This is a genomic window from Polaromonas sp. CG_9.11 (genome assembly GCF_015752225.1).
GTDB lineage: Bacteria > Pseudomonadota > Gammaproteobacteria > Burkholderiales > Burkholderiaceae_C > Polaromonas.
Genome location: NZ_JADOVE010000014.1, coordinates 1 through 56,354, shown reverse-complemented (window position 1 = coordinate 56,354; position 56,354 = coordinate 1). Strand labels below are relative to the sequence as shown.

52 protein-coding genes and 4 pseudogenes (1 of these 56 running past the window's edge) are annotated in these 56,354 nt (G+C 62.7%); 31 read left to right on the top strand and 25 right to left on the bottom strand.

Annotated features, from left to right (window positions below):
* From IWX85_RS12715 to IWX85_RS12705, 3 genes are all read left to right on the top strand, one after another.
* Nucleotides 1-244, top strand: the 3' end of a protein-coding gene (locus IWX85_RS12715; protein WP_196869982.1) for a DUF3833 domain-containing protein. Its footprint begins 326 nt before the window's first position; the window shows 244 of its 570 coding nt (coding positions 327-570); the start codon falls outside the window, past its left edge; its stop codon occupies nt 242-244.
* A gap of 81 nt (nt 245-325) precedes the next feature.
* The gene (locus IWX85_RS12710; RefSeq protein ID WP_196869981.1) at nt 326-1,096 is read left to right on the top strand and encodes an SDR family oxidoreductase; all 771 of its coding nucleotides are present in this window, start codon (nt 326-328) and stop codon (nt 1,094-1,096) included.
* 10 nt (nt 1,097-1,106) lie between these two features.
* Entirely contained in the window at nt 1,107-1,571 is a 465-nt protein-coding gene (locus IWX85_RS12705) for a nuclear transport factor 2 family protein (RefSeq protein ID WP_231379740.1), read from the top strand.
* An 11-nt stretch (nt 1,572-1,582) separates the two neighbouring features.
* On the opposite strand, the gene IWX85_RS12700 is transcribed toward IWX85_RS12705, so the two are convergent.
* Nucleotides 1,583-2,197 carry a glutathione S-transferase N-terminal domain-containing protein gene (locus IWX85_RS12700; RefSeq protein WP_036807945.1) on the bottom strand — a complete coding sequence of 205 codons (615 nt, stop codon included), beginning with the start codon at nt 2,195-2,197 and terminating at the stop codon, nt 1,583-1,585.
* 146 nt (nt 2,198-2,343) lie between these two features.
* Here IWX85_RS12700 and purB point away from each other — a divergent pair, with 146 nt between their 5' ends.
* Complete coding sequence (purB, locus tag IWX85_RS12695) at nt 2,344-3,723, top strand: adenylosuccinate lyase (RefSeq protein WP_196869980.1); 1,380 nt, start codon at nt 2,344-2,346, stop codon at nt 3,721-3,723.
* A gap of 69 nt (nt 3,724-3,792) precedes the next feature.
* Here the strand turns inward: purB and IWX85_RS12690 are convergent, their stop codons facing one another.
* The 3 genes from IWX85_RS12690 to IWX85_RS12680 form a co-directional block, all read right to left on the bottom strand.
* Nucleotides 3,793-4,104, bottom strand: coding sequence for a hypothetical protein (locus IWX85_RS12690; protein WP_036807939.1), 312 nt, complete (start codon nt 4,102-4,104; stop codon nt 3,793-3,795).
* Nucleotides 4,105-4,213: 109 nt separating this feature from the next.
* Nucleotides 4,214-4,624 carry a DUF3717 domain-containing protein gene (locus IWX85_RS12685; RefSeq protein ID WP_036807937.1) on the bottom strand — a complete coding sequence of 137 codons (411 nt, stop codon included), beginning with the start codon at nt 4,622-4,624 and terminating at the stop codon, nt 4,214-4,216.
* 73 nt (nt 4,625-4,697) lie between these two features.
* Nucleotides 4,698-5,660: a TerC family protein gene (locus tag IWX85_RS12680; protein ID WP_196869979.1), complete on the bottom strand. Its 963-nt coding sequence runs from the start codon at nt 5,658-5,660 to the stop codon at nt 4,698-4,700.
* A 282-nt stretch (nt 5,661-5,942) separates the two neighbouring features.
* Here IWX85_RS12680 and IWX85_RS12675 point away from each other — a divergent pair, with 282 nt between their 5' ends.
* Complete coding sequence (locus tag IWX85_RS12675; protein ID WP_036807932.1) at nt 5,943-6,296, top strand: phage holin family protein; 354 nt, start codon at nt 5,943-5,945, stop codon at nt 6,294-6,296.
* Here IWX85_RS12675 and IWX85_RS12670 read toward each other — a convergent pair.
* Entirely contained in the window at nt 6,252-7,823 is a 1,572-nt protein-coding gene (locus IWX85_RS12670; RefSeq protein ID WP_196870023.1) for a M48 family metalloprotease, read from the bottom strand. The two genes, IWX85_RS12675 and IWX85_RS12670, sit on opposite strands and share 45 nt — an antisense overlap.
* 156 nt (nt 7,824-7,979) lie before the next feature.
* Between IWX85_RS12670 and moaC the strand changes: the two genes are divergently transcribed.
* Complete coding sequence (gene moaC / locus IWX85_RS12665) at nt 7,980-8,480, top strand: cyclic pyranopterin monophosphate synthase MoaC (protein ID WP_036807927.1); 501 nt, start codon at nt 7,980-7,982, stop codon at nt 8,478-8,480.
* A gap of 143 nt (nt 8,481-8,623) precedes the next feature.
* Here moaC and IWX85_RS12660 read toward each other — a convergent pair whose 3' ends face one another.
* From IWX85_RS12660 to IWX85_RS12650, 3 genes are all read right to left on the bottom strand, one after another.
* Nucleotides 8,624-9,019: a hypothetical protein gene (locus IWX85_RS12660; RefSeq protein WP_196869978.1), complete on the bottom strand. Its 396-nt coding sequence runs from the start codon at nt 9,017-9,019 to the stop codon at nt 8,624-8,626.
* Between the two features lie 80 nt (nt 9,020-9,099).
* A complete protein-coding gene (locus tag IWX85_RS12655) occupies nt 9,100-10,146 on the bottom strand; it encodes a hypothetical protein (RefSeq protein ID WP_231379738.1) in 1,047 nt (348 codons plus the stop codon).
* A 554-nt stretch (nt 10,147-10,700) separates the two neighbouring features.
* Nucleotides 10,701-12,326 (bottom strand): Wzy polymerase domain-containing protein, encoded by a 1,626-nt coding sequence (locus IWX85_RS12650; protein ID WP_196869977.1) that lies wholly within the window; start codon nt 12,324-12,326, stop codon nt 10,701-10,703.
* 455 nt (nt 12,327-12,781) lie between these two features.
* Between IWX85_RS12650 and IWX85_RS12645 the strand changes: the two genes are divergently transcribed.
* Together IWX85_RS12645 and IWX85_RS12640 are read left to right on the top strand one after the other, a co-directional pair.
* On the top strand, nt 12,782-13,012 hold the full coding sequence (locus IWX85_RS12645; RefSeq protein ID WP_036807919.1) for a ParD-like family protein: 231 nt from the start codon (nt 12,782-12,784) through the stop codon (nt 13,010-13,012).
* A complete protein-coding gene (locus IWX85_RS12640) occupies nt 13,009-13,287 on the top strand; it encodes a type II toxin-antitoxin system RelE/ParE family toxin (RefSeq protein ID WP_196869976.1) in 279 nt (92 codons plus the stop codon). The genes IWX85_RS12645 and IWX85_RS12640 overlap by 4 nt, the downstream gene beginning before the upstream one ends.
* A 17-nt stretch (nt 13,288-13,304) precedes the next feature.
* On the opposite strand, the gene IWX85_RS12635 is transcribed toward IWX85_RS12640, so the two are convergent.
* The 9 genes from IWX85_RS12635 to sucC all read right to left on the bottom strand — a co-directional run bounded on the left by IWX85_RS12635 (nt 13,305) and on the right by sucC (nt 23,241).
* Nucleotides 13,305-13,967, bottom strand: coding sequence for a pilin glycosylation ligase domain-containing protein (locus IWX85_RS12635; protein WP_196869975.1), 663 nt, complete (start codon nt 13,965-13,967; stop codon nt 13,305-13,307).
* Between the two features lie 151 nt (nt 13,968-14,118).
* Complete coding sequence (locus IWX85_RS12630; protein ID WP_196869974.1) at nt 14,119-15,870, bottom strand: PglL family O-oligosaccharyltransferase; 1,752 nt, start codon at nt 15,868-15,870, stop codon at nt 14,119-14,121.
* A gap of 64 nt (nt 15,871-15,934) precedes the next feature.
* Entirely contained in the window at nt 15,935-17,662 is a 1,728-nt protein-coding gene (locus IWX85_RS12625; RefSeq protein ID WP_196869973.1) for a PglL family O-oligosaccharyltransferase, read from the bottom strand.
* Nucleotides 17,663-17,724: 62 nt separating this feature from the next.
* Nucleotides 17,725-18,219 carry a pilin gene (locus IWX85_RS12620; protein WP_304609502.1) on the bottom strand — a complete coding sequence of 165 codons (495 nt, stop codon included), beginning with the start codon at nt 18,217-18,219 and terminating at the stop codon, nt 17,725-17,727.
* A gap of 568 nt (nt 18,220-18,787) precedes the next feature.
* Nucleotides 18,788-19,354, bottom strand: a complete 567-nt coding sequence (locus IWX85_RS12615) for an FHA domain-containing protein (protein ID WP_196869972.1) — start codon at nt 19,352-19,354, stop codon at nt 18,788-18,790.
* Nucleotides 19,355-19,410: 56 nt separating this feature from the next.
* Nucleotides 19,411-20,196: a Stp1/IreP family PP2C-type Ser/Thr phosphatase gene (locus IWX85_RS12610; protein ID WP_196869971.1), complete on the bottom strand. Its 786-nt coding sequence runs from the start codon at nt 20,194-20,196 to the stop codon at nt 19,411-19,413.
* 153 nt (nt 20,197-20,349) lie between these two features.
* Nucleotides 20,350-21,051 carry a TerC family protein gene (locus tag IWX85_RS12605; protein WP_196869970.1) on the bottom strand — a complete coding sequence of 234 codons (702 nt, stop codon included), beginning with the start codon at nt 21,049-21,051 and terminating at the stop codon, nt 20,350-20,352.
* Nucleotides 21,052-21,168: 117 nt separating this feature from the next.
* Complete coding sequence (gene sucD / locus IWX85_RS12600) at nt 21,169-22,062, bottom strand: succinate--CoA ligase subunit alpha (RefSeq protein WP_196869969.1); 894 nt, start codon at nt 22,060-22,062, stop codon at nt 21,169-21,171.
* A 15-nt stretch (nt 22,063-22,077) separates the two neighbouring features.
* Nucleotides 22,078-23,241 carry an ADP-forming succinate--CoA ligase subunit beta gene (gene sucC / locus IWX85_RS12595; protein WP_036807895.1) on the bottom strand — a complete coding sequence of 388 codons (1,164 nt, stop codon included), beginning with the start codon at nt 23,239-23,241 and terminating at the stop codon, nt 22,078-22,080.
* A 240-nt stretch (nt 23,242-23,481) separates the two neighbouring features.
* On the opposite strand from sucC, the gene argC reads away from it, so the two are divergent.
* Entirely contained in the window at nt 23,482-24,393 is a 912-nt protein-coding gene (gene argC, locus IWX85_RS12590) for an N-acetyl-gamma-glutamyl-phosphate reductase (protein ID WP_196869968.1), read from the top strand.
* 301 nt (nt 24,394-24,694) lie between these two features.
* On the opposite strand, the gene recX is transcribed toward argC, so the two are convergent.
* Both recX and recA read right to left on the bottom strand, forming a co-directional pair.
* A complete protein-coding gene (gene recX / locus IWX85_RS12585; RefSeq protein WP_196869967.1) occupies nt 24,695-25,168 on the bottom strand; it encodes a recombination regulator RecX in 474 nt (157 codons plus the stop codon).
* 111 nt (nt 25,169-25,279) lie between these two features.
* Nucleotides 25,280-26,443 (bottom strand): recombinase RecA, encoded by a 1,164-nt coding sequence (recA, locus tag IWX85_RS12580; RefSeq protein WP_196869966.1) that lies wholly within the window; start codon nt 26,441-26,443, stop codon nt 25,280-25,282.
* Nucleotides 26,444-26,630: 187 nt separating this feature from the next.
* Here recA and IWX85_RS12575 point away from each other — a divergent pair, with 187 nt between their 5' ends.
* From IWX85_RS12575 to IWX85_RS12540, 8 genes are all read left to right on the top strand, one after another.
* The gene (locus tag IWX85_RS12575; protein ID WP_196869965.1) at nt 26,631-27,125 is read left to right on the top strand and encodes a MarR family winged helix-turn-helix transcriptional regulator; all 495 of its coding nucleotides are present in this window, start codon (nt 26,631-26,633) and stop codon (nt 27,123-27,125) included.
* Nucleotides 27,126-27,276: 151 nt separating this feature from the next.
* Nucleotides 27,277-28,176: a CsgG/HfaB family protein gene (locus IWX85_RS12570; RefSeq protein ID WP_196869964.1), complete on the top strand. Its 900-nt coding sequence runs from the start codon at nt 27,277-27,279 to the stop codon at nt 28,174-28,176.
* 193 nt (nt 28,177-28,369) lie between these two features.
* Nucleotides 28,370-29,044 carry a response regulator transcription factor gene (locus tag IWX85_RS12565; RefSeq protein ID WP_036807880.1) on the top strand — a complete coding sequence of 225 codons (675 nt, stop codon included), beginning with the start codon at nt 28,370-28,372 and terminating at the stop codon, nt 29,042-29,044.
* Between the two features lie 370 nt (nt 29,045-29,414).
* A complete protein-coding gene (locus tag IWX85_RS12560) occupies nt 29,415-30,854 on the top strand; it encodes a sensor histidine kinase N-terminal domain-containing protein (RefSeq protein ID WP_370584279.1) in 1,440 nt (479 codons plus the stop codon).
* Between the two features lie 322 nt (nt 30,855-31,176).
* The gene (locus IWX85_RS12555; protein ID WP_196869963.1) at nt 31,177-32,562 is read left to right on the top strand and encodes a glutamine synthetase family protein; all 1,386 of its coding nucleotides are present in this window, start codon (nt 31,177-31,179) and stop codon (nt 32,560-32,562) included.
* A 3-nt stretch (nt 32,563-32,565) separates the two neighbouring features.
* A complete protein-coding gene (locus IWX85_RS12550) occupies nt 32,566-33,072 on the top strand; it encodes a GNAT family N-acetyltransferase (RefSeq protein WP_196869962.1) in 507 nt (168 codons plus the stop codon).
* Nucleotides 33,069-34,202: an iron-containing alcohol dehydrogenase gene (locus tag IWX85_RS12545; protein ID WP_196869961.1), complete on the top strand. Its 1,134-nt coding sequence runs from the start codon at nt 33,069-33,071 to the stop codon at nt 34,200-34,202. Before IWX85_RS12550 ends, IWX85_RS12545 begins: the two co-directional genes overlap by 4 nt.
* An 88-nt stretch (nt 34,203-34,290) precedes the next feature.
* Nucleotides 34,291-35,094: a gamma-glutamyl-gamma-aminobutyrate hydrolase family protein gene (locus IWX85_RS12540; RefSeq protein ID WP_196869960.1), complete on the top strand. Its 804-nt coding sequence runs from the start codon at nt 34,291-34,293 to the stop codon at nt 35,092-35,094.
* A gap of 285 nt (nt 35,095-35,379) precedes the next feature.
* On the opposite strand, the pseudogene IWX85_RS12535 reads toward IWX85_RS12540, so the two are convergent.
* Nucleotides 35,380-35,478: pseudogene (locus IWX85_RS12535) on the bottom strand (IS5/IS1182 family transposase); the annotation flags it as partial.
* A 454-nt stretch (nt 35,479-35,932) separates the two neighbouring features.
* Here IWX85_RS12535 and IWX85_RS12530 point away from each other — a divergent pair.
* Entirely contained in the window at nt 35,933-37,276 is a 1,344-nt protein-coding gene (locus IWX85_RS12530) for a hypothetical protein (protein WP_196869959.1), read from the top strand.
* A gap of 239 nt (nt 37,277-37,515) precedes the next feature.
* Here IWX85_RS12530 and IWX85_RS12525 read toward each other — a convergent pair whose 3' ends face one another.
* Nucleotides 37,516-40,578: a DNA topoisomerase III gene (locus tag IWX85_RS12525; RefSeq protein ID WP_196869958.1), complete on the bottom strand. Its 3,063-nt coding sequence runs from the start codon at nt 40,576-40,578 to the stop codon at nt 37,516-37,518.
* Nucleotides 40,579-40,774: 196 nt separating this feature from the next.
* Here IWX85_RS12525 and IWX85_RS12520 point away from each other — a divergent pair, with 196 nt between their 5' ends.
* Genes IWX85_RS12520 through IWX85_RS12510 form a run of 3 tightly spaced genes read left to right on the top strand, consistent with a single transcriptional unit; the run spans nt 40,775 to nt 42,926 of the window.
* A complete protein-coding gene (locus tag IWX85_RS12520; protein ID WP_196869957.1) occupies nt 40,775-41,299 on the top strand; it encodes an SET domain-containing protein-lysine N-methyltransferase in 525 nt (174 codons plus the stop codon).
* Between the two features lie 56 nt (nt 41,300-41,355).
* Complete coding sequence (locus IWX85_RS12515) at nt 41,356-42,246, top strand: biotin--[acetyl-CoA-carboxylase] ligase (protein WP_196869956.1); 891 nt, start codon at nt 41,356-41,358, stop codon at nt 42,244-42,246.
* A complete protein-coding gene (locus tag IWX85_RS12510; protein WP_196869955.1) occupies nt 42,240-42,926 on the top strand; it encodes an SPOR domain-containing protein in 687 nt (228 codons plus the stop codon). Before IWX85_RS12515 ends, IWX85_RS12510 begins: the two co-directional genes overlap by 7 nt.
* Before the next feature lie 113 nt (nt 42,927-43,039).
* Here IWX85_RS12510 and ypfH read toward each other — a convergent pair whose 3' ends face one another.
* The gene (ypfH, locus tag IWX85_RS12505) at nt 43,040-43,681 is read right to left on the bottom strand and encodes an esterase (RefSeq protein WP_196869954.1); all 642 of its coding nucleotides are present in this window, start codon (nt 43,679-43,681) and stop codon (nt 43,040-43,042) included.
* A gap of 215 nt (nt 43,682-43,896) precedes the next feature.
* On the opposite strand from ypfH, the gene IWX85_RS12500 reads away from it, so the two are divergent.
* The 5 genes from IWX85_RS12500 (at nt 43,897) to IWX85_RS12480 (ending at nt 49,564) form a co-directional block, all read left to right on the top strand.
* Nucleotides 43,897-44,373 (top strand): peptidylprolyl isomerase, encoded by a 477-nt coding sequence (locus IWX85_RS12500; RefSeq protein ID WP_036807861.1) that lies wholly within the window; start codon nt 43,897-43,899, stop codon nt 44,371-44,373.
* Nucleotides 44,374-44,576: 203 nt separating this feature from the next.
* A complete protein-coding gene (locus IWX85_RS12495; RefSeq protein WP_196869953.1) occupies nt 44,577-44,864 on the top strand; it encodes a DUF2249 domain-containing protein in 288 nt (95 codons plus the stop codon).
* 31 nt (nt 44,865-44,895) lie between these two features.
* Nucleotides 44,896-46,089, top strand: coding sequence for an NnrS family protein (locus tag IWX85_RS12490; RefSeq protein WP_196869952.1), 1,194 nt, complete (start codon nt 44,896-44,898; stop codon nt 46,087-46,089).
* Between the two features lie 219 nt (nt 46,090-46,308).
* Nucleotides 46,309-48,027: a PAS domain-containing sensor histidine kinase gene (locus tag IWX85_RS12485; protein ID WP_196869951.1), complete on the top strand. Its 1,719-nt coding sequence runs from the start codon at nt 46,309-46,311 to the stop codon at nt 48,025-48,027.
* Nucleotides 48,028-48,271: 244 nt separating this feature from the next.
* Nucleotides 48,272-49,564, top strand: a complete 1,293-nt coding sequence (locus tag IWX85_RS12480) for an MFS transporter (RefSeq protein WP_196869950.1) — start codon at nt 48,272-48,274, stop codon at nt 49,562-49,564.
* 145 nt (nt 49,565-49,709) lie between these two features.
* Here the strand turns inward: IWX85_RS12480 and IWX85_RS12475 are convergent, their stop codons facing one another.
* Both IWX85_RS12475 and IWX85_RS12470 read right to left on the bottom strand, forming a co-directional pair.
* Complete coding sequence (locus IWX85_RS12475) at nt 49,710-50,330, bottom strand: flavin reductase family protein (RefSeq protein WP_036807859.1); 621 nt, start codon at nt 50,328-50,330, stop codon at nt 49,710-49,712.
* A 96-nt stretch (nt 50,331-50,426) separates the two neighbouring features.
* On the bottom strand, nt 50,427-50,912 hold the full coding sequence (locus IWX85_RS12470) for a hypothetical protein (RefSeq protein ID WP_196870029.1): 486 nt from the start codon (nt 50,910-50,912) through the stop codon (nt 50,427-50,429).
* Nucleotides 50,913-51,257: 345 nt separating this feature from the next.
* Here IWX85_RS12470 and IWX85_RS12465 point away from each other — a divergent pair, with 345 nt between their 5' ends.
* The 3 genes and pseudogenes from IWX85_RS12465 (at nt 51,258) to IWX85_RS12455 (ending at nt 53,709) form a co-directional block, all read left to right on the top strand.
* Nucleotides 51,258-51,833 carry a DUF1439 domain-containing protein gene (locus IWX85_RS12465; RefSeq protein WP_196869949.1) on the top strand — a complete coding sequence of 192 codons (576 nt, stop codon included), beginning with the start codon at nt 51,258-51,260 and terminating at the stop codon, nt 51,831-51,833.
* A 95-nt stretch (nt 51,834-51,928) separates the two neighbouring features.
* Nucleotides 51,929-52,350: pseudogene (locus IWX85_RS12460) on the top strand (VOC family protein).
* Between the two features lie 402 nt (nt 52,351-52,752).
* Entirely contained in the window at nt 52,753-53,709 is a 957-nt protein-coding gene (locus IWX85_RS12455; protein ID WP_196869948.1) for a hypothetical protein, read from the top strand.
* Nucleotides 53,710-53,736: 27 nt separating this feature from the next.
* On the opposite strand, the gene IWX85_RS12450 is transcribed toward IWX85_RS12455, so the two are convergent.
* Entirely contained in the window at nt 53,737-54,234 is a 498-nt protein-coding gene (locus IWX85_RS12450) for a DUF1566 domain-containing protein (protein WP_231379736.1), read from the bottom strand.
* A gap of 175 nt (nt 54,235-54,409) precedes the next feature.
* Between IWX85_RS12450 and IWX85_RS12445 the strand changes: the two are divergent.
* Nucleotides 54,410-56,209, top strand: a pseudogene (locus tag IWX85_RS12445) (DEAD/DEAH box helicase).
* A 24-nt stretch (nt 56,210-56,233) separates the two neighbouring features.
* Nucleotides 56,234-56,354, top strand: a pseudogene (locus IWX85_RS12440) (IS630 family transposase); the annotation flags it as partial.

Genomic DNA, 56,354 nt, shown 5'->3' with positions numbered 1-56,354 from the left:
CCAGCCGGACGGGCGTTACACCGGCACCGCCGGCGATGTGGTGGGCGAGGCCGCCGGTCAGGAAAAAGGCAATGCGTTTCGCTGGGGCTACACCCTGAAGCTGCCGGTCGATGGCCGCATCATCGAGGTGCAGTTTGACGACTGGATGTATCTGATGAACGACAAGGTGATGCTGAACAAGGCGAAGATGAGCAAGTTCGGTGTTGGGCTGGGCGAGGTCACGCTGTCGTTCGTGAAGCGGTAAAAAAGCACAAAAAAGGCCGTTTGCGCAAGCAGGACGGGCAAAAGCAGCTATCAAATTCATAACAACCAGAAAACCCGAACGATGTCCTTCAATCCTCAGCTGGCCGACTGGCGCGGCAAAACCGTCTGGCTGGTTGGCGCCTCCAGCGGCATCGGCCAGGCCACGGCGCATGCGCTGCATGCACAGGGTGCAAACGTGTTCGTTTCGGCGCGCAATGCCGGTGCGCTGGCCGGCTTTGTGCAAAGCCATCCGGGCGCCGTGGCGCTGGCGCTTGATGTCACCGACCGGCTGGCGCTGAAGGAAGCGGCGCGCACCCTGTTGGCCACCGGCCCGCTCGACCTGGTGATGTACTGCGCCGGCTATTACAAGGAACTGCGCGCCACCGGCTTTGACCTGGCCGAGATGCTCAGGCACAACGAGGTCAACTACTGCGGCGCGCTCTACCTGCTGGATGCGGTGCTGCCGGCCCTGCTGGCGCAACGGTCCGGCCACCTCAGCCTGATCAGCAGCGTGGCGGGCTACACCGGCCTGCCCCAGAGCCTGGCCTACGGGCCGACCAAGGCGGCGCTGATCAACCTGGCTGAAACGCTGTACCTTGACCTGAAGGACAGCGGCATTGGCGTCAGCCTGGTGTGTCCGGGTTTTGTCGAGACGCCGCTGACGGCGCAAAACCAGTTCAGCATGCCCGCGCTGATCACGCCCGAACAGGCAGCGCAGGAAATCCTGCAGGGCTGGCGCAAGGGCGAGTTTGAAATTCACTTTCCCAAGCGCTTCACCCGCTGGATGAAGGCCCTGCGCCTGCTGCCCTACGGGGCGCGTTTCGCGGCCGTTCGCAAGATCACCTCGCGATGAAGCCCCCGCCATGAACGCCCCCCTGGCACAAGAACAGGCCCCGCCGATGCGCGAAGCCGCCACGCGCGTCGTTGATTTTTTTCAAAGCCTGAGCCCGGCCAGCCTGGACCGGCTGGAGGCGGTGTACGCGCCCGGAGCGTATTTCAAGGACCCGTTCAACGAGGTGCGCGGCGTGCCCGCCATCCGGCAGGTGTTTGACCACATGTACGGGTCGCTGGAGGAGCCGCATTTCGTGGTGACCGGCTGCATCGTTGATGGTGGTGAATGCTTCCTGACCTGGAATTTTGTTTTCCACTTCAAGCGCTTTGACACCCGGACGCTGCAGACCGTGCGCGGCGGCTCGCACCTGAAGTTCAATGCCGCCGGGCTGCTGGATTTTCACCGCGACTACTGGGACGCGGCCGAGGAGCTGTATGAAAAGCTGCCGCTGGTCGGGCGGTTGATGCGCTGGCTCAAGCAGCGCGCGCGGCAGTAAGTCCAGGCAATTCAGCCGGCCTGCGTTTCCACGAAACTCGGCCGCAGGGCCAGCTTGTCATACAGCCTGGCAAGCTGCGGATGGGTGTCGCGCCACTGCACTTCAGGAAACCGAAAATCCAGGTAGCCCAGCACCGAACCCACCGCCACATCGGACAGGCTGAAATGAACGCCGCTGCAGTAGGCCTTGTCACCCAGGCCTTTGCTCATGGCGTGCAGCGCGGTGTCGATTTTCCCCATCTGTCGTGCGATCCAGGCGTCGCAGCGCTGTTCGGCGCTGCGGCCGGACCAGGTGGCTTCCAGACGGGCCAGCAGCGCGGCGTCCATGACGCCATCGGCCAGCGCTTCCCAGGTCTTGACTTCGGCACGCTCGCGGCCCTGCGCGGGAATCAGCTTGCCCACCGGCGAGAGCGTGTCCAGGTATTCGACGATCACGCGCGAATCGAAAATCGCCTCGCCGGCCTCCATGATCAGGCACGGCACCTTGCCCAGCGGATTGGACAGGCTCATGGCGGTGGTTGCCGCCCAGACGTCTTCCAGCACAAACTGGTAATCGAGCTTTTTCTCGGCCATGACGATGCGCACCTTGCGGACATAGGGACTGGTGGCGGATCCGATGAGTTTCATGATGTGCTGTGTTCTTGTCGTGGCCGGGGAAACCAGCATTCTATCGAGTCAGGGCGGGCCTTGAAGGACAGCGATGTGCTGGCATTAAATTTTGCTGCAACGCAACAGGGCCGGTATTTTCACCACTGCGGCCTACAATCGCGCCCATGAGCTTTTCACCCATCAACGCACTGTCGCCGCTGGACGGCCGATACGTCGCCAAACTTGCCACCTTACGCCCCCTGATGTCCGAGCAAGGCTATATGCACCGCCGGGTCCAGGTGGAAATTGCCTGGTTCATCGCGCTGTCCGACGCCAGGTTCGCCGAATTCAAGCCCTTGAGCCCGGGTGCACGGACCTACCTGCTCGGCCTGGTGAAGAACTTCAGCGAAGCCGACGCGCTGGCCATCAAGGTGATTGAAAAAACCACCAACCATGACGTGAAAGCGGTCGAATACTGGATCAAGTCCAAGTTTGAGGCCCGGCCAGAACTGCAGGCCGCCAGCGAATTCGTGCATTTCGCCTGCACCAGCGAAGACATCAACAACACCAGCCAGGCGCTGCAACTGAAAAGCAGCCGCGAACAGGTGGTGTTGCCGGCGCTCGACAAGGTCATCGACAAGCTGCGCCAGATGGCCCATGCGCATGCCGACGTGCCGATGCTCAGCCGCACCCACGGCCAGACCGCCAGCCCGACCACCGTCGGCAAGGAACTCGCCAACGTCGTCGTGCGCCTGGTCAACACGCGCGAAAAGATCGCCGGCATCAAGCTGATGGCCAAAATGAACGGCGCCGTGGGCAACTACAACGCCCACCTGGCCGCCTGGCCCGACTTTGACTGGGAGGCCTTCAGCCGCCACGTCATTGAAACCCCCGAGCCACTGGGCCTGGGCCTGACCTTCCAGCCCTACAGCATCCAGATCGAGCCGCACGACTACATGGCCGAACTGTTCGACGCGGTGGCCCGCACCAACACGATCCTGATCGACATGGCGCGCGACATCTGGGGCTATGTCAGCGTCGGCTACTTCAAGCAGCGCCTGAAGGAAGGCGAAATCGGTTCCTCGACCATGCCGCACAAGGTCAACCCGATCGACTTTGAAAACGCCGAGGGCAACCTGGGCCTGTCCAACGCGCTGCTGCGCCACATGAGCGACAAGCTGCCCATCAGCCGCTGGCAGCGCGACCTGACCGACTCGACCGTACTGCGCAACATGGGCGTGGCGCTGGGTTACGCCGTGCTGGCCTACCACTCGCTGTGCATCGGCCTGAACAAGCTGGAGCTCAACGAGGAAAACCTGGCCGCCGACCTGGATGGCGCCTGGGAAGTGCTGGCCGAGCCGATCCAGACAGTCATGCGCCGCTATGCCGTGGCGGGCGCCTACGAAAAGCTCAAGGAAGTCACACGCGGCAAAACCGTCAGGCCGGAAGACCTGCACGGCCTGATCCGCTCCCTGGACATTCCGGAAGCCGGAAAACAGCGCCTGCTGGCGATGACGCCCGGCAGCTATGTCGGCATGGCGGCCGAACTGGCCCGCCGCGTCTGATAAAGCCCCCACGCTTGTCGCTTCGCCTGCTGCGCTGCCTGCATCGCTTGGACTGACCCGGCGCTGCGTTCAGGACAGGCCCGCCGGCATGGCGGCGCCGCACTGCCAGCACTGCTCGAAGCCGCCTTCAACCGTCTCTCCGCAACGGCACAGCCAGCGCCGCTGCGGCATGTTCTGCAGCGCGTCGAGCAAGGCGCGGGCGCCCGCCTCTTCATGGTCGTGGGTCAGCCAGATTTCCGGCTGGCACTGGTCCGGCGGCAATTCGCCAGCCACGCTGCCCAGGAAATAGCGTTGCACGCTGGCCGAATAGCCGGCCTGCTGCAGCGCGTCGGTCCACAGCGCGGCAATGGCAATGTTCGGGGCACGGGTCAGGCGAAGCATGCGGGCAGTGTAACTGCCGGAATCTTAAAACTCCTGAATTGATAGCTGCCTACGCATGAAGGCCGTGCGCAAAAGTCATTTTTGGCTTGAAAATCAGGCCAATGCCGTGCTACTTTTTTTCCAGCGCCCGGTCGGCGTAGCGGCCAAAGCGCCAGGCCGTCGCCTGCCGGGTGATGCGCCGCCAGGTGATGCGTTTTTCAACCGGGCTCATCGACAGCCAGTGCTGCACTTCGCCGAAGGTGCGGCCGCAACCCTTGCATTCTTCGTCGCCCTGGCTGGTAGAACAAATGGCAATGCACGGCGTGTCGGCGGTGGTGTCGTACCAGGCATGCCAGGCGTGCAGCGCCTCGGGTGAAAAATCCGCCTCGTCAGCGCTGTCCTGGTGCCCCAGCGCCATGTGTGCATAAATGCCGGCGAGGGCGCGCACCTCGGGCGACAGGTTGACGCCGTCGGCCGAAGGGTTGCGCTGGCGCCAGTAATTGATGGCGGCTTCAAGGTCGATGATGTGGATGCAGGGCATGGGAAGCGAATCATAGCCATCCCGGCCCGGCCGCGCTCATTGGCCCCTGCCGGCTGGGGCTTCTCTGCCGGGCTTATCCGCGCGGCACGTCAGCCGACGCCGAACGCACGCTGAGCAGCATGGTCAGGGCGAGCACGCCAACCACCACGCCCAGGGACACCATCACCGGAATCTTGTAAATGTCGATCAGGCACATCTTGGTGCCAATGAACACCAGGATCACCGCCAGGCCGTAGTTCAACAAATGGAACTTGTTGGCCACGGCAGCCAGCAGGAAGTACATGGCGCGCAAGCCCAGAATGGCGAACACGTTGCTGGTCAGCACGATGAACGGGTCGCTGGTGATGGCAAAAATCGCCGGGATCGAGTCCACCGCAAAAATCACGTCGGTCAGCGCCACCAGGCAGATCACCATGAACAGCGGCGTGGCAATTTTCTTGCCGTTCTCGACGGTCCAGAACTTCTCGCCGTCGTAATGCTGGCTGACCGGCAAAATGCGGCGCAGCAGCTTGAGCGCCGGATTGTCGTCCAGCGCCGGCTCCTTGCCGGCGGCCCACCACATCTTGATCCCGGTGAGAATCAGGAAGGCGCCAAAAATGTAGAGGATCCAGTGAAACTGTGCCAGCAGCCAGCCGCCGACCAGGATCATGATGGTGCGCAGCACGATGGCGCCGATGATGCCGATCATCAGCACCCGCTTCTGGTAGTGCGACGGCACCGCGAAGTAGGTGAAGATCATCAGGAAGACAAAGATGTTGTCCACCGCCAGCGATTTTTCGATCAGGTAGCCGGTCAAAAATTCCAGCGACTTGGTGTTGGCGATCTCGCTGGAGCCGGTGCTGTCTTTCACCGCCCACCAGAACAGGCCATTGAACATGAAGCTCAGGGCAACCCAGACCAGCGACCAGTTGAGCGCTTCCCTGACGCCGATGTCATGGGCGCCCTGTTTTTTCAAGACCACAAAATCAACGAACAGCGACGCGAGAACAATGCCGATGAAGGCGGCCCACAGCCACAGGGGCGCAATGGTTTGCATGACAAGACCTTTTTAAAAATGAAAGACGCGGGTGCGTCCCAAAAGGTCTTGCGGGAAAGAGCCGCACGGCTCTTTTATGTGCTCCGGCTGCCGTTTTGAGCGGCAACGTATTGACGAAACACAAGCGCTTGCCGCCGACAGGCCGCAAGGTCGCTACTCCCCTTTCAGGTGACAAAAAGTATCGGTGTTTTGGAAATTCCACACGGTCCCTGCGGATTTTCGCAGGCGCTTGCCGTCCTGCGGCGCAGGTGGTGCAGTAACCCAGGTGCTATCCTTGAAGGCATGAAACTCATCCTCAAATGGCTCTTGAGCGCCGCCGCCCTGCTGGCCGTGGCCTACCTGTATTCCGGCGTGACGGTGACCAGCTTCACCGGCGCGCTGATTGCGGCGGCGGTGCTCGGTGCGCTGAACATGGTGGTCCGCCCGCTGCTGGTGCTGCTCACGCTGCCGGTGACGGTGCTGACGCTGGGGCTGTTCCTGTTTGTCGTGAATGCCCTGATGTTCTGGGCCGCCGCCAGCCTGGTCAGCGGCCTGAACGTCAACGGCTTCGGCGCGGCGTTGCTGGGCTCGCTGATTTATTCAGTGCTGCAGCTAGCGATCGATTTTCTCCTGGAGCGCCTGTTCCTTAAGGATTGACTCGGTCTGCCGCGTCCGGGTGTCGATGATCGATGCCTCGACATAATCGGCACGGCCCGGCTGGCTGCGCATCAGCCCCTGCGCCGCCTTGAAGCGGTCCAGCGCGGCGCCGTAGTCCAGCTGGGCGGCGCGGCTTTCGGCATCGGCCCGGATGGCGCGCACCGGCTGGTTCTGCTGGCCGTAGGCCACGGCCAGCAGTTGCCAGGCCATGGCATCGCGCGGATGCACGGCCACCCAAGTCTGCAGCGCCTGCGACACGTCGGGCGCGCGTTGTGCCGCCATCAACGCTTTCGACATCAGCAGCAGTTCGGCCCGCGAGCCGGCCTTGCCGAGATCGGCAGTGGCGGCCGCAGCCGGCACCTTGCCTTCCAGCAGGTCCACCTCGACGGCCAGCAGCTGCACGGCCTTGCCCGCCGCGTCCTGGCCGCCCACAACACCAGCAAGCCGCTCCAGCAGGCTGCGCGCCGCCGCGAAATCACGCAGTTGCGCCGCGGCAAAGGCGCCACCATAGAGCGTGCCGGCATCGCGGGAACTGGTTGCCGATGCCGCCGACACAGCCAATGGCGCGGGCAAGGCCGCCGCCCTGCGCTGTGCCTCGGCCACCAGGGTGCGCAGCACGTCCACGCCGGGTACGGCCAGAATGCGGGCACGGACAGCCATCATCGCGTGCAGGCGCTGCGTCCGTTCGGCAGCCGCCTGCTGCCCGGCTGGCGACGCGACCGCCGCCGCCAGCTGCACGCGGGCCTGCGCCTCGGCAATCCGCTCGGTGGTCAGCGGGTGCGAGCGCAAATAGGGAAACGAGCCGTTGTCGTTGAGCCGGTTGGCCTGCTGCAGTTTTTCGAACATGCCCGAGATGCCCCGGCTGGCATAACCGGCGTCCTCCATCACGCCAAAGCCGACGCGGTCGGCCTCGCGCTCCATGTCGCGTGAAAAATTCAGCTGGCCCTGCGCCAGGATCGCCTGCCCGCCAACCATCGCGGCCGTGCCGGCATCGGGATGCCGGCTGGCCGCCAGCGCGCCGAGCACCATGGCGGCAATCATCCACGGCGCCTGCCGCGACTGCTGCGTCATCAGGCGCGAGATATGCCGCTGCGTGACATGGCTCATCTCGTGCGCCAGCACGGCGGCCAGCTCGTCGGCATTGCTGACGCTGCTGATCAGGCCCAGGTGCACGCCGAAGTAGCCACCGGGCAGCGCAAAGGCATTGATGCTGCGATCGCGGAACATGAACAGCTCCCAGGCAAAACGCTCGTCCAGTTCGGCCGACAATTCGCCGCGCGCGCGGGCCGCCGCCATCAGGGGCTGCCAGATGCCCTGCAGGTAACCGGCCAGCACCGGGTCCTCGACCAGGTCAGGGTCGCGGTAGATGCTGGCCGCGATGCGGTCGCCGATGCGGCGTTCGGCAGCCGGCGACAGATCGGAGTTGTCGCCCAGCGTCGGCAGCGAACGGGCGCCGGGCGCAGTCAACAAGGTTCCGCCGCCTGGCGCCTGGGCCGGCGACGCCGTGGCGGCCGCTATCAGGACCATAGCTGCCAACGCCCGCCAGACATGCGCTAAAGCACGTTCAGGCTTGAAAATATCGGAGCAGGTCAATGAAGTCAAGGGCAGTCACCTTTGGGGCTGGAAGAAAAACGCCAGCAAGCCTCTTATGATGCGGCATAGTTGTAAAGGTTCTGTATCAGCATGACGACGCCCTCTTCCCCCCTCACCCATTTCGACGCCCGGGGCCAGGCCCACATGGTCGATGTCGCGGCCAAGGCGGCCACGCACCGCATCGCGGTCGCGCAGGGCCGCATTGCCATGAAGCCCGCCACTCTGGCGCTGATCATGTCCGGCTCCGCCAAAAAAGGCGACGTGCTGGGCATTGCCCGCATCGCCGGCATCATGGCCGCCAAGAAAACCAGCGACCTGATTCCGCTGTGCCACCCACTGGCGCTGACCCGCGTTGCGCTTGAATTCGTGACGGCCCCGGAAGACGGCGACGACACCGGCAGCGTGACCTGCACCGCCACGGTGGAAACCGTCGGCCCCACCGGCGTCGAGATGGAAGCGCTGAGCGCCGTCACTGTCGCCCTGCTGACGATCTACGACATGTGCAAGGCGGCAGACCGGGGCATGACCATCACCGACGTGAAGCTGCTGGAAAAGCATGGCGGCAAGTCGGGGAGTTTTGTAAGCGGTTGATGGCTATGGCTTGACGGGCCAGGCAAGCGCGCTTGACTGGCCAATGCGGCAGCGGCGCCTGCCTTTCCCCAGCCAGTTTTCGCCGGATGTCCGGCGTTTGTCCAGCACCAGCTGATTCAATGGCCGAAACGCCGTCTTCCTTCTTATTTCTGCGGCACCTTGCCGTTCCTGTTCTCGGCCGGCTTGGCTGCAGGCGCGGGCCTGACCGTGACGGAAAGCCGGTCGGCATCGCTGCGGGCAGATGCCGGTTCAGGCGCCACGCTGGCGCCCTGGACGACCTCGGTGTTCGGGAAGCTCGACAGCGAAATCTGGGACATGGCCGCCCTTCGCTCCACATCGGTCAGCATCACCTCAAACACCATGACCTCTTTCTTGAGCGCGACAATCTTTGAGCGAATCACCCGGGACTGACCTTCCAGCGACAGATTGACGGGGGCCGGAGCCGCTGTGGCATCTGGGCTCGAAGCAGAAAAGTCGGGCGCTGCGCAGCCCGACAGGAAAAAGGCCGCCAGCCCGGCCACGGTCATCAGTTTTTTCATCTCGTCCTCCCTTTTGTTGTTGATCTTTCGACGCCATCGACCCTAGGCCTGCACGGCGGGCATTGTCATATGAATTTGCCTTAGCGCCAGGCCATGGGGCGCGACAGCGTGCGCCCTTCGATTTCGTTCATCAGCTGGTCACGCCGGTAGGCATACCAGCGCAGCAGACAGCCGCGATCCCGGCAAATCGACTCGCGCCTGCCCGCTTCCAGATCATTCTGTCGCTGGAAGGCTGCGCGGTCGGCGGTGGCATTTTTTGCGCGCGCGTAGACCCGGCCGACTTCATGGTTGAGCTGAAAAAGCTCGGCGTCCGAGCAAATCATCTTTTCGGAAACCGAGCGCGCCCGGCTGCAATCAAAACTGGCATCGGAACGCATTCCGGGGCGTTCAGCCTGCGGCTCTGCGGATGCGGGCAACGCCGCTTTGGCAACCTCGACCCTGCGGACCGGCGGGCGGGCCAGAGGCGCCGGCGGGGACGCCGAAGCGCTTTGCAGCGCCGGGCTGGCCATCGACGTGGCTTGAGGGGTCTTCTCAGGAACGTGCGCGGGCTGTGCTGTCGGCGCCTGCGCCAGTGTCTGGCGCACCGCCGCCAGCCCGTCGGCCGCAGACCGCGACCGCTCATCGGCCTGACCATAGGCGGCTGAATAAATGCGCAGGCTGTCCAGGTACAGGAACTCCGAACGCCTGAGCAGTTCCTGCCGGCTGGCATCTTGGGCAGAACCTGCGCCGAGCGCCTGCTGGGCATAGTGCCCGCCCAGCAAATATTTGCCATCGGCCGACTCGACCGAATTCGCGCCCTTGAGCTTGTCGGCCAGGCGGCACGACATCAGAAAGGCCACCTCGGCGTCGCGCGGGCGGCTTGACGCAGCGGCATCCTTGCCCATCACGATGAACGACGCCATGTCGGTCGCCGTCAGGCCGGGCACGTCGGGCTGGAAGGGAAACCGCCCGTCCTGGCTGCCCGCCACGGCCGTTGCCGGCACCAAGGGACAACTCGCCACCTGTCCCGAAGCCTGCGGCGCCGAAGCAGACGCCCTTGTTAGCGGTTGGCCGGGCATGGGTAACCCCAGCGGGTCCAGCAACAGCCATGTGCCGGCAATGGCCGCGGCGGCCACTATGCTGCCCAAGATGAAAACCTTGAGTTGCCGCGGCGTTGGCGCAGCAGACTGCAGCGGCGGAACATCGGCTTTCGGCAGCGCATGCGCAGACTGGCGTGGCGCAAGCCGTTCGTTTGTCGGACCGTTTTCGTTTGTTGAACGGCTAACCGTCTCGCGCGCTGCCACCTGCAACGGCGATACATTTTCCTTCGGAAGCTCGGCCGCAAATCGAGGAGGCCTGGCGCTTGTTTCCGTCTTTACCAGCTCAGGCTGAAGCAAGGGAATGCGGGTGTTAGGGTCTTCAGGCGCTTGCGATGAAACAGGAGCACGTTTTTTCCAGGCCCCGGCGACAGCCGCAGCACCAAGCAACACCCCCGACGCAAAAACTGCCCCCTGACGCTTATCAATAGTCATGCCCGCACCATAGCGCGGCTCAGAAGTCAGGAAATGCAGAACTCACACTTTGATGCAAAAGTTGCCATTTTTGTCATGCAACAATTTACATGCATCCGACGCGCTTGAGGCATGCCGCTGTGCTTACCTTGGTTGCCATGGCCATGGCCATGGCCATCGCCCGACCCGCATCAAACCGCTCGCCGTTCCCCTGCGTGAACCGGCACAAGGGCTTGTTCCCGAGTTAAAAAAGCTTGGGGCCGGCCTTGCGTGCCGGGTTCCAGCGGAGCCGCGTTTTTTCGAACCCAGCGCGCATGCTCCATCGGAAAAGACCCCCGGTAGCGTGCCAGGTAATACAGCGCCTCGTCATTGCGCCCCAGCATCACCGCGCTTTCAACCAACTTTTCAACCACGCGCGGCTCGGGCGAGTAGTGGAGCAATTCAATCGCCATGGCATGCAGGGCGGCGGCATTCCCAGGCGTGAGCGGCGTGATGCTCAGGTAGGCGAAGCGCGCCTGCTCGCGAAACACCCAGCTGTCCTGCACCTTGGCCAGCGTACCGTCGCGGTAGGCGGCGCTGCGCTGGTCAGGCGGCAGGTAAATCTGGCTGACCCGGTAGTAGCTGACAGCCACGCCGGCCAGAGGTACTATCATAATGATAGCTATAAGTCCAAGCGCGTATTGCGCCAGAAGGATATTTTGCTTGAATTTCGAGGGAAATCCCCGGCTCAAGCCGGGCGTTGCCTCGCGCGGCGCACACAGCAGCCAGACCGCCAACCCGGCGGCAATCTGGAACGGCCCGTACCACAATGGATATTCGAGCAGGCTGTGCAAGCCGATGACGGCCAGCACGGCCCAGGCCATCTGGCGCAGCGCATCTTTCTCTTGCCACGGCCGGGCGCGCCACGTCAGCCAGCCCAGCGCACCGCAAATCGCCACGGCCGCTGGAACGCCCAGTTCCACCGCGAGATGCAGCGGCAGGTTGTGCGCGTTGTCCAGGATTTCGCAAAAGCGCGGACCGTCGTACAAGGTGATGAAATGCGCATAGTCCAGTTCGCCCCAGCCCCAGCCCAGCCAGGGCTTTTGGACAATCAACGTCAGCACGTTGGACCAGAGAATCTTGCGGCTGGAGCAGGCCGGTATGTCCCCCACCAGGCGGCCAAACAATCCGCCGCTTTGCACGCCGGTCGCCCATTGCAGCAACCACGGCAGCATCAACACGGCGATTCCATAGGCCAGCAAGGCCTGCATGACAAATACCAGCAGGTGCCTGCGCGCCGGCAGCGCCCACCAAGCGGTGAACAGGGCAATCAGCCCCCATTGCAGCAAGCCGGTGCGGGAACTGCTGGCGGCATTGCCCAGGGCCAGCAACAAGGCGATCAGGTAAGCCCACCACGGCATCAGCCCGCCCTGCGTTTTGAGCCGTCCTGCAGACGCTTCCCGCAGCGCCAGCCAACCGATCAGCGCGACCAAACCGATGCTGGTGAGCGTGGCGAACTGGTTGCGCTGGCGCAGGTTGGCATACGCCTCGCCCGCCTGCGGCTGGTTGATCCAGGGGCTCAGGGCCGGCGCCAGGCCGAAGTACTGGACCAGACCGATCAGCGCGCTGATGACGGCAGCCAGCACCCATCCCGTCGCCACAAGCTCGGGATTGAGCCGACGCCGGAACAGCCAAAGACAAACCACGCACAGCGCCGACAGCAGCCACGGCCAGACATTGGGCGTGGGACCGGCGGTGTAGGGGCTGAGCCAGGGCGGGAGCAGGAATGCGAGTAGCCACCAAGCTGAAAAATCACGGACTTTAAAAGTTTGCGGCACAGGGGAATGGGTTCGGCGTGGGCTTGGAATGGAATGGATGATTCCGATGGATTGTCAACTGATCACGAGAAAACTTTGATCTTTGCCGTGGCGTACAGCATGATAATTTTCAGTTTCCATGGCTTTTTTAACTTTGGCTCTGAGTGCCAATTCGGCCTCTATCGCTTGGCTTTTATGCTTTTATGCTTTTATGCTTTTATGCTTTTATGCTTTTATGCTTTTATGCTGCAAAAATAACAGCAAATCAGAATTTGACCAAATCCACTCCGCAGGTTTCTGTTTCCTTATACGTACCAACCGCACGTATACCTTTCGCTCCAAAGCCGCCACCTGTTTTTTGAGCGTTGCCAGCAAAGGCAAATGCCTGCAACCGAACAGCGAGGCCGCTTTTCTGACGCCCAGAGCATGGCGTCTTAGTTTTACTACAATCGTGGTAAATTTTTCTGGAGTTCGAAATGTCAGGCAGCACCTCAATACGGATCAATCAAGAACTTTACGAGCAAGCCAAGCAAGACGCGACGGCGGAGCATCGCTCGATTGCAGGCCAAATCGAGTTTTGGGCGCGTGTGGGGCGTGCCGCCCTAGATAACCCCGATCTGCCGGTTAGTTTTGTGGCAGAGTCCTTGGCTTCGATGGCCGAAGCGCGCAGCCAATCCCAGCCGTTTGTCCCTCGATGTCGTGCATGACGTGGGCAGTTCAGCAAACCCGGCGATTTGCGCGTCAATATAAAAAGTTGCATGACAACACAGCCAGTGACGTGGATGCGGCAGTCGAGGCGCTCGCACAGAATCCAGAAATCGGAGAACGCAAGAAGGGCGATCTGGCGGCCTTGCGTGTTTTCAAGTTTCGCAGCGCAGGACAGTTGTTTTTACTGGGGTACACATTGGATGAAGGCGTTCGTCTGGTGTATCTGGAAGCGGTCGGTGCCCATGAAAATTTCTATCGCGATTTGAAGCGCTAATTAGAATCTGAGCCCGATTACCCTACGCCGGTTGTCCATTGCAGCAACCACGGCAGCATCAACACGGCGATTCCATAGGCCAGCAAGGCCTGCATGACAAATACCAGCAGGTGCCTGCGCGCCGGCAGCGCCCACCAAGCGGTGAACATGGCAATCAGCCCACATTGCAGCAAGCCGGTGCGGGAACTGCTGGCGGCATTGCCCAGGGCCAGCAACAAGGCAATCAGGTAAGCCCGCCACGGCATCAGCCCGCCCTGCGTTTTGAGCCGTCCTGCAGACGCTTCCCGCAGCGCCAGCCAGCCGATCAACGCGGCCAGGCCAATGCTCGTCAACGTGGCGAACTGGTTGCGCTGGCGCAGGTTGGCATACGCCTCGCCCGCCTGCGGCTGGTTGATCCAGGGGCTCAGGGCCGGCGCCAGGCCGAAGTACTGGACCAGACCGATCAGCGCGCTGATGACGGCAGCCAGCACCCATCCCGTCGCCACAAGCTCGGGATTGAGCCGACGCCGGAACAGCCAAAGACAAACCACGCACAACGCCGACAGCAGCCACGGCCAGACATTGGGCGTGGGACCGGCGGTGTAGGGGCTGAACCAAGGGGGGAGCAGGAATGCGAGTAGCCACAAAGCTGGAAAATCATGCGCTTCAAGTTTTGTCGAATTGGAAGTCTGACTCAGCATTGGCTTGAAATATATGATTTCAAAAGGTTGTCAGCACAGCAAATTTACAGACTCAGGACACCCCCATATTTTCAATGCTTGTGGCTTGTAGATTTTCGTTTTTGATCTGAATTCCAATTCCAAGAACTGGTAACTTCAAAAGTTACCTTAACTACCTAACGTTAGCATTGCCCTTCCTCTCAACCGCATCAGCGGCCGGCCACGTGATAAATGCAATACGGGGATCGTTGAGTGACTCCAACGCCCAGGTACGCTGCGCCAATAGACATTGCACCTCGTCCGTAAAATTACAAATCTTGCTCAGCCAGACACGTGCTTCCGCTGGCTGCCCATTCAGCGCGAAAGCAGTCGCTAGGCGGTAAGCCAGGTTCAGTGATGGATAGGAGCGTGTCAGGATTGCCATTTCCTCAAGCTCCTTTTGGCTCATGCTTGGTCGCACCCTGAACCGCGCCATCACGATCCACTCTCTCAACTGGGTCAGCACCCAAACATCTGGCGGTCCACCCATGGGGCCTCGCCCTTGTCCCACAATGGACTGCTCAAGCCGTAGCAAGCCATAGCCAATGTCCACCCGAGCATAGTCACGAATGGTCACACCCAGCACTGCAACAGCAGCCAGCCAAATGCCTGACAGCACCCAATGCGGCAAGGTCGCCACCACTTTGGCGCCTAAACGGACATTTAACATTCCCATGACCAAACCAACCGGCAGCAAAAAATATGCGTATTGAAGCGGAAACTCAACCAAGGCATGAATACCAACAGCAACGAGCAGCAGAAATAGCGCCGCTTCTTCAGGCCGGCGAACCGCGCGAAATCGCAACCAAAGCCAACGAATTAAAATCGCTGCAACGAAAAAACCTATCGGCAATCCGGTCCAAAGCACCATATCCAGAAAAAGGTTGTGAGACAGCTGGAAAATTCCGTTCTGACTAGGAAACCGGTCCGCAACAGCGATTTGGGCTGAGCTAACCTCCGTCCAACCATACCCAAACCAGGGCCGCTCACTGACAGCTTGAAAAAACATGCGCCAAGCACCAAGGCGAAGTTCACCTTGTTGCCGAACCCGGACATAAATCTCGTATTGCTCTAGCAGCAAGGCAGAATTCAGCCATTGCAGCAACGCCGGAATCATCAAAACATATAAATAGAGCCCCGATGCAACACGAGGCAATTGCCTGGATGGCCAGAGCCCACGCCAAAACCATACCGCCACCAGTATGACGCTTAAGGCCAAAAAACCCGCACGCGACTGAGTCAGTGCAATCCCAAGCAGAATGAAAGCAGCGCCACAAATAGCTGTCCATTTGCCCACAGCCTTGTGAAGGTAGGCCCAAAGACAGGCCATTAGCCCCCATACCAATAAGGTGGCCAACAGATTGGGTTGCCCCAGGTTTGCGTATGGTCGACTTCCCGTGAGACCCAGCGACCAAATGCCCATGACACCACTCTCGGATAACCCCAGCCAGGTGTAGAGCTGCAACCCGACCGAAGCCATGGCAGCCAGTCCAATGGCGATGAACAAACCATGGGCCAACTGGGCCGGACTGGCCAACTCCCATCGGGCCCCAATGAGCAGGGCCAGTAAAAACCCCAGCAAATAAGCGGACGATATCCATGCCTGACCGGCAAAAGGAAGTAACCCAAAAAAGAACTGAATCCATGGCAGAAAAATCAGTCCGGCAGCCAAGCACGGCAGGCCATGCCAATTCAACGCAGAACTGCTGCGGAATAACAAAATCAAAGCCGCAACACTTCCCAAGACTGCAGACCAAGCGTCCGCAGGAAAGGTTGACCATGGTGGAAAGTGAACTGGCAGCAACCACGAGAACGCAAATAGGATTGCCCAAAATACCAGAGAAAACGATGACATAACGGGAGAAATGGCCGATGGAGAAGGCATCAAACAATTCCGCATTCGAACAAGGGTAAGTCAGCGGAAAAGATAAACACAAAACTCCCCATCACTAAGGACTCTTCGGCCGACATGCTTCAGATAAATCGCCTGCAGCATCCCGCATGGGATGCCTTGCATACGCTTGACGCCAACGTTCAAATGCCAATGGAAATGCATGGCAAAACCGTTTCGTATGAAAACGCAACGCATCTGCATCGTGAAGGTACCAAAGACTTAGGAGCAAAGGTTGAATCACCATAGGTTCAGCAGAAAAATGAAGCAGCTTTTCTGCACGCTGGCGCACTTCCGCAGCATTCTTTGGTGTTACCACGATCAACCCAAGCGCTGCAAACTCCAGTTGCTCGCGAAACAACCAGGCGCCTGAAGCCTGGTTTATTGCAGAGGCTACAGCTGCGCGATGAATATCTCTGTTGTTCGTGAAAGGTGTTTTATAAATCGGGAGCAATGTAACGTACTGCCGCCAAGCCACGATGGCCAAACAAATCAGACTTACTGCAACAACAACTGCAATGCCTATTGAGAAAATCGTGTAATTATTCAAAGACTTTTCGACACTGGATACCGGCAACAAATAACCTAAAAACAATCCCGTCAAAAACAAAAATCCCGCATACCAAAGCGGGTATTCCAACATACTGTGTATTCCTACAATGAATAGCAAAATGATCCAGGCAAATTGTCTCTCAGGCAGAGGTGGAGATAATTCTCTATTGTTACTACTCAAGCGCCCCCATGGTTTTATCCAGTAAATTGCCCGAAGCAACAAGCCGCAAAATAAAACGGCTATGGGCAATCCAAATTCCAGTGCGATTTGCAATGGTAAATTATGAGAGTGGTCCAACAGGCCATCGTATCTGCGCATGAACAATGTCATGTAGTGCCCGTAACCTGTTTCACGCCATCCCCATCCAAGCCAAGGATGCTCAAAAATCATTTGTGTCGTATTACTCCAGATAACAAGACGAAGATCCTGTGCTGTATGTGAAACACGTTCAGCGCCTGAAGAAAAACCAAATCCATGCCACTCAGCAACAACGGGTAAAAAAATACTGGCCAAACCCAGCAACACCAGTTGCCCTACCATTAAACGGCTTGCTACAGGTGACTGCTGTTTCTTAAAAACAAAAGCCGATAATGCCAACGCTATAACTTCCAGCATGCCGGTCCGCGAAGCAGAAGCAGCTACGGCAAACATCAGAATTACCGAAATAAACCACGCCATGGATTCTGTCAATCGACTCCTGTGAACTAGCCAGATCGTACATACTGAACCCACACACATAAACGTAGCAAACAAGTTGGTCTGACGCAGTGCACCGAAAGCTATCCCGCGTCTTTCAGGCTCTATCACCCAATGATAGAGTTCGCCGACTAGACCAAACCACTGCAGCAAACCCTCGACTGCATTAATAATCGCGGCGACAACTATTGCAAATAGGAGCCAAGACAATCCACCGGATTTGCTTCGGAAATGAGCTCCTGTGTGACAAGCCAATCCAAAAAATAGTAATCCAGCAGCACCAGCAATTTGCCGCCCCAAATATGGATTTGGCGTCATCGCCATCAAAAAAATTCCACCAAAAACTGCGCTTTTAACCAGTGGATTGATAGCACTTAATCCAAATAACAGCGAACCCGCACTCAATATACCAAGAAAAAATATTTGCTGAAAAGCATCCGAAGATCCGCCTTCAAAAGACGGGAAAATCCATCCAGCAGATACACAGAGTACTCCGGCTATATATCTTGCGTTCTGCAAAAGCAATTTATTTGACAATTCAACAATCAGTCACCACATAAAAAAAGGCGCCATAAGCGCCTTTTTAAAAACCCTCTAGTTCAAGTCCTGCAGACGGCAGGGGCATATTTAGCAAGAAGAGAGCCTGTGGTGCCTGCCGCTGTAGAAGTGGTGCCAGCGGCCTTACATACCCACACAATAGAGCCAGCTGTTGGCACTGTGGTTGCAGAGGCTGTACCGCCAGAAAATACTGCGGTTCCATTCAGTGGCGTCAAAATCAATGTGCCGCCGCCGGCGCTGGCAGTGTAGTTAATCGTAATAAATCCAGCTGCTGCATCAATTTCGATGCCAGAGACACTTTTTGTTACCGCAGGGGATGTCCAACCAGAAGCATACGCAGTTCCGTTGGCAGCATTTTCTGCAATTGCTGTTTTTGCAGCACCCGCCAGCGATAACCCCTCAGTTACTTTGGCCCGCACCGTGTAATCCTGATAAGCAGGCAAAGCCACCGCCGCCAAAATACCAATGATCGCCACGACGATCATCAATTCGATCAGGGTGAAACCCTTTTGGGCCATTTGCATGGAACGCTTCATGAGAAAACTCCTTGGTTGGAAAAAAAACTTGCCACGAACTATTGCAGGTTGCGTGCCAAGCCATGAAAGCTGTTTCTGGTCACGAAAAACGTGATTTTCGTCACATATGAAACATTCGGATTACTTTTTTTGTCACAATATAAAACATGAACGACATTTTTGTCACTTGATGCAACTGACGGCACTATTTCCAAATCCATCAGGCCCATCAGCACTTTTCCCATGCAGTCCGCATGGTGTGTCGTGCGGCGTCAAGACAATCTGTACCGGTCGTCACGTTCTGCGCCCTGTGGCTTCAATTGGCTTGTCTCGGCCAATTTCCTTCAATGCGCCTTGACTGAGTTCCGGTTCAACCAAATTGGCACACCGGCCGCGGCCACCGTCATTCGGCCCCGGACGCGCGTCGGTTTCGCAAGCATCAACGATAGGCCAGGCAACGCGCAAGCCCCGGTTTCCCCTGCTTTGCGTTGACTTTCAGCCGTGTGCCCCGGGACCGCGGTGGACAGGGGAATCTTTGAGCAATCAGGTCGGCAATGCGAGACAAGCGCTGAATCAGCCAGCGCTTGTCTCACTGCTGGACAAACTGCATTTGCGTTCCCGCCAGCTCAATCAGGTCGCCATGGTTAAGCGCCACCGGTTCCACGCCCACGGCCACGCCATTGAGCGTGGGCTGGCGGTCGCCCTCGACATGGGTAACCACAAAGCCTGTGAACGTTCTGGTGATGCTGGCGACTCCGACGCCCGCTTTGCCTATGGTGGTGACAGGCTTGACCAGCGCCATTTCACGACCGGCCGCGGGGCCCGACATCACCTTGATGGCGCCATTGATGGCGCTTTCACCCGCATTGGCCTCGTCGACATACTGGATCTTGTACTTGCCAATTTCCACCGTGTCGCCGTGGTGCAACAACTGCTTCTTGACGGACTTGCCGTTGACATAGGTGCCGTTGGTGCTGTTGAGGTCTTCAATGTGGCCTTCGGCGCCCGAGATCTTGAGCACCGCATGCTCGCCGCTCACGGCCATGTTGTCGATCACGATGTCGTTGTAGGGCCGGCGACCCAGCGAGGTGCGGTCTTTTGTCAGCTGGACTTCCTTCAGGACGGCCCCGTCCAGGGAAATGATCATTTTCGGCATGCCCGGTTTTCCTTTGCGTTTTTTTAACTTGTCGCCGTCAGCGGACGCTGAAGAGGCTATTTTCCCAGCATTCTGGACAGCAGGCCGCGCCGCGTTTCATCTTCAGCGGCCTGCACCAGCAGGACCGAGATATTGTCGCGTCCACCGCCGTCGTTGGCCACCCGGATCAGCGCTGCGGCTTTTTGCTGCAACGTGCCGGAGGCATTCAGGATGGCTGCGATCACCGGGTCCAGAACCATGTCCGACAGGCCGTCGGAGCACATCAGGTACAGATCGCCCGGCTCGACCCGGTGCTCGTTGATTTCGACTGAAACCGCATCCTCGACGCCCAGGGCGCGGGTGATCAGGTTGCGGTGCGGCGACGTCAGGGCCTGCTCTGCCGTCATCAGCCCTGCGTCCACCTGCTCCTGCAACAGCGAATGGTCTTTGGTGATTTGGTGCAGCACACCGCCGCGCAGCCGGTAACAGCGGGAGTCGCCGATATGGCCGAGCACCAGCCGGGCTTCCAGAAAAACACCTGCCACCAGCGTGGTACCCATGCCGGCATAGTCAGGATTGGACCACGCAGCGCTGAAAATCGAATGGTTGACCTGGTTCACACAGGTTTCCATTGTCCGGCGAAGTTCCCTGACAGAGGCGCGGCTGCCGGGCTGCGACAGCCACGCCGTCAGCTCCTGACGAAGAAAGGCGACCGCCATGCTGCTGGCCACCTCGCCGGCGTTGTAGCCGCCCATGCCGTCTGCCAGCAGGCACAAGCCGGTCTTCGGGTCAAACGCCAGAGCATCTTCATTGTTTTTGCGCACCCGGCCCTGGTCGGTTTGCGCAAAGATTTCATACATCATGGGGTGATGGGCATGACTTCTGTTGGATCGGCTGGCCCCGGCGAATGCATTGATCCAACCGGCTTTGCCTGAGAAAAACCGGCCGTGTCCCGCCAGTCAGGGCTGCACGTTAACAGACGCTCAAACACTCGACAAGGAATTAATGCGCAGTATTCAGCCCGCGACCGCCGGCTTTCGGCGTGCCTGTATTACCTTGCCAATCACCAGCACCAGCAGTGCGCCGGCAGCGGCCACGGCATACCCCCAGTAAGCGCCTTCGGGCAGGTACGGCTTGACGGCCGGGTCGGTGTAAGCCATTTGGCCGGCAATCCAGCCGAGCAACATGGCGCCCAGGGTGATGACAACCGGAAAGCGTTCCATCAGCTTGAGCACCAGCTGGCTGCCGCCGATGATGATGGGAATGCTCACCAAGAGACCAAAAATCACCAGCGCCAGCTGGTGCTCCTGGTGCGCTCCCTGCGCCGCGCCGGCAATCGCCAGCACGTTGTCCACGCTCATGACCAGGTCGGCAATGATGACGGTCTTGACCGCGCCCCAGAGCTTGTCGCTTGAGCTGACGTTGTGGTCGCCTTCATCTTCGGGCACCAGCAGCTTCACACCGATCCACAGCAGCAGCAAGGCGCCGACGATCTTCAGGTAAGGAATGGCCAGCAGCGCCAGCGCAAAGGCAATCAGGATCACCCGCAGGACGATGGCGCCGGCCGTACCGTAGATGATGCCCTTGGTGCGTTGCTGGGCCGGCAGGTTTCGGCAGGCCAGTGCAATGACCACGGCGTTGTCGCCCCCCAGCAGAATGTCGATCATGATGATCTGCCCCACTGCCAGCCAGAAGCTGGCTGTCATGAACTCTTCCATGGAAACCTCTTGAGAAATGAAAAAGACCGATTGTCAGCGATGACAACCGGCCTTTGTATTGTGGCTAACCGCAGTCTGCGCTGGCTCGCGCCGCGCCCTGCGGGTGCATGCGCCGGTTTACAGCAGGGCTTTGAGCAACTTGGCCATTTCCGACGGATTGCGCGTGATGGTGAAGCCGCAGGCTTCCATGATCGCCAGCTTGGCGTCGGCCGTGTCGGCACCGCCCGAGATCAAGGCGCCAGCATGGCCCATGCGCTTGCCGGCCGGCGCCGTCACGCCGGCGATGAAGCCGACGATGGGTTTTTTCATGTGGGCCTTGCACCATTCAGCGGCTTCGGCTTCGTCCGGGCCGCCGATTTCGCCAATCATGATGACGGCGTCGGTGTCCGGGTCGTCATTGAAGGCGCGCATCACGTCGATGTGCTTCAGGCCATTGATCGGGTCGCCGCCAATGCCGACGGCGGTGGACTGGCCCAAGCCGATTTCGGTCAGTTGCGCCACCGCTTCATAGGTCAGCGTGCCGGAGCGCGACACGACGCCGATGCGGCCGGCGCGGTGGATGTGGCCGGGCATGATGCCGATCTTGATCTCGTCGGGTGTGATCAGGCCGGGGCAGTTGGGGCCCAGCAGCAGCGTGCGCTTGCCGCCAGCCGCTTCCTTGGCCTTCATGCGGTTGCGCACTTCGAGCATGTCCTTGACCGGAATGCCTTCGGTGATGCAGATCGCCAGGTCGAGGTTGGCTTCGACGGCTTCCCAGATGGCGGCGGCCGCGCCTGCGGGCGGCACGTAGATCACCGACACGGTGGCGCCGGTGGCATTTGCCGCTTCGCTCACGTTGGCAAAAATCGGGATGCCCTCGAAGTCTTCGCCAGCACGCTTGGGGTTCACGCCCGCCACGAAGGCTTCGCGGCCATTGGCATAGTCACGGCACATGCGGGTGTGGAATTGACCGGTCTTGCCGGTAATGCCTTGCGTAATGACTTTGGTGTTTTTGTTGATGTAGATGGACATGTGTGTTCTCCTGGCTTACTTGGACACGGCTTCGACGATTTTGGTCGCCGCGTCGGCCATGGTGTCTGCGGCAATGATTGGCAGGCCCGAGTCGGCCAGCATCTTCTTGCCCAGGTCTTCGTTGGTGCCCTTCATGCGAACGACCAGCGGAACGTTCAGGTTCACGGCCTTGCAGGCGGCAATGATGCCGTCGGCAATGGTGTCGCACTTCATGATGCCGCCGAAGATGTTGACCAGGATGCCCTTGACTTCCGGGTTCTTGAGCATGATCTTGAAAGCTTCGGTGACTTTCTCGGCCGTGGCGCCGCCGCCCACGTCCAGGAAGTTGGCCGGCTCGCCGCCGAACAGCTTGATGGTGTCCATGGTCGCCATGGCCAGGCCGGCGCCGTTGACCAGGCAGCCGATGTTGCCGTCCAGGCTGATGTAGGCCAGGTCGAACTTGCTGGCTTCTACTTCAGCCGGATCTTCTTCGTCCAGGTCACGGTAGGCGACAATTTCAGGGTGGCGGAACAGCGCGTTGGGGTCGAGGTTGAACTTGGCATCCAGCGCCATCAGGGCGTTCTTGCTGTCGCGGTTCAGCGGGTTGATTTCCACCAGCGACGCATCGGTGTCCATGTAGCAGGTGTAGAGCTTCTGGAAGATGTCCACGGCCTGGGCGGTAGACTCTGCCGGCAGGCCGATGGCATTGGCAATCTTGGTGGCCTGTGCGTCGCCCAGACCGGTGAGGGGGTCGATGAACTCGGTGATGATCTTCTCGGGCGTGGAATGGGCCACTTCCTCGATGTCCATGCCGCCTTCGCTTGACGCGATGAAGGCCACCTTCTGGGTCGCACGGTCGGTCACCAGGGACACGTAGTATTCCTTCTGGATGTCGGCGCCGTCTTCAATGTACAGGCGGCGGACCTTCTGGCCTTCGGGGCCGGTCTGGTGCGTCTTGAGCTGCATGCCGAGGATTTCGCCGGCGATGCGCTTGACGTCTTCAATCGTCTTGGCTACCTTCACGCCGCCGCCCTTGCCGCGCCCGCCGGCATGAATCTGCGCCTTGACCACCCACACCGGGCCGCCGAGCTTTTGTGCGGCTTCCACCGCCTCTTGCACCGTGAACGCCGGAATGCCGCGCGGCACTGGCACACCAAAATTGCGCAAGATTTCCTTGCCTTGGTACTCGTGAATTTTCATGGGAAACCTTCAGGATTCAGTAAGAAGAGGGGTGCAACAGGAGCTGGGCAAGGCTGTTGGGAAGTGAAAAACAGGCCATATCGGCGCAAAACCAGCATGTTAGCGTTTACTGCAGGCAGCAGCACGGAACTGTATCATGCTGCGATGCACCAAACTTATGCGGTTCTTACACAGACAAGCGCGGAAAACTGAACCTGAAATATTGGCCCTGCGAGACAGTGGTTTTAGCTGAAAGTATCTATGCACAAAATTTTTATCGACGGCGAAGCCGGCACCACCGGCCTGCAGATTCGCGAGCGTCTGCAGGCGATGCCGCAGATCGAACTGGTCAGCATTGCGCCCGATTTGCGCAAGGACCCGGCCGCCAAGCGTGACCTGATGGCGCAGGTGGACCTGGTGATCTTGTGCCTGCACGACGACGCGGCGCGTGAATCAGTGGCCATGATCGACTCGCTGCCGGGCAAAAAACCGAAAATCATCGACGCATCGACGGCGCACCGCACGGCCCCAGGCTGGGTGTTCGGGTTTCCCGAATTGATGGCCGGCCAGCGCGAAGCCGTCATGACTGCCGAGCGCGTGGCCAACCCCGGGTGCTACGCCACCGGCGCGATTGCGCTGATCCGGCCGCTGGTTGATGCGGGCCTGATGCCGGCCGACTTTCCCCTGAGCCTGCCGTCGGTCAGCGGCTACTCGGGCGGCGGCCGCCAGATGATCGAGGCCTACGAAGCCGGCACCGCACCCGCTTTCGAGCTGTACGGCCTGAGCCTGGAACACAAGCACCTGCCCGAAATCATGAAATACACCGGGTTGACCCGCCGGCCGGTGTTTATTCCGTCGGTGGGCAATTTCATCCAGGGCATGCTGGTGCAGTTGCCGCTGCACCTGGACCTGCTGCCCGGCCAACCCACGGCCGCGCAGCTTCACGAGGTGCTGGCAAAACATTACGCCGGCAGCGAATGGGTCACTGTGGAAGCCGCGCCCGAATCGGGCAAGCTCGATGCGCTGGCGCTGCGGGACACCAACCAGATGGAATTGCGCGTGTTCGGCAATGACCGCTACCGCCATGCGGTGCTGGTGGCGCGTCTGGACAACCTGGGCAAGGGGGCCTCGGGCGCCGCCGTGCAAAACCTGAAGCTGATGCTGGGACTTTGAGATTGGACTGATTTTTGGTCATAGGTCGGATTAGCGCAGCGTCCTCCGACATCGGCGTTCGCGAACGTGCATGTCGGGTCACGCCTTCCCAGCTGAACCGACCTGCTAATTTGCTACTTTTTTAATAGCTGGTTGCGCAGGCACCCATTGCGCCGGAGTCCCATTTTCTTATTTTCTTCTTTGTCGTTGCGGACTCGATCCGCAATCCATGACCCAGCAGCTTAGGCGCAACGGGCGAACACTTCCATCGCGGGTTTGTCGCCGCACAGATGGATCCCGGGTCGCGCCCGGGATGACAGATTCAATCCTCATCGGCCTGCGACACAACGCGCCGAATCACGTCGCCGCCAAATCCCCGGGCCGCCAGAAAGCGCATCTGTTTGGCCCGGGCGGCGGCATCCGGGGCCGGCCCGTCAAACTTCTTGCGCCAGATCTCGCGGGCGCGTTCGAGTTCGCTGACCTTGAGCTTGCTGACCGCCTCGGACACCGCTTCGGCGCCCAGCCCCTTGTTCAGCAGCTCGTACTTGATACGTGAAGCGCCAAATCGCCCGGCACGGCGGTTGATCACCGATTCGACGACCCGCGCTTCGCTGATGAAATCCTTGGCCTGCAGGTCATCGAGCACCTGCGCCAGTTGGCCCGGCGTTTCCTCATGGTCTTTCAGCTTGCGCTCCAGTTCGGCGCGCGAATGTTCGCGGGCGGCCAGGTAACGCAGGGCGCGACCCTTGAGCGACAGGCCAAAGCCCGCACGGGCGGCAGGTTTGGCATCAGTCATGCGCGTCTTGCGGGCGAGCCGCTATTGCGCAACATCTTTCAGCTATGCTTTCAATAGCTGAATGCGCCCGTGGAGACTGCGCAAAAGCCTGATTTGGCATATAAAACCGGCTCAAGACTGGGTCGGGACCACCGGCGGCAAGGGTGCCAGCAGCGCTTTGTCGGCCATCACCTTCAAGGGCTTTTCCGCCTTTTCGGCTTTCTCGGGTTTTGCCCCCTTTTCAGGCTCGGCGCCGCCCTGCGCCGCCTGCACCAGCGGAATGCCCAGCGATTCGCGCACCTTGTTCTCGATCTCGATGGCCAGCGCCGGGTTTTCCTTCAGGAATTCGCGCGAGTTGTCACGGCCCTGGCCGATTTTCTCGCCCTTGTAGGCATACCAGGCACCGGCTTTTTCAACGATGTGGCCGGCCACGCCCAGGTCGAGCACCTCGCCCAGCCGGCTGATGCCTTCGCCGTACAGGATGTCGAACTCGGCCGTCTTGAAGGGTGAGGCGACCTTGTTCTTCACCACCTTGACGCGCGTTTCGTTGCCGATGACCTCGTCGCCCTTCTTGATCGAACCGATACGGCGAATGTCCAGCCGCACCGAGGCATAGAACTTCAGTGCGTTGCCGCCGGTCGTGGTTTCGGGGCTGCCGAACATCACGCCGATCTTCATGCGGATCTGGTTGATGAAAATCACCATGCAGTTGGCCTTCTTGATGGTGGCGGTCAGCTTGCGCAGCGCCTGGCTCATCAAACGGGCCTGCAGGCCGGGCAGCGAGTCGCCCATCTCGCCTTCAAGCTCGGCCTTGGGCGTGAGCGCCGCCACCGAGTCGATGACGATCAGGTCAACCGCGCCCGAGCGGGTCAGCGAATCGACGATTTCCAGCGCCTGCTCGCCAGTGTCGGGCTGCGAGATCAGCAGTTCCTGCAGGTTGACGCCCAACTTTTGCGCGTACTGGATGTCCAGCGCATGTTCGGCATCGACAAACGCGCAGGTGCCGCCGATTTTCTGCATTTCGGCAATCACCTGCAGCGTCAGCGTGGTCTTGCCCGACGACTCGGGGCCGTAGATTTCGACCACCCGGCCGCGCGGCAAGCCGCCGACGCCGAGCGCAATGTCCAGGCCCAGCGAGCCGGTCGATACCACCTGGATGTCTTCGATGACCTCGCCGGCGCCCAGCTTCATGATGGTGCCTTTGCCGAATTGCTTTTCAATCTGGGCCAGCGCGGCGGCCAGCGCCTTGGCTTTTTCGGTGTTCAGGCCGGGAGCGGTCTTGATCGGTGCGTCCATGAAAAATTTCCTTAAAAATCAACGGGGTAAAAAGTTCTGCACGCACTTTTCACCAAAAATTTCAGACTGCTTTTTCTTGCAGTACTGGGTGCATGAACAGTACTTTATGGGCTTCATAGGCAGAAGTAAAGCCTGTTTTTAGTCAGTCTGCCTGACTAAATTTCGCTTAATAAAGTAGCATCTGCCCATGGCCGAAATCCTTTCCCCAACCCTTCCCCTCGTTCACGACACCCACTGGCGGCTGACCCACCTGGGACGCCTGATGGGTCATGCCTTGCGCCGTTTTGATGAGCGGGTGTTGTCGCTCATGGCCAGCAACGCCGACGTGCCGCTGGGCTTGTCCAACCTGGCGGCGCGCGATCAGGTGGGAGCGGCCCATATCCACATCACCCGCCACTTGGCCCTGGGCGGCTCGCGCCTGACGGACTTGGCAAACAGCGCCGGCATGAGCAAGCAGGCCATGGCCGACCTGGTGGATCAGTGCGATGCCTGGGGTTTGGTCAAGCGTGAGCCCGACCTGCACGACAAACGGGCCCGGCGCGTGGTGTTCACCGACTCGGGCCTGCTGTGGCTGGACGCTTTTCGCCGTGCAGTGGCCCAGGCGGAAAGCGAATTCCGCCAGGCCGTGGGAGACGACGTGGCCACAGTGGTGGCGCTTGGCCTAGAGGTTTACGCGGGATAAAGCAGGTGAAGTCATGTTTCCTGAAGATATTTCCCGTCGACGAAAGCACGCTCAAAACAATTATTTACGTTTTTTATAAAAATGTTTCAAATGTGATAATCCCGACGGTCAGTGCAATTTTCAGCAAATAAAACCAACGAAAGAAACCTGTATGTCCGTTGCAAACCGAATCTTCATTCCATTAGCCATTGCGACAATGCTTTCTGGCTGCGTGACCACAGACATGCAAATGGGAAATCCGGCCGCCAAGACCGTGGCTACCGGCAGTGCGGCCGGCGCGTCCAGCACCAATGCCAACAGCACACTTGAGAAATGCCAGTCGCCCCTTGGCACGGTGTCCCTGATCGAAAACCAGAGCGCCGGCTGGTACACCATCCTCACCAACGAATACCGCCTGCCGCCCACGGCCAACCTGCTTCGCCTGCTGATCCAGCAATCGAACTGCTTTGTGGTGGTGGAGCGCAGCGCCGCAGGCATGAACGCCATCAACCGCGAACGCGGCCTGCAACAGTCTGGCGAGATGCGCGCCGGCAGCAATTTTGGCAAAGGCCAGATCGTGTCCTCCGACTACGGCCTGTCGCCTGAAATCGTCTTCAGCCAGGACAACACGGGCGGCATGGGCGTTGCCTTGGGCAGCCTGCTCGGCGGTGGTGCGGGCCGTGCCCTGGCAACGGTCGGCGCCAGCACCAAGACACGTGAAGCCAGCGCCTTGCTCACCATGATCGACAACCGTTCCGGCGTGCAGATTGCCGCATCCGAAGGCAGCGCGTCGAAAACCGACTTTGGTGGCTTCGGAGCCTTGTTGGGCGGCTCGGCGGGCGGCGGAATCGGCGGCTACAGCAACACGCCGCAAGGCAAGGTCGTTGCGGCCGCCTTCATGGATGCGTTCAACCAGATGGTGATTTCACTGCGGGCCTACAAGGCGCAAAGCGTGAGCGGCCAAGGCCTGGGCGGCGGCGGCAGGTTGGGCGTTGATGGCGGTGCCGCACCGTCGCAAACCTCGGGCCCCAAGTCAGGCACATCAACCAGCCGCCCGAAAAAAAATAATTAGAATGACTTGATTTTTTAGCGCTGCATGCCTTTTAAAACGGCCACCTCTTCAGGTGGCTGTTTTGTCTGGGGCATCAGGCAGTTCCAAAAAATCATATGCGGTGTCCCGGTCGCAAACGCCTAGAATTTGCGGGGGATGTGAGAGCAAAACAACCATTGGCGGGCCATTGACCTGCTTTTTCTGGGAGACAAGCATGCGTATTCTCATTGCCGAAGACGACCAGGTTCTGGCCGACGGCTTGCTGCGTACCCTGCGCGCGTCCGGCGCAGCGGCGGACCATGTGGCCAGCGGCACCGAAGCCGACGCCGCACTGCTGACCAACACCGAGTTCGACCTGCTGATCCTGGACCTGGGCTTGCCGCGCATGCATGGCCTGGAAGTTCTCAAGCGCCTGCGCGCGCGCGGCTCCGCGTTGCCCGTCCTGATCCTGACGGCGGCCGACAGTGTCGAAGAACGCGTCAAGGGGCTGGACTACGGCGCCGACGACTACATGGCCAAGCCGTTTTCGCTGCAGGAACTCGAAGCGCGGGTGCGCGCGCTGGTACGGCGCGGCATGGGCGGCGCCAGCAGCACCATCAAGCATGGCCCGCTGGTGTATGACCAGGCCGGCCGGGTGGCCACCTTCGACGGCCAGATGATCGAGCTGTCGGCGCGTGAACTGGGCCTGCTCGAAGTGCTGCTGCAGCGCGTCGGCCGCCTGGTCAGCAAGGACCAGCTGGTCGAACGCCTGTGCGAATGGGGCGAGGAAGTCAGCAACAACGCCATCGAGGTCTACATTCACCGGCTGCGCAAGAAAATCGAAAAAGGCCCGGTGCGCATCGCCACCGTGCGCGGACTGGGCTATTGCCTCGAAAAAATCCCTGGCTGATGGTGCCCCCACGGTCGTTCGCTTCGCGTAACTCCCTGCCCCCCGAGGGGGCCACCCGCCTGCGGCCCGGCAAAGCCGGTTCCGCGGCTCGAACTGGCGAAGGCACTTGCGTCTCCACGCCCGCATCTGAATGTGCATTGCCACCTCCTAAAGAAAGAGTTCAAGGGGCGCAAACTTTGAAGCGATATCCAAGCCAGGGCCGCGGAACCGGCTTTGCCGGGCCGCAGGCGCAACGGCCCCCTCGGGGGGCAGCGAACCACGCGCAGCGGGGAGCGTGGGGGCGATATCACGGCTTTGCCGGGCCGCAGGCGCAACGGCCCCCTCGGGGGGCAGCGAACCACACGCAGTGGGGAGCGTGGGGGCCATTGCTTTGAGGCTTTTTCAGAGGGAGCGGCGCAGCCTGTTTGGCGAAATCCTCGACTGGATGCTCACGCCGCTGCTGCTGCTCTGGCCGATCAGCCTGGTGCTGACCTGGCTGGTGGCGCAGAACATTGCCGGCAAGCCCTTCGACCGGGCGCTCGAATACAACGTGCAGGCGCTGGCCAAGCTGCTGGTGGTCAAGAACAACCAGGTCCAGTTCAACCTGACCGCGCCGGCGCGCGAGATTTTGCGGGCCGACGACACCGACCTGATCTACTACCAGGTCATGGGCACGCACGGCGAATACCTGGGCGGCGAACACGCCATGCCCGCGCCGCCGGACGAGGAAAAGGCCGGTGACGGCGAGGTGCGGCTGCGCGAGGACGTGATTCTGGGCGAGGACGTTCGCGTGGCCTACACCTGGATCAGGGTGGAGCTGAAAGGCGCCACGGCGGTTACCCAGCCGGTGCTGGTGCAGGTGGCCGAGACGCTGGAAAAGCGCAAGACACTGGCCACCGAGATCGTCAAGGGCACGATGGTGCCGCAGTTCGTCACACTGCCGCTGGCGGTGCTGCTGGTGTGGCTGGCGCTGGTGCGCGGCATCAAGCCGCTGGCGCAGCTTGAAAAACGCATCCGTGCCCGCAAACCCGACGACATGAGCCCGCTCGACGAGACCGGCGTGCCCGAGGAAGTGGTGCCGCTGGTCGATTCGGTCAACGACCTGCTGAGCCGGCTCAAGGTGTCGCTGTCGACCCAGCGGCGCTTCCTGGCCGACGCCGCGCACCAGCTCAAGACGCCGCTGGCCGGGCTGCGCATGCAGGCCGACCTGGCGCAGCGCGAAACCGATGCCGAGCAGCTGAAGAGTTCGCTGCGGCACATCGGCCAGGCCAGCATCCGCGCCACCCACACCGTCAACCAGCTGCTGGCACTGGCGCGCGCCGAAACCGCCGGCCGGGCGCTGGCCAAGCAACGCGTGGACCTGGTGCAGATCGTTTCAAGCGTCATGGCCGATTCGGTGCCGCGCGCGCTGGACAAGCGCATCGACCTGGGCTATGAGGGCCCGGACGGCGGCGAGCCGGCCACGCACCTGCAAGGCAACCCGACGCTGCTCGGCGAGCTGGTGCGCAACCTGGTCGACAACGCCATCAACTACACGCCGGAGGGCGGCCATGTCACGGTGCGGCTGATGGTCGACCGCTTCAGCGGCATCCTGGTGCTGATCGTCGAGGACTCGGGGCCGGGCATTCCGGCGTCGGAACGCGAACTGGTGTTCCAGCCCTTCTACCGCGCGCTGGGAACCAACGTGGACGGCTCGGGCCTGGGCCTGGCCATCGTGCAGGAAATCGCGCAGCAGCATGGCGCGTCCATCACCGTCGAAGACGCCGACCTGACGGACCATCCGGACTCACCTGGCACCCGCGTGACGCTGCGGTTTGTCGGCTTGGTGTGAGTCAAGCCGGGCCAACGTCAAAAACATAGCAAAACGGACTCTTGCGCAAGCCCCGTAAGCACATACAGCTATTTTTTATATAGCAAATAATTTCGCTGGCACGCCCTGGCTGTATAGGCCGGCAGTTACGCCTTTCGGTGATTTGCGCACGCGCCGCCTCCTTTCGGCCGGGCGTGGCTGCGGGACAACATCGGGCCTTCGTCCTATACCCGCCGGGGGCTGTCAGGCGCAAACTTTCAGCCTGGCTTGCCCGGGTGCAAGCTGCTTCCGGACAGGCGGCGCCATCCTGCTGGCGCACCGGACCCACCGCAAGGAGTTCAGCATGGCGACACCCGCATCGGAAAACAGGCTTCATCCCGCCGTGGAGGCGCTCAAGGCATCGGGCGCGAGCAAGGTGAAAGTGGCGGTCAGCGACATCGACGGCGTGCTGCGCGGCAAGCTGCTGCACCGGGACAAGTTCCTCGGCGTGGCCGAGGCGTATCCGGACGGCGGCTTCGGATTTTGCGACGTGGTGCTGGGCTGGGACATGACAGACAGCTGCTACGACAACACCACTGGCGCCGGCGGGCAGCACGGCTTTCCCGATGCGCTGGCGCGGCTCGACCTGGACACCTTTCGCCAGGTGCCGTGGGACGACGGCATCCCTTTTTTCCTCGGCGAATTCGTCAATGCCGACGGCTCGGCCCACGCGCTCTGCCCGCGCCAGACGCTCAAGCGGGTGCTGAAACGGGCCGAGAAGATGGGTTTCAGCGTCATGGCCGGCATGGAATTCGAATGGTTCAATTTCCTGGAAACGCCGCAAAGCTGGGCCGCCAAGCAAGGCGTGAACCCTGAGCCGCTGACGCCCGGCATGTTTGGCTATTCGCTGCTGCGCATGATGCGCAACCGCGAGTATTTCAAGGCGCTGATGGACGACATGCCGGCCTTCGGCATCCCGATCGAGGGCCTGCACACCGAAACCGGCCCGGGCGTGCTGGAAGCGGCCCTGGGTTTCAGCGAGGCGCTGGCGCAGGCCGACCGGGCCATCCTGTTCAAGACCGGCGCCAAGGAAATCGGCATGCGCTTTGGCATCATGCCCAGCTTCATGGCCAAGCCGCATGCCAGGCTGCCGGGCTGCAGCGGCCACATCCACCAGAGCCTGTCGGACGGCAAAAGCAACCTGTTTTACGACGCCGGCAACCCGCGCAAGATGAGTGCGCTGTTTGAAAGCTATGTCGCCGGCCAGGTCGCCTGCATGATGGACTTCGGCCCGATGCTCTGGCCGACCATCAACAGCTACAAGCGGCTGGTCGATGGCTTCTGGGCGCCGGTCAAGCCGACCTGGGGGCTGGACAACCGCACCGCCAGCTTCCGGGTGATTGCCGGCAGCCCGAAGGCAACGCGGCTGGAAACCCGCTGCCCGGGCGCCGACGTGAACCCCTACCTGGCCATGGCGGCGGTGATTGCCGCCGGGCTCGACGGCGTGGAAAAAGGCCTGAAGCTCACCACGCCGCCCATCACCGGCAGCAACGCGGGCGCTGACGGCATCGCCCGCGCGCCGCGCACCTTGATCGAAACCACCCGCATCTTCCAGCAGTCAAGCATTGCCCGCGACTGGCTGGGCGACGGGTTTGTCGACCACTTCGCCGCCACGCGCGAATGGGAATGGCGCCAGTGGCTCGATGCGGTGACCGACTGGGAATTAAAACGCTATTTCGAGATCATCTAGCCCATGCCCATACGTTCCCTGCTGATGGCTGATGCGCCCGTGTACCGGGCGTTTCGCCTGCGCGGCCTGCGCGAGCATCCGGACGCCTTCACGTCCGGCTTCGACGAGGAAAGCCTGCGCCCGCTGCGGGACAGCGAACGGCGGCTGGCCGGCGCTGGAAGCGACAGGTTGTGGGGCGCCTTTGTCGATGGCGACATGGCCGGCATGGTCGGCCTGAGCCGTGAGACGCGCGCGCACAACCGCCACAAGGCCGCACTGGTCGGCCTGTACGTGGCCGATGAATTCACCGGCCGGGGCCTGGGCCGCGCGCTGGTGGACACGGTGGTGCAAAACGCCCGGGCCTGGGGCATAGAGCACCTGGTGCTGACCGTGACCGAGGGCAACCGGCCGGCTGGCAGGCTTTACGAAAGCGCCGGTTTTGCCTCGTTCGGCACCGAACCCGACGCCATCCGGGTGAACGGCGTGTCTTTTGGCAAGCAACACATGTTCCTCCAACTTTCCCCCTCATGAGCATCACCACCTTTTCCTTTCCCACGCCCATCCATTTCGGCGCCGGCGCGCGCCGCCAGGTGGCAGCGCACCTGCTGCAGGCCGGCTTCAGGCGCCCGCTGGTCGTCACCGACCGGGCGCTGGCCGCGCTGCCGGTGATGGCTGAATTTTTGACGCACCTGGACGGCCTGCAAGTGGAGGTGTTTGCCGGTGTGTTCGGCAACCCGACCCGGCGCCAGGTGATCGCCGGCAGCGCCGCCTACAACGCGCACCGGGCCGACTGCGTGATCGGCTTTGGCGGCGGCGCGGCGCTGGACGTGGCCAAGGTGGTCGGCCTGGGGGCCACCGGCGCCGGCGACATCCTGGACTACGCCTGGGACCATCCGCAGGCGCGGCCCATCGAAGGCGAGCTGCCCTACTTCGTCGCCCTGCCGACCACGGCGGGCACCGGCTCGGAAGTCGGCCGATCCAGCGTCATCAGCGAGGACGATACGCACCTCAAGCGTGTGGTGTTCAGCCCCCGGCTGCTGGCCCGGGCGGTGTTCGCCGACCCCGAACTGACGCTCGGCCTGCCGGCGCATGTCACTGCCGCCACCGGCATGGACGCGCTGACGCACAACATCGAAAGCTATCTGTCGCCCGCCTGGCATCCGCTGTGCGACGGCATTGCCCTCGAAGGCACGCGCCTTGCGGCGCGCGCGCTGCACACCGCGGTCAGCGAGCCCGGCAACCTGCCTGCGCGGAGCAGCATGATGATGGCCTCGATGATGGGCGCAATTGCCTTTCAAAAAGACCTGGGCGCGGTGCATTCCTGCGCGCATGCGCTGGGCGCCGTCTGCGACATGCACCACGGCCTGGCGAATGCGCTGATGATTGACACGGTGCTGGCCTGGAACCAGGAAGCGGCGCCGGCCAAGTTCGACGAACTCGCGCATGCTTGCCACCTTTCGGGCGGTGGCGACGCGCTGGTGCCGTGGCTGCGGCAGCTGAAAAGCAGCATCGGCCTGGGCGGCACCTTGTCGGGCCACGGCGTCAAGCCGGCGCAGCTTGCCCGGCTGGTCGAGATTGCCACGGCCGACATCTGCCACCAGACCAATCCCCGGCCGTGCAGCGCGGCCGACTTTGAACGCCTGTTCAACGCGGCCCTGTGAGCGCGGCCCGACACCCGGACCTGTGGCCGCGTTGCTGAATTCCAGAAAAACATTCTTTCCTTCTCCTCCTCTCAACCAAGAAAAAATCATGCCCGCCTCCAGCCGTTTGAAAATTGGTCTTTCCGCTTGTTTTTCCCATGCCGACCCGACGCGTTCGCTGTTCTCGGGAAAGACGCTGCAGTATGTCGAGCAGTCGATTGCCCACTGGCTGATGTCCTCGGGCTCGATGGTCGTGATGGTGCCCTGCCCGACCGGCAGCACGCAGCGCGGCGATGTGACCTACGCGCATTACGCCCAGTGGCTCGACGGCCTGGTGCTGCACGGCGGCGCCGACGTCTGGCCGGGCAGCTATGGCGAAACGCCGCTGGAAGACCGCTGGTCGGGCGACCGGGTGCGCGACGAGTACGACAAGTCGCTGGTCGCCGCCTTCGAGGCGCTGGGCAAGCCGGTGTTCGGCGTCTGCCGGGGCCTGCAGCTGCTCAACGTGGCGTTCGGCGGAACGCTGTACCAGGACATCACGACGCAGGTGCCGGACTCCTTCGTGCACCGCGACGCCGACACCTACGACCTGAACTTTCACAGCGTGGACATCGTGCCCGGCACGCGGCTGTCCAGCCTGTACCCCGGCGTCGAGCGGGTGCGCGTCAACAGCATCCACCACCAGGCCGTCAAGGACCTGTCGCCCGAGTTCGAGGCCGAGGCGTTCAGCGTGACCGACGGCATCGTCGAGGCGATACGCCGCAAGGACCCGTCCAAAAGCTATATTGCCGCGTTGCAGTGGCATCCCGAGTTCCACCAGGCCGGCTCGGACACGATCGACGACGGCGCGGTGCTGAAGGACTTCCTCGGCGCCGTGGCCGCCGCCAAAACCGCGCGCGCCGCCGCGCCATGAAGCGCCTCGCTGACGAACCGGTCCCATAAATTGCCTCAAAACTGGCCTGTGCGCCCGTTCCATCAGCGCCAACAGCTATTGATAAAGTAGCAAACAGGCGGGCAAGGCCCTGAGGGATGGCCTGATGAGCTCGCCGCTGCTTCGAATAGCGGGGTGGTGATTTTCAAATGGTGGGATTGCACGCGCAAGCATCCTGAAACAGCGGCATCGGCTTCATTGCCCTTGTCCAGCGCCCTGCGCTTTGTTCTTGTTCTTGTTCTTGTTCTTGTTCTTGTTCTTGTTCTTGTTCTTGGTGGAAGTCGACGCGGCAATCAAGGTGGCGTCCACGGCCGTGCCGGGTTTGAGCCGCAAGCCGCGCTGCGTCAATATTTCATTGACGCTGGCCTGATGCATTTCCCGCTTCGTTCTCGTCACTGCGCTTGATCTTTTGACTTGGGACGCACGGCCGGGCGGTTGTCCTCCTACTCGTGTTGCCGAAAGCGGCCTACGACGCGCGGCGGCGGCCATTGGAAAAGTGAGTGTCACCCCAGTTCGAACGAAAAGGCAAACCATGACCACAGCTGCGCCGCCCACCAGCTTCACAGGTGTTTTCCCTCTTTCAGCACTCTCCGATTCATCAGCACTGGCGAGTCGGCATCGGCGTTGGCGCTGCGCGCTTGCCCGGCCGCTGTTTGCAAGCCTCGCGATCAGCATGGCGCTGGTCGGGTGCGGCGGCGGTGGCGATGGCGGTCAGGCCAACAACGCGGTTGTTTCAGGAAATTCCTTCAGCGTCCTGGGGGCGGGAGCCACGGGCGCAGGGTCTTCCACGGGTTCGACAACAGCGCCTCCGACAACAATAGTGCCTCCAACCACAACCGCGACGGGGACCCAAACCCCGAACACGACAGCTGCCCAGCCCGGGAGGTCCGCAGCGAATCCGGCTGGCGGCAGCACCGGCGACCCGGTCACGACCACCGAACAGGTGAGTGTCGTCAGCCTCGACGCCGACGGGTTGAAAGGACAAACCCCCGCCACGGCGCGCCTCAAAAACGGCGGTTACGCGATGGCATGGGTCTCGGTGGGGCAAGGCCTTTGCACGCGGACCTACACGGCCAATGCCACACCGGCAGGAGCCCCCACGTGCCTGGCAACGGGCACCACGGCGTCGATTCAGAAGCCGGCCATCGCCGGACTCGTGGGCGGCGGATACGTGGTCGCGTTTGTGACCGAAGAACTCACCAGCAGCCTGAACCTGCAACGCTTCGATGACGCGGGAAAAACAATGGGACTGGGTCAGCTCGTCAGCAACGGCAGCCCGAACAAAGACACGGAGGCGACGGTGGCCGTGCTGGAATGCGGCGATTTCGTGGTGGGGTGGACCTCCACGCAAGGGCAGCCGTTCAATGTGTCTGACATCCATGCCCGGCGCTACCAGGCCGACGGCGTCGCTGTCAGCGCGGCGCAGCAGGTCAACACCTTTGTCGGCGGACCCACAACGGGTACGCGGCGATTCGGCTCGGCCGTAACCGCCCTGCGGGACGGTGGCTATGTGTTCGTCTGGACGTCGGAGGGGCAAACCACCAACGGATCCGAGCTGTACACGCAACGTTTCAATGCCGACGGCGTCCCGGTCGGCCTCGAAACGCTGGTCAGCACCCGTGTCGATTCGTTCGTTGGCAACACGTCTTCAATTGCCGGGCTTGCAGGCGGTGGCTATGTGATCACCTGGAATTTCAACAGCACCGTCATTGCCCAGCGGTTTACCGTGGGTGGCGCGCAGGCTGGCGCGGCGGCGGCGGCGGCGGTCGACCCGCTGGCGCCGGTGGATCCCACGGTGTTGTGCGACCGCGGCACCAAGAACCCTCCCGGACCCTGCCTTACGTTTCAAATCGGCGGCGTACCCGCTGCGCTGGACGACGGCGGCTATGTGATCGCGTACTTTTTCTCGGGTCCGCCCAAGGCCAACGAACAGGGCATTTACCTGCGGCGGTTCGCCGCCGATGGCGCGGCGACCGCGCCCAGCCAGCGCATCAGCAACACGTCAAACGCGGGACTGGCCACTGCAAGCCCTGCGGGAATGGGCGGGTTTGCCATTGCCTGGCAGGCGTTTGCGCCCGTCGCCACCTCGCAGCCGGTTGCGTCCCGACCCGGTGAGCTCCCCCCGGGGATCTACGCACGCGCCTTTGACTCGCGCGGCTTGTAGTGGCACGCTGCGGTGTTGAAGCGACGGTGACCCGGGTTGCGCAGGCAATCCTCAACACACACCCCACCCGCTGGCGTACTTGCTTGAGGTGGTCAGGAACAGGGTCGTCAAGTTCTTGCCCCCCCTGCAGGCGTCTCGCTGGCGAACGGAGCCCGTAAAATACACAAAAACTGGCTTTTGCGCCCGTCCCATAAGGACCAACAGTTATTAATAAAATAGCAAACAGGCGGAAATGGCCTTTAGCTCAAATGCCTGCCCACAATCCCGGCCAGCTCGAACATCGTCACCTGCGGCTTGCCGAACACCGGCAGCAGCTTGGCGTCGGCGTTGATGGCGCGCTTGTTGGCCGGGTCCTGCAGGTTTTCGGCCTTGATGTAGTCCCACAGCTTCTTGATGACCTGCGGGCGCGCCACCTGTTCGGTGCCGATCACGGCGGCCAGCGCGTCGCTGGGCTTGAGTCCGGCGCCCGGCGTGGTCTTGCGGGCGACCTTGGGCTTGTCGGTCTTGACGGCCACTTTTTTGGCCGCGACCTTCTTGGCAGCGGCTTTTTTCGCCGCCGGCACGCTTGACGCCTTGACCGCCACGGTCTTGCCAAACGGCGTCTTCACGGTGCCGCCAGGGGTACGGGCAGCCGCGCCCGGCTTGGGCGGGAACTTGGACGGGGCGAATTCAAAGTTCACCTTGCCGGCTTCCTTGTCCCAGGCCAGGTGTGCCTTGAAGGCGCGGCGCGTGCGCATCGAGACGAACTTGTCGAGCAGGTCGGTTTTGCCGGTGGTCAGCAGTTTCACCATCTGCTCGCGCTCGATAGGCTGCTGCAGGATCACCTGGCCAGTTTTGAAGTCGCAGCTCGGCGTCGGCTGGGCCAATGTGGACACCGACTTTTCGCAGACGTAGTTCTTGCCCAGTTCGTACACGGCGGCAGCGCACTTGGGGCACGCGCCCAAGGAGGCCTGGTCGCCAAAATCGATGATCTCGCCGCTGTCGTCCTTCTTGTCGTCGCCAAAATCAAATTCGAGTTTGTAGTTCTTGGTGTCCTCGTCGAACTTGATGACCATCTCGGCGGTGAAGGGCCAGCCGGCCTTGGAGCGGAAACCTTCCAGCGGGCCGATTTTTTTATCGCGCAGAAACTGCTCGACCTCTGCCAGTTCAAAGGTCCGGCCGGCCGGCGTCTTGCCAAAGCTGAAGCCGCAGCCTTCGCCTTGGCCGTCCGCACCAGTGCAGGCATAGCGTCGGTAGTTTTCGCGGATCAGGCCGCCGCAGTTCGGGCAGCGTGCCTGCAGGGTGGCGTAGTCGCCGGGAATGGAGTCGCGGCTGTAGCCCTTGGCCTTGGCGACCAGGCGCTCGGTCATGGTGGCAATCTCGGCCATGAAGGATTCGCGGCTCAGCTTGCCCTGCTCCATTTGCGCCAGCTTGTATTCCCACTCGCCGGTCAGCTCGGCCTTGGACAGTTCCTGCACATCCAGGCCGCGCAGCAGCGTCATCAGCTGAAAAGCCTTGGCGGTGGGAATCAGTTCGCGGCCTTCGCGCAGCATGTACTTTTCGGCGATCAGGCCTTCAATCGTCGCGGCGCGGGTGGCTGGCGTGCCCAGGCCTTTTTCCTGCATGGCCGCGCGCAGTTCTTCATCGTCAATCGTCTTGCCCGCGCCTTCCATCGCGCCCAGCAGCGTGGCTTCGCTGTAGCGGGCGGGCGGACGGGTTTTCAGGCCCTTCGCATCCACCGATTCGATGCCGACGCGCTCGCCGGGCTTGACCGGCACCAGGCTCTGGCCCTTGTCGCCTTCCTTGGCGTCCGCCACTTCGTCGGCCGCTTCCTTGCCGTAGATCGCCAGCCAGCCCGGCTTGACCAGCACCTTGCCCTCGGTCTTGAAGCTGTGGCTGTCAACGGCCCCCACGCTCCCCACTGCGTGTGGTTCGCTGCCCCCCGAGGGGGCCGTGCCTTGCTTGGGGCGGCCCGGCGCGGCGGCCACCGTGGAAATTCGCGTCGTCACCAGATACTCGGCGCTCGGGAAAAACACCGCCATGAAGCGGCGCACCACCAGGTCGTAGAGCTTTTGCTCGGCGTCGGACAGGCCGCTGGGCGCCTGCAGCGTCGGGATGATGGCGAAGTGGTCGCTGACCTTGGCATTGTCGAAAATGCGCTTGGTCGGCTTGACGTAGTTGCCCTTGAGGGCCGTGGCGGCGTGCGGCGCCAGGTGGCGCATGTCGCTGTGGGCCAGCATTTCAAAGGTCTGCTTGACCACCGGCACATAGTCCTCGGGCAGCGCGCGCGAGTCAGTTCGCGGATAGGTCAGCGCCTTGTGGCGCTCGTACAGGCTTTGCGCGATCGACAGCGTGGTCTTGGCCGAAAAGCCGAACTTGCCGTTGGCTTCGCGCTGCAGCGAGGTCAAGTCGAACAGCAGGCCGGCGGCCTGGGTGGTCGGCCTGGATTCCTCGGTCACGGTGGCCGTCTGGCCGCGCACGGCGTCGGCAATGGCTTTGGCTTCGCGTTCGGTCCAGAGCCGGTCGGCTTTCAGTTCGGCATCGGGTTCTGCGCCTTCGCCGTTCACGGCATTGGCCGCAGCGCGTTTCCATTTCGGATCAAACCATTTGCCCGGGTAGTCGCCGGCCTCGGCGCCAAAAACGGCATGGATTTCCCAGTAGTCACGGCTGACGAACTTGCGGATTTTTTCCTCGCGCTCGACCACCACCGACAGCGTCGGCGTCTGCACCCGGCCGACGGTGGTCAGAAAGAAACCGCCATCGCGCGAATTGAAGGCCGTCATGGCCCGCGTGCCGTTGATGCCAACCAGCCAGTCGGCCTCGGAGCGGCAGCGCGCCGCGTCCGCCAGCGGCAACATCTGCGCGTCGCTGCGCAGCGCGGCAAAACCGTCGCGGATGGCGGCGGGCGTCATCGACTGCAGCCACAGCCGCTTGACCGGGTGTTTGCTTTTGGCGTACTGCTGGATCAGCCGGAAGATCAGCTCGCCCTCGCGGCCCGCGTCGCAGGCATTGACCAGCGCGCCCACGTCTTTTCGCTTGGTCAGCTTGACGATGGCGTTGAGCCGCGTCTTGGTCTTGTCCATCGGTTTGAGGTCAAAGTACGGCGGGATCACCGGCAGGTTGGCAAAGCTCCACTTGCCGCGCTTCACGTCGAACTCTTCGGGCGCCTGGATTTCGACCAGGTGGCCGACGGCCGAGGTGACGACCCAGTCGTCGCTTTCAAAGTACTCGTCGTGCTTGTCGAACTTGCCCGCCGTGGGCGTGAGGGCACGCACGATGTCTTGCGCCACCGAAGGTTTTTCGGCAATTACCAGTGTTTTCATAAATACTTCTTCTGACTTTTCCATCTTCGGGGAACGCTGTCCCCGGTTTGCGCCAAAGCGGCTTTTTTAATTTCTGGCGTCAGAAAACGGCTGTCAGCCACGGGCCAAGGTCCGTCACTACAATACCGCTTTCCCGCGCATGTACACGCGCCGGTGCGCACGCACACACATGAATTAACCATACCAAAAAACCGCCGTGCCCAAAAAACAGGCCTCTGCTTACCCTGCAACCGCTGTGGCTGGCAGCAGTCGGCGCATCCAGACCCGCCGCTCGGGCGTCCATGGCAAGGGCGTGTTTGCCGTGCAGGACCTGGCCGAGGGCGAGACGCTGATCGAATACACCGGCGAGCTCATCAGCTGGCCCGAGGCGCTGCGCCGCCATCCGCACGACCCGGCGCAGCCGAACCACACGTTTTACTTCCACATCGACGACGGCCGCGTGATTGATGCCAAGGTCGGCGGCAACTCGTCGCGCTGGATCAACCACAGCTGCCAGCCGAACTGCGAGGCAGACGAAGCCGGCGGACGGGTGTTCATCAAGTCGCTGCGCAACATCCCGGCCGGCGAGGAGCTGTTCTACGACTACGGCCTGGTCATTGATGCCCGCTACACCCCAAAGCTGCTGGCCGACTACCCCTGCTGGTGCGGCGCCACCCACTGTCGGGGCACGCTGCTGGCGCCCAAGGCCCGAAAAAAAGCACGCAAAACCGCCGAAAGCTGACCCGCGCGGCCGGCCAGAATCTTTTTCCTTCCTTCACCTTTTCCAGCCGCCTGCCCATGACCTCGCCCTTGCATTCCCTGCCGCCGATCCGCTGGCCCGCCGAAGCCATCTGGGAAGCCGTGGCGCCAGAGTTGCCCGGCTTCACGGTCGAGGTGCTGCCCGAGATCGATTCGACCAACAGCGAGCTGATGCGCCGTTTCAAGGGCGCGCCCGGCCGCCCGCCGCAGCCCGAGCCGCTGCTGCTGGTGGCCGAGCAGCAAAGCGCCGGGCGCGGCCGACTGGGCCGAAGCTGGCAAAGCCGGCGCGGCGACAGCCTGATGTTCTCGCTCGGCCTGCCCCTGGCGCCGGCGGACTGGTCGGGCCTGTCGCTGGCGGTCGGCATCAGCGTCGCCGACAGCCTGGACCCGCTTGATGCCGGCCAGGCGCGCCATGCCGCCAGGCCGCGCATCGGCCTGAAATGGCCGAACGATTTGTGGCTGTCCACGCCGGAGGGCGAGCGCAAGCTGGGCGGCATCCTGGTCGAGACCGCCAGCGGGGACGGCCTGCGTTACCTGATCATTGGCGTGGGCATCAACATCCGGCCGGTGCCGCTGGCTGATTTGCCCCTCACTGGCGCAGCGCCAGTGCCGCCCGGCGGCCTGCAGACGCTTGATGCCGGCCTGGACGCGCCCGGGGCGCTGCTGCGCATCGTGCCGGCGCTGGTGCAGGCGGTGCAGGCCTTCGCGCAGTTCGGCTTCGAACCCTTCCAGGCGCGGTTTGCCGCGCGCGACGTGCTGGCCAATCGCGCCGTGCAGCTGACGGACGGCACGCAGGGCACGGCCTACGGCGTGGCCGACAACGGCGCGCTGCGCGTGCACACCGCGGGCGGCATGGTCGAAGTCACCAGCGCCGAAGTCAGCGTGCGTCCGGTCGCCCCGCCATCGGTCGGGGGCGCGCCGCCATGCTGAGGGCGATGGCCCTGGCGCTGCTGCTGGCCAATGCGCTGTACTTCGCCTGGGGCCAGGGTCTGCTGGCGGCCTATGGCCTGGCGCCTGCGCGGCAGTCCGAACCCGAACGGCTGGCGCAGCAGATCCGGCCCGAATCACTGCAGCTGGTCCTGCCCGCCGCCGCGCCGCCGCCCCTGCCCCCACTTGCGCCCAGCGCCGCCGTCCGCACCCCGCCTGCGCTTGGCGCTGGTGTGTCGTGCCTGCAGCTCGGCGTGTTCACCGAAGGGCAGGCGCGCACACTGCGGCCGCGCCTGAAGGCCAGCCTGCCCGAAGGCAGCTGGTCGTTTGAAAGCAGCGGCGATTCGGCCCGCTGGATTATCTACATGGGCAAGTACATCAGCCAGGCGGCGATGAACCGCAAACGCCAGATGCTCGCGCAGCTGGGACTGCCTTTCGAGCCGCCCCTAAGCCCGATGCTGAACCCCGGGTTGTCACTGGGCAGTTTTGCCTCCAGGGCCGAAGCCGAGGAGGCCCTGGCCCAGATGAACCAGCGCGGCCTGCGCAGTGCGAAAGTGGTGCTGGAACAGCCCGAGCTGCCCAGCCTGTGGCTCAGGCTGCCCACAGCCGATGCCGCCCTGCGGACGAAGCTTGACGCGCTCAAGCCGCAGCTGGCGGGCAAGGCGGTCCAGGCCTGCGACTAGGCGCCTGGGTTGCCCCAGCAAGTTGCTTCTTTATTGATAGCTGCATGCGCCCGTGGGTATTGCGCAAATGGCACTTTTACCTGAAAACACGATCGGGATGCCTGCGATGCCGGCTACAGCGCCTTCCAGAAACGCAGCGGCACGCAGGTCTGCAGCCGCGTGATGGCCTGGTCCATCAGCGCCGGATGCAGCGCATGCGCCAGCGTGCTGGCAACATCGAGCGTTGCGTCGGCGCCAAGTTCCATCAGGTGCGCAAAATCATGGCGAATGCGGGCCACCGGCACGACCGCGTCCTGGTTCCCATGCAGGAAATGCAGCGTGGTAAGCGCCGGCGCCCGGGCAGGCCAGGCGGCGTAGCAGCCGCCAAAGGACAGCACCCGGCCAGCGAGGCCATCGTGTGCGTCGCTCAGGGCCAGCGCCAGGCTGGCGCCGGCGCCAAGCCCGAGCAGCGCGGTGTCGGACTGCAGCACGTTGAAACGCTGCTGCTGCGCGCGCAGATAATCGGCCAGTGCCCCGACGGCCTGGGCCAGCGCTTCGGCGCTGACCGGTGCATCAACCGACGGCAGGCTCAAGCCTTCGGGAATCAGCACCGCCGCCTGGGCAAACGCATCGCCCAGCCGGTTGCCCAGTTCCAGCATGTCCAGCGCCGTGCCGCCGGCATCGTGCAGCAGCACGAACAGCGGCCGGGGGCTTTCAGCGCCGGACAGCAGTTCAATGGTTTCAACAGCGCAAGGATTCGTCGGCAAGGTGGTCATGAGGTCGGGACAGGAGTGGAACAACAGGCCTTGATTGTCAAAGCATCACGAGTTTGGCGCCCGCAGCGCGCCGCCGGTGTAGGCCGGATTCCCGGCTGCATGCGCGCAATGGCACGGGTTGCCGCACCGGCGGGGTCCATCGTTGCTAAGATCATTTCCCCGAAACGGGCTGACCGCGCAATCGGCACAGCCCCCTTTGCAAAGAACCTTTGTCCATGAAAATTGAAAAAAACACCGCCGTCACCCTGCGCTTCAAAGTCTCTGACGCCCAGGGCAAGCTGATCGAGGAAAACAAGGAGCCGATGGTGTACCTGCACGGCGGCTACGGCAACACCCTGCCCAAGATCGAGGAAGCGCTGGACGGCCGGGAAGCCGGCTACCAGACCACGCTGGCGCTTGCCGCCGAAGACGCCTTCGGCCTGCGCGACGAAGACCTGGTGCGCACCATCCCGCGCAGCCAGTTTCCACCCGGTGTGAAGGTCGGCGGCCAGCTCGAAGGCCAGGGCAGCGATGGCCGCAAGCAGGTCTTCAACGTCGCCAAGATCAAGGGTGACACGGTGATCCTGGACGCCAACCATCCGCTGGCCGGCAAGGCGCTGCGCTTCACGCTGAAAGTCACCGACGTGCGCCTGGCGTCCGACGATGAAATCGCCCACCAGCATGTCCACGGCGAGCACGGCCACCACCATTGAGCGCCGGGTGGGTGTCCCCGCTTCACGCGGCGAAAGCCCTTTGAAGCGGGGATGACGGCCCGCTGACCGCAGGCATTTTTCCCAGGCCCCAGGCTGACTTCGTGTGCCAGCAACATGAAGCCGTTCCCTTTTCGCTCAAATAAATGTATTATTAATGCATCTTTAAAACCGGTTCCCGAACCGCCTTTTCGATCGGAGTTTCCATGACCGCCTGCGCCTCCTCCACCCCTGTCGATGTCCGCAAGCTGGCACCGCATGACCGCTACCCGGTGGCATCTGCCGCCTTCCACCTGCTCGATGCCGGCGAAAGCATGGAACTGGTCCATGACCAGGACCTGAAGGCCGTGAAGCGCCAGTTCGAATCCCGCCTGCCCGGAAAATTTTCCTGGACCGGGGTGGAACAGGGTCCGGCCGTCTGGCGCGCAGCCATCACCCGGATGAAGTCCGGCCACGGCAACGGTGGCTGCTGCGGCGGCTGCGGTGGTGCCTGAGCGGCTTCACGCCCGGCAGAAAGAAATCCTGATGTCCCCATTCCTCCAGATCCAGCATCCGTGCGCCGCTCCGGCGGCGCCGCCGGGCTTCGCCCTCTGGCAGCTTGGCTTTCGGCCCTTCTATCTGCTGGCCAGCGTGTTTTCTGCCCTGTCCATCGGCCTGTGGGCACTGCAGTTTTCCGGCTGGCTGGGCACGCCTTACCTGGCGGGGCCGATGTGGCATGCGCATGAAATGCTGTTCGGCTTCACGCTGGCGGTCATTGTCGGTTTTCTGTTCACCGCCGGGCGCAACTGGTCCGGCCGACCGACGCCGACCGGCGCGGCGCTGATGGCGCTGGCCGCGCTCTGGGTGGCCGGGCGGGTGCTGGTGCTCACGCCCTACGGCTGGGCCGCTGCCGTGGTGAATGTCGCCTTTCCGCTGGCAGCCGCCATCGGGCTGGCGATTCCCTTCATCGCGGCGCGCAACAAGCGCAACTATTTCTTCGTCGCGTTGCTGCTGCTGATGGCACTGGCCGTGCTGGGCGTGCACCTGGCGCAACTGGGCGTGACACAGTTGCCCGGCTGGGTCGGCATCCAGGTCGCGCTCGACGTGGTGCTGTTCACCATGGCGGTGATGGGCGGGCGGGTGATTCCGATGTTCACCAACGCCATTGCCGGCGCCAGCGCCACCAAGCGGCCGTGGCTGGAAAAGGCCGCCCTGGGCTCCACCCTGGCGCTGCTGCTGGCCGACGTGCTGCAGCTCCACGGCGCGGCGCTGGTGGCGCTGGCTGGCCTGTGCGCCGCCGCGCACCTGGCCCGCTGGGCGCTGTGGCAGCCCTGGAAAACCTGGCGCACGCCGCTGGTCTGGGTGCTGCATGTCGCCTACTTCTGGATTCCGGTGCACCTGGCGCTGCGCGGACTGGGCGAGATGGGCCTGGTTTCGCCGTCGCTCGCCATCCATGCGCTGACGGTCGGCGCCATTGGCGGGCTGATCATCGGCATGATGACGCGCACCGCGCTGGGCCACACCGGACGGCGGCTCACGGCCAGCCGCGCCGACGTGGCGTGTTACCTGCTGGTGCTGGCGGCGGCGCTGGTCCGCGTGGCGGTTCCGCTTGTCGCGCCGGCGCAGATCGTCCATGCCGTGCTGGGTTCGGCGGCGCTGTGGTCGGCCGGCTTTGCACTCTACGCGGTGACGTACTGGCCGGTGCTGACGCGGGTGCGGGCCGACGGCAAGCCAGGCTGAACCTATCTCGCCATGCGCAGCGCCCGGCAGGCGGGGCGCAATTCACGCATTCATCGCATGCGCCCGACCGTCCTCCGGCAGCCTGCAATGCTCGGGCAGGCCCTGTGCACCACGACCTTGCACAAGGCCTGCCGATTTGGCGCATGCTACGCTGCGGCGGTGGAGCTCTTCTTTTGTCCACACAGCTGATCGATGGTGACCCCTGGAACGAAAGAATCTATGCCGCAAACGGGTAACCCTCACAACGCTGGCAGGCAACCGGGGACGCTGGAGAACCTCAACGATGTCCGGCAGCAGGAAACCCTGCTCAAGGCGGGCGCCCTGCAGGACGCGATTTTCAACAGCGCCAACTTTTCCAGCATCGCCACCGACGAAAAAGGCGTGATCCAGATTTTCAACGTCGGCGCCGAGCGCTTGCTCGGGTATGCGGCGGGCGATGTCGTCAACCAGGTCACGCCCGCCGACATTTCGGACTCGAAAGAACTGGTGGCCCGGGCCGTCACCTTGAGCCTAGAGTTCGATACCCCGATCACGCCCGGCTTTGAAGCGCTGGTCTTCAAGGCCTCGCGCGGCATCGAGGACATCTACGAGCTGACCTACATCCGCAAGGACGGCAGCCGCTTTCCGGCAGTTGTCTCGGTCACGGCGCTGCGCGATGCGCACGAAGCCATCATCGGCTACCTGCTGATCGGCACCGACAACACGGCGCGCAAGGAGGTCGAGGCGGCACAGGTGGCGCTCGACCAGCGAACCACCGAACTGCTGCGCACCGAACACGCGCTGCGGCAATCGCAAAAGCTCGAAGCGCTGGGCCAGCTCACCGGCGGCGTGGCGCATGACTTCAACAACCTGCTGGCGGTGATCAGCTCCTCGGTCGAGTTGCTGCGCAGTGACAAGCTCCCGGTGGAGCGGCGTGGCCAGTACCTGGACCGGATTTTCGACACGGTCGGGCGCGCGGCCAAGCTCACCAGCCAGCTGCTGGCGTTTGCCCGGCAACAGCCCTTGAGCCCTGAAGTCTTCAATGTGGACCAGCATGTGCAGGGCGTGATTGATCTGGTGCGCCCGCTGATGGGTGCGCAGGTGCAGATTCACCTGGAGCCGTGTGGCGGAGACAACAGCTGCTTCGCCGAGGCGGACATCAACCAGTTCGAAACGGCGCTGGTGAACCTGGCCGTCAACGCGCGCGACGCCATGAACGGCCACGGCCGGCTCACCATCAAGGTGCAAAAGGTCGATCACGTGCCGGCCGGTTCTGGCCGTGACCTGCGGCCAGGCGATTTCGTGGCCATTTCAGTCACCGACACAGGCTGCGGCATTGCAGCCGACAACCTGGAAGCGATTTTCGAGCTCTTCTACACCACCAAGGAAGTGGGCAAGGGCACCGGCCTGGGCCTGAGCCAGGTGTTTGGCTTTGCCCGGCAGTCCGGCGGCGAGGTCAAGGTCAGGAGCGAGGTGGACATCGGTTCGGTCTTTACCCTTTTTCTGGCACGCGCCGAGCATGCCGATACACCCGAAGCCGTGGCGGCCGCTGCCGAAACCAGCGCCGAGGCGCGCAGCATCCGCGTGCTGGTGGTCGAGGACAACGAAATACTGGCGCAGATGACCTGCGAGATTCTCAACATCCTGGACTACCAGACGACCTGGGCGGCCAATGCCACAGCCGCGCTGAATTTGCTGACCGGGGACGCAAGCCGTTTTGACCTGGTGTTTTCCGACGTGATCATGCCGGGCATGAGCGGGATTGAATTCGGCGAGCTGGTGCGCAAGCGCTACCCGGGCCTGCCGGTGGTGCTGGCCAGCGGCTACAACGAGGTCATGGCCGAGCGCGGCAGGCACGGCTTTGAACTGATTCAAAAACCTTATGTCTCCGAGACGCTGGTGCGTGTCTTTCGCAAGACGATGGCCGAGCACCTGGCGGCTGGCCGCCTGGCGCCCTGAACCGCGGGGCCTGCAGTGTTGCCAGGGGATCCGTCAGCGACTTGAATGCCCGCCTGTCCCGTGAACGGCGGGGCAGCACTCTTTTTTTAATAGCTGCCTGCGCCCGTCCTGCAAGCGCCGGCGGCTGTTTTGGTGTCAAACCAGGCACGCCACGGTGTTTTCCTGCCGCGCGGGCCAGCCCCTGGCCGGCAGGTGCGGCACAGCACCATCGCCAGCCGGTGTACCCTCAACGTCCACCAACGCCATGAATTCCATCCCGTTACAGACCCGCGCCGTCGCCGTCGCCGTCGCCGAACCGCCCGCAGCACCGCCCCTGCGCCCGCTCTGGGCCATGCTGTTCGCCCTGACCACCGCTTTTGCGCTGAGCCAGGCCTACCGCACCGTCGCCGCCCTGATGGCCGCGCCGCTGCAGGCCGACTTTCACCTGGGCGCGCAGGCGCTGGGGCTGTTTGCCGGCGCCTTTCACTTTGCCTTTGGCGCGATGCAGCTGTTCATGGGCATCGGCATCGACCTGCAGGGCGTGCGGCGCACCGTGCTGACGGCGTTTCCGGTGGCGATTGCCGGCTCGGCCGTGTCGGCGCTGGCCACGTCGTATCCGATGCTGGTCGCCGGCCAGGTGCTGATCGGCGTGGGCTGCGCACCGGCTTTCCTGGTGTGCACCGTGTTCATTGCGCGGCATTTTCCGGCCGGGCGGTTCGCGGCGATTTCCGGGCTCACGCTGGGCCTGGGCGGCATCGGCATGCTGCTGACCGGCACGCCGCTGGCCTGGCTGATCGAGGCCACCTCGTGGCGCATGGGATTCTGGGTGCTGGGCGCTGTCGCCGTCCTCGCCTGGGGCCTGATTTACGCGCTGGTGCATGAGCCGCCCCTGCCCGCCGCCATGGCGCAGGCCCGGGGGGCGCCAGCGCGGGAAACGCTGGTCCAGGCGATTGGCAGGTTCGGCGCGCTGTTCTTGCTGCCGCACACGCTGGGCATCGTGCTGCTGGCGGCCGTGGGCTATGCGTCCTTCATCTCGCTGCGCGGCCTGTGGCTGGGGCCGATGCTGATGCAGCGCCACGGCTTTTCGCTGGTGCAGGCGGGCAACGTGGCGCTGGTGATGTCGCTGGCCTCGCTGCTCGGCCCGCCGCTGTTTGGCCGCTTTGACCCCGGTCCGAAGCACCGGCGCCGCTGGATTGTCGGCTTCACGCTGCTGCTGGCCGGCCTGTTTGCGACGTTTGCGATGGGGCACAGCACGCTGGTGGACGTGGGCGGCCCCATCGTCATCGGACTGCTGTCGGGCTACATGGTGCTGCAGTATGCCGACGTGCGCGCCGCCTACCCGCCTGAACTCACCGGCCGCGCCATGGCGGTGTTCACCATGGCGATGTTCCTGGGCGTGGCCGGCATGCAGTGGCTGACCGGCATCGTCGCGTCCGTGGCCGCGGCCCGTGGCATCGAGCCCTTCACCGCCGTGCTGGCGAGCATTGCCGCGCTGCTGGCCGCCGGCGCGCTGGCATTCACGCTGTTGCCGGGGCCGGTGCGCCGCGCCACGGCCTGAACCTCGTTGCTACTATTTTTATAGCTTCATTCGTTGATTGGACATGCGCAAACGGCCTGTTTGATTGAAAAATCATGCCGATTCAACCGATGACTGGAACGCATTATTTTTTTCTCACCGGTCATTGCGGACGGGGTGTCCAGCCTCACCTCGGCCGGTACATTTTGAACAACTGCTCGGGGCCGACGCTGAAATAGTCGCCTGGCCCGCCGCCGCGCAGGATGTGCTCCGCGCCGGCCGTGTCGTACACACCGTCCTTGAGCAGGCGCTGGGCAATGTGCACCGCCACGACCTCGCCCAGCACCAGCCAGGTCGGCACTTTCTCGCCATCGGCGCCCTGGAGCTGGACGATCTGGGTGGTGCGGCATTCGAACGACACCGGGCTTTCCTGCACGCGCGGCACTGAAATCACCTGCGACGGCACCGGCGTCAGGCCCGCCAGCTCGAACTCGCTGACCTCGGGCGGCACGGCGGCGCAACTCTGGTTCATCGCCTCGGCCAGCGGGCGCGTCGCCAGGTTCCAGGCAAATTCGCCGGTCTGCTCGATGTTGCGCAGCGTGTCCTTGTAGCCCACGCTGGCAAAGCCGACGATGGGCGGCGTGTAGTTGAAGGCGTTGAAAAAGCTGTAGGGCGCCAGGTTCAGGCTGCCTGCCGGGCTGCGCGACGAAATCCAGCCGATGGGGCGCGGCCCGACGATGGCGTTGAACGGGTCATGCGGCAGGCGGTGGCCGCTGCGCGGTTCGTAGAAGTGAATGGTGTCAGGCAAGGAGGGGCTCCGCAGTGGGTGTAAGCGCAGGTGCTGGCGCAGGACGCACCTTACAACAGCTCGGCCTGCCCGTCTGTCGCCTCTGTGGCGACCTGCCTAGCGGCGGTTCGGAATGTCGGGCCGGGGGTCGATGCGGTCTGAAAGGCCGTCGCCGTCCCGGTCCCGGCTGCGGCTGCGTTCCACGCGGTTCGGCGCGCTGCTGTGGTTCGGGTGGCGGTCAAGGCGGTTGCGTATGCCGTCGCCATCGCGGTCGCGGTCAAAGCGGTTCGGAATGCCGTCGCCGTCCCGGTCGCCCTGGCCACGGCCCGGTCGCGGCCCATGCACGAGCGGCCGCTCCGGGCGCGGCCCCGGCACGACGACCACCGGCGGCGGCAAAGGACGGTAGTAGCCCTGCGGGTAGGCATTCCCGAAACCGTCGGAGCGGTACACCGTGCCGCCGCCGCCGCCGCCGTAGATATACACCGGCTGCCGGATCACCTGGGGAGCCGGCACGTCGTAGCCATAGGTCTCATAGCCCGGCGACGGGTACACAGCGCAGCCGCTTAATCCGGCGACCGCGCACAGCACTAAAAATGTTTTCATGAAAGCTCTCCCGTCCCACGCCTGCCAAAACCGGCAGGCCGGTGCATTGTGATGGGGCGAGGTGTCGCACCGGTGTGATCCTGTCAACAAAACACATGTGGCTGTTACCAGATGTAGCCTGTCGCAGGAACTGATTTACTATACTTTCAATAGCTACATATGCCCACCAGTCTTGCGCAAATGGCCAATTATTTAAAAAAATCAAGCACCGATGCCGCTGTCATGCCCTGCCCAGCGGAACTGACGCTAGCGCACAGCGTCTGACCCTGCACCCCTGCTGCGCAAGACGCAGGCAGGCGTCGCGGCGCATCCGGCCGCATGACCCCCCCCAACCCAAGGAAACGGATGAACCGCAGACGCATGCTGACACTCCCCGCCTGGCTGCTGGCGAGCGGCACGGCGGGCCCAGGCTTTTCCGCCGCGCACGCTGCCGGCCCGCCTGGCTACACCGTCTCCACCGGCCAGCTGGAGCAGGCGGTTGCCCAGCGGTTTCCGCTGCGTTACCCGGTCGGCGGATTGCTGGACCTGAAGCTGCTGGCGCCACGCCTGCGCCTGCTGCCCGAGCTGAACCGGCTGGGCACCGAGATGCTGGTCGAAGCCGCCGGCCCGGCGCTGGGCCGCAGCTACAGCGGCACCTTCGAGCTGGATTTTGCGCTGCGCTATGAGGCGCGCGACCGGACCGTCCGGGCGCACCGGTTGCGCGTCCATGCACTGCGCTTTCCCGACCTGCCGCCGGGGCCGTCGGCGCTGCTGGACGCCTACGGCCCCGCGCTGGCCGAGCAGGCGTTGGGCGAAGTCGTCCTGCACACCCTGCGCCCGCAGGACCTTGCGCTGCCCGATGCCATGGGACTGCAGCCCGGCAGCATCACCGTCACGCCCAGGGGACTGGCGGTCAGTTTTGTTCCCGCACCGCCACGCTGAAGCGACCTGCAGCGCTGCGCCGGTCCGCTTGCAATTTGGAAACGCCCGCCCGCCGGCCAGCGCTGATACTCGCCCCGTTGAGAATGAAGGACTGCATGGCGACCCAGATGTATGTCAACCTGCCCGTCAAGGACCTGGACCGGTCGGTCAATTTTTTCACCGCCTCGGCTTTGGCTTCAACCCGCAGTTCACCGACAGCAACGCCACCTGCATGGTGATTGGTCCCGACAGCTTCGTGATGCTGCTGGTCGAAAACTTTTTCAGGCCCTTCACGACCAAGAAGATTTGCGATGCCCGCCGGCACACCGAGGTGCTGATCTGCCTGGCCTGCGACCGCCGGGAACAGGTCACCGACAGGGTGGACCAGGCCATCGCGGCAGGCGCCACCACGCCCAACCCGCCGCAAGACCACGGCTTCATGTACCCGCATGGTTTTCAGGATTTGGACGGCCACCTGTGGGAACTCATGTACATGGATGCCCGCGCCATGCCACCGCCCGGTCCCGGCCTTTCCTGAACGCAAAAAAAAGATCTGGATGCAAGTCCAGGCCACCGGCCGCAAACCCCGCGGCAGGGGCCGGCGCGCATGCCGGGTTGCACGGCGTCAGTTGCCGCCAATGGGAAGGCCCCTGGCGGCCATGCCTTCCGGCGCACACGGCCCCAGCGGGTCCTCTGCCAGCGGCAGCGGCACGGCCAGCGGGCGGACCGCGCAGGCGCAGTTGAAAATGGCGCCACAAGGCGTCGTCGCCGTGCCGGTCCCGAAGCCAGCCTGACAGCACGCCTCCAACCGCAGTCAGCGCCAGGGCGTGAATCAAAAAAAACGGACTGTTTTTGCAACAAGGCATGACGCCAGGCACGGTTTTATGGCAAATAATGCGGTGCTAGCAGATTTTGATTCTTTTCAGGCAAGGGCACGCACATGGACTTCCCAACTTTTACCGTCTTGACCACTGTCGCCGGACTTGTCGCAGGCTTTGTGCTGTGCTGGCTGCTCATGCGCGGCGGCAGGGCCGCCCCGGCACCTCAGGGCTGGCCAGAGGTGCAAGGAGAACTGGCGCAGGCCAGGGGCCGTATCCGCCAGCTTGAAGACGAACGCCAGCTGGCCATCAAGAACTACGAAGACCTCAAGCACGAGACCGCCCGGGCACGCGGCGTGACCAACGCCGTCAAGAAGGACAGCGCGCCACCGGCCGAACACGCCGCCCAGGTCGCCGCCCTGCAGGCGCAACTGGCCGCGCTGCAGGCGCAGGAACAGGCCACGCACGCCGACATTGTCAAGGTCAGGGCAGACGCCCTGGCCGAACAGGCCCAGGCCAGGGACTATTTCCGCTCGATGGAAAAAAACCAGCAAGTCGCCGCCGCCAGCGCCCAGGTGCTCAAGCTTGATGCCGACCGGCTGCGCCAAGCGCTGGACCTGGCCCAGAAAGAGCAGGCCCGCGCCGCCCAGCAGGCCGCCCAGGTGCCTGCGCTGCAAGCCCGGCTGGCCGCGCTGCAGCACCACGACCAAGACCAGTCCAACCAGCAAGCGGCCCTGCGCGGCGCGCAAGGCCAGGCGGCCGAAAGCGCTGAAGCCCTGAAGCGCGCCCAGGCCCGCATGCTGGCGCTGGAGCAGGAAAACGCCACCCTCAGGCGCAATGCCGCCGCCATACCGGCGCCGGCGCAGGCAGTGCGTCCGGCGGCGGCGCCACCAGTGCAGGCCACGCAATTGCCGGTGCTGGAGGAGCAGGTTCTGGCGCTGCAAAACCTGGAAAAAGCCATCAAGAAAGAGTTTCAGCTGCTGTCCGAACTCCAGCGCAACGTGACGCTGACGTCTGCCACCCGCCACGAGTTCAACGACAGCCCCGAGTCACGCACCGGCAACGCGGCAGCCGCCTGATGGTGTGCTGCCGCCAAGGCCCGGCGGTTACGGGCCTTGGCGCACCAGCCGCACTACACCCGGGGAGTTGCGCTCCCCTTCGCCGGCACTGCCTTCAGTGAACGACACATACATGAAGTAGCCCCGCCCGACGGTGCTGGACGACCAGAAACGCGCAGCCGGCGTTGCCGGAAAGGCCCCCCGATCAATCGCCGCCCTGCCCTCCCCGGCCTCGCGCACCGCCACGATGCTCGAAAGTTCGTTCAGTGTGGGAAGACGCCATGGCTTGCCGGGAGTGGCCGCCGCCTTGGCACGCGCCTGGGCGCCGAAAAAATTGGAAAACACGGCCGTTTTGATGCAGGTATTGCCCTTCCAGTCCATGCCTTCGGCGCAGCGCCGCCACACCAGGCCGGTCTTGCTGTCGGAGATTTCCTGGCCGTCCGGCGACGGCGTGTAGCGCGGTGCAGCCATCGCTGGCGCCAGCACAAGGCCACCCAAAAAAAGGGACAGGCCAGAGATTTTGACCGCCAAGGCACTGGATTGCATAAACTGTGTACTTTCTAGACCGCCGATTAACCAACGGCGTGTTTCTAAATGCTACTTGTATTTTTTGAACCGCGCACTTAGGGAAGCTACTGAAGCGGCCGGTGCCTGCCAGCAAAACAGCGCCAGTTTTCGTGCATGACAATCGTCACAAAATGTTAATAAATGTGACTTTTTGATGGCAACCCTTATTCCTGCAATCGGCACCTGCGTGCCGCGCATGACCCCCGGCGAGCGCCGGCTGGCCGAGCGGCTGGAACAAAAACTCGACGACGACTATTTGCTCTGGTACGACGTGCCGGTTGGCCCCAAGCAGTCGCACCCCGACTTTGTCGTGCTGCACCCCCGGCGCGGCCTGTTGATTCTGGAAACCAAGGACTGGCGCCTGGAGACGGTCCAGCAAGCCACCCGGCAAGCCTGGGACCTGCTGGTCGATGGCCGCGTCAAGGTGGTGATGAGCCCGCTGGCGCAGGCGCGGTTTTGCGCCATTCAGGTCGTCAACGCGCTGGAACGCGACCCGCAACTGGTGCAGACGGGCGGCCCGCACCAGGGCAAACTGGCGTTTCCGTGGGGCCACGGCGTGGTCTTCACCCGCATCACGCGCAGGCAGTTCGACGCCGCCGGGCTGGGCGAGGCGATTGAGCCGCATTACGTGATTTGCCAGGACGAAATGCTGGAAAGCGCCGAGCCCGAGGAATTTCAGCAGCGGCTCTGGAACATGATTCCGCACGCCTTTGGCCGGGGCGTGATGACATTGCCGCAACTCGACCGGGTGCGCTGGAACATGTTTCCGCAGGTGCGCGTGCAGACGCAGGGCCCGCTGTTTGACGACCACGACCCGGACGCAGACTTCCCCGACATGCTGCGCGTGATGGACCTGCAGCAGGAGCAGCTCGCCCGCAGCCTGGGCGACGGCCACCGGGTGATTCACGGCGTGGCCGGTTCCGGCAAAACCATGATCCTGGGCTACCGCGCCGAATACCTGGCGAAGGCCCACACGCCCGCGTCCAAACCCATCCTGATTCTTTGCTACAACGAGCCGCTGGCCGTCAAGCTGGCGAGCGTGATGGAAGCCAAGGGCTTATCTGACCGGGTGCAGGCGCGGCATTTTCACAAGTGGTGCCGCGACCAGCTGGTGGCGTTTGGGCAGGATTTGCCCGCGCACCACCTGCCCGTGGGCCAGAAGATGGACGAGATGGTGCTGCGCGTCATTCACGGCGTGGACCGCGCGCAAATCCCGTCAGGCCAGTACCAGGCCGTGCTGATCGACGAAGGCCACGACTTCGCGCCCGAATGGCTCAAGCTGGTCACGCAGATGGTGGACCCGGCCACCAACAGTTTGCTGCTGCTGTATGACGACGCGCAAAACATCTACGAACGGGCGCGCGCCAAGAATTTCAGCTTCAAGAGCGTGGGCGTGCAAGCGCAGGGCCGCACCACGGTCTTGAAAATCAACTACCGCAACACCCGCCAGATTCTGCAAACCGCCAGCCTGATTGCCGCCGACCTGCTGACCGCCGACGACCAGGACGACGACGGCATTCCGCTGCTCAAACCCATCAGCTGCGGCCGCGACGGGCAGGCACCGCTCATCATCCGCCTGCCCAGCCTGCGCGACGAGGCCTTCAAGATTGCCGAGTTGCTGAGCGCAGCGCACCAGGAAGGCCATGCGTGGGGCGACATGGCCGTGATTTGCCGCGACTAAGCCACGATAGATGTGTGCGCCAACGCGCTGCACTACCGCAAGCTGCCGCACCAGGTGCGCAGACGCTCAGGCGACTTCAACCCCAGCCGCGACACCATCACCGTGCTGACCATGCACGTCTGCAAAGGGCTGGAGTTCCCGGTGGTCGCCCTGCCCGGCATCGGCCACATGCCCGCTGCGGGAGAGGACGAGCAGGAGGAGGCGCGGTTGTTTTATGTGGCGGCGACGCGGGCTACGCAGCGGCTGGTGATTACGCCTAGTGTCGCGTCATGAGAAATTTGACGTGGACAATGGGGAATGGAACATTACAAAGTCACCTTGTCAGAGCAGGAAAGAGCCGAGTTGCAGGGCATCGCAGGCAAAGGCACGCACGCAGCATCCAAAGTCATCAATGCCTTGATACTGCTCAACTGCGACC

Excerpts from the sequence above, each read along its gene's own strand:
- IWX85_RS12540 (WP_196869960.1), top strand. The coding sequence starts at position 34,291 with ATGCCCGCCTCCAGCCGTTTGAAAATTGGTCTTTCCGCTTGTTTTTCC.
- IWX85_RS12645 (WP_036807919.1), top strand. The coding sequence starts at position 12,782 with ATGTCAGGCAGCACCTCAATACGGATCAATCAAGAACTTTACGAGCAA.
- sucC (WP_036807895.1), bottom strand. The coding sequence starts at position 23,241 with ATGAAAATTCACGAGTACCAAGGCAAGGAAATCTTGCGCAATTTTGGT.
- IWX85_RS12710 (WP_196869981.1), top strand. The coding sequence starts at position 326 with ATGTCCTTCAATCCTCAGCTGGCCGACTGGCGCGGCAAAACCGTCTGG.
- purB (WP_196869980.1), top strand. The coding sequence starts at position 2,344 with ATGAGCTTTTCACCCATCAACGCACTGTCGCCGCTGGACGGCCGATAC.
- IWX85_RS12465 (WP_196869949.1), top strand. The coding sequence starts at position 51,258 with ATGAACCGCAGACGCATGCTGACACTCCCCGCCTGGCTGCTGGCGAGC.
- IWX85_RS12550 (WP_196869962.1), top strand. The coding sequence starts at position 32,566 with ATGCCCATACGTTCCCTGCTGATGGCTGATGCGCCCGTGTACCGGGCG.
- IWX85_RS12470 (WP_196870029.1), bottom strand. The coding sequence starts at position 50,912 with ATGAAAACATTTTTAGTGCTGTGCGCGGTCGCCGGATTAAGCGGCTGC.
- IWX85_RS12700 (WP_036807945.1), bottom strand. The coding sequence starts at position 2,197 with ATGAAACTCATCGGATCCGCCACCAGTCCCTATGTCCGCAAGGTGCGC.
- IWX85_RS12490 (WP_196869952.1), top strand. The coding sequence starts at position 44,896 with ATGTCCCCATTCCTCCAGATCCAGCATCCGTGCGCCGCTCCGGCGGCG.
- IWX85_RS12630 (WP_196869974.1), bottom strand. The coding sequence starts at position 15,870 with ATGCCTTCTCCATCGGCCATTTCTCCCGTTATGTCATCGTTTTCTCTG.
- IWX85_RS12500 (WP_036807861.1), top strand. The coding sequence starts at position 43,897 with ATGAAAATTGAAAAAAACACCGCCGTCACCCTGCGCTTCAAAGTCTCT.
- IWX85_RS12515 (WP_196869956.1), top strand. The coding sequence starts at position 41,356 with ATGACCTCGCCCTTGCATTCCCTGCCGCCGATCCGCTGGCCCGCCGAA.
- IWX85_RS12575 (WP_196869965.1), top strand. The coding sequence starts at position 26,631 with ATGGCCGAAATCCTTTCCCCAACCCTTCCCCTCGTTCACGACACCCAC.
- IWX85_RS12545 (WP_196869961.1), top strand. The coding sequence starts at position 33,069 with ATGAGCATCACCACCTTTTCCTTTCCCACGCCCATCCATTTCGGCGCC.
- recA (WP_196869966.1), bottom strand. The coding sequence starts at position 26,443 with ATGGACGCACCGATCAAGACCGCTCCCGGCCTGAACACCGAAAAAGCC.
- IWX85_RS12610 (WP_196869971.1), bottom strand. The coding sequence starts at position 20,196 with ATGATGTATGAAATCTTTGCGCAAACCGACCAGGGCCGGGTGCGCAAA.
- moaC (WP_036807927.1), top strand. The coding sequence starts at position 7,980 with ATGACGACGCCCTCTTCCCCCCTCACCCATTTCGACGCCCGGGGCCAG.
- IWX85_RS12480 (WP_196869950.1), top strand. The coding sequence starts at position 48,272 with ATGAATTCCATCCCGTTACAGACCCGCGCCGTCGCCGTCGCCGTCGCC.
- IWX85_RS12525 (WP_196869958.1), bottom strand. The coding sequence starts at position 40,578 with ATGAAAACACTGGTAATTGCCGAAAAACCTTCGGTGGCGCAAGACATC.
- IWX85_RS12495 (WP_196869953.1), top strand. The coding sequence starts at position 44,577 with ATGACCGCCTGCGCCTCCTCCACCCCTGTCGATGTCCGCAAGCTGGCA.
- IWX85_RS12690 (WP_036807939.1), bottom strand. The coding sequence starts at position 4,104 with ATGCTTCGCCTGACCCGTGCCCCGAACATTGCCATTGCCGCGCTGTGG.
- IWX85_RS12635 (WP_196869975.1), bottom strand. The coding sequence starts at position 13,967 with ATGCTGAGTCAGACTTCCAATTCGACAAAACTTGAAGCGCATGATTTT.
- IWX85_RS12660 (WP_196869978.1), bottom strand. The coding sequence starts at position 9,019 with ATGAAAAAACTGATGACCGTGGCCGGGCTGGCGGCCTTTTTCCTGTCG.
- IWX85_RS12640 (WP_196869976.1), top strand. The coding sequence starts at position 13,009 with ATGACGTGGGCAGTTCAGCAAACCCGGCGATTTGCGCGTCAATATAAA.
- IWX85_RS12455 (WP_196869948.1), top strand. The coding sequence starts at position 52,753 with ATGGACTTCCCAACTTTTACCGTCTTGACCACTGTCGCCGGACTTGTC.
- ypfH (WP_196869954.1), bottom strand. The coding sequence starts at position 43,681 with ATGACCACCTTGCCGACGAATCCTTGCGCTGTTGAAACCATTGAACTG.
- IWX85_RS12555 (WP_196869963.1), top strand. The coding sequence starts at position 31,177 with ATGGCGACACCCGCATCGGAAAACAGGCTTCATCCCGCCGTGGAGGCG.
- IWX85_RS12450 (WP_231379736.1), bottom strand. The coding sequence starts at position 54,234 with ATGCAATCCAGTGCCTTGGCGGTCAAAATCTCTGGCCTGTCCCTTTTT.
- argC (WP_196869968.1), top strand. The coding sequence starts at position 23,482 with ATGCACAAAATTTTTATCGACGGCGAAGCCGGCACCACCGGCCTGCAG.
- IWX85_RS12615 (WP_196869972.1), bottom strand. The coding sequence starts at position 19,354 with ATGCCGAAAATGATCATTTCCCTGGACGGGGCCGTCCTGAAGGAAGTC.
- IWX85_RS12670 (WP_196870023.1), bottom strand. The coding sequence starts at position 7,823 with ATGGTCCTGATAGCGGCCGCCACGGCGTCGCCGGCCCAGGCGCCAGGC.
- IWX85_RS12620 (WP_304609502.1), bottom strand. The coding sequence starts at position 18,219 with ATGAAGCGTTCCATGCAAATGGCCCAAAAGGGTTTCACCCTGATCGAA.
- IWX85_RS12510 (WP_196869955.1), top strand. The coding sequence starts at position 42,240 with ATGCTGAGGGCGATGGCCCTGGCGCTGCTGCTGGCCAATGCGCTGTAC.
- IWX85_RS12675 (WP_036807932.1), top strand. The coding sequence starts at position 5,943 with ATGAAACTCATCCTCAAATGGCTCTTGAGCGCCGCCGCCCTGCTGGCC.
- IWX85_RS12680 (WP_196869979.1), bottom strand. The coding sequence starts at position 5,660 with ATGCAAACCATTGCGCCCCTGTGGCTGTGGGCCGCCTTCATCGGCATT.
- IWX85_RS12605 (WP_196869970.1), bottom strand. The coding sequence starts at position 21,051 with ATGGAAGAGTTCATGACAGCCAGCTTCTGGCTGGCAGTGGGGCAGATC.
- recX (WP_196869967.1), bottom strand. The coding sequence starts at position 25,168 with ATGACTGATGCCAAACCTGCCGCCCGTGCGGGCTTTGGCCTGTCGCTC.
- IWX85_RS12705 (WP_231379740.1), top strand. The coding sequence starts at position 1,107 with ATGAACGCCCCCCTGGCACAAGAACAGGCCCCGCCGATGCGCGAAGCC.
- sucD (WP_196869969.1), bottom strand. The coding sequence starts at position 22,062 with ATGTCCATCTACATCAACAAAAACACCAAAGTCATTACGCAAGGCATT.
- IWX85_RS12485 (WP_196869951.1), top strand. The coding sequence starts at position 46,309 with ATGCCGCAAACGGGTAACCCTCACAACGCTGGCAGGCAACCGGGGACG.
- IWX85_RS12565 (WP_036807880.1), top strand. The coding sequence starts at position 28,370 with ATGCGTATTCTCATTGCCGAAGACGACCAGGTTCTGGCCGACGGCTTG.
- IWX85_RS12685 (WP_036807937.1), bottom strand. The coding sequence starts at position 4,624 with ATGCCCTGCATCCACATCATCGACCTTGAAGCCGCCATCAATTACTGG.
- IWX85_RS12570 (WP_196869964.1), top strand. The coding sequence starts at position 27,277 with ATGTCCGTTGCAAACCGAATCTTCATTCCATTAGCCATTGCGACAATG.